This window comes from Streptomyces sp. NPDC033216 (genome assembly GCF_055577115.1).
The window spans coordinates 1-55,732 of the sequence record NZ_JBVIQK010000020.1; the positions used below are offsets into that span (position 1 = coordinate 1).

General features: G+C 71.1%; 53 protein-coding genes and 2 pseudogenes (1 of these 55 cut by a window edge). 38 read left to right on the top strand and 17 right to left on the bottom strand.

The features are described 5' to 3' along the window. Window positions 1–120: 120 nt before the first annotated feature. The 8 genes from ACZ5Y0_RS28445 to ACZ5Y0_RS28480 all read left to right on the top strand — a co-directional run bounded on the left by ACZ5Y0_RS28445 (window position 121) and on the right by ACZ5Y0_RS28480 (window position 7,315). The gene (locus ACZ5Y0_RS28445; RefSeq protein ID WP_469131545.1) at window positions 121–783 is read left to right on the top strand and encodes an HAD family hydrolase; all 663 of its coding nucleotides are present in this window, start codon (window positions 121–123) and stop codon (window positions 781–783) included. Between the two features lie 60 nt (window positions 784–843). Beyond that, the gene (locus tag ACZ5Y0_RS28450; RefSeq protein WP_469131546.1) at window positions 844–2,070 is read left to right on the top strand and encodes an MFS transporter; all 1,227 of its coding nucleotides are present in this window, start codon (window positions 844–846) and stop codon (window positions 2,068–2,070) included. Next, window positions 2,021–3,193, top strand: a complete 1,173-nt coding sequence (locus ACZ5Y0_RS28455) for an acetoin utilization protein AcuC (RefSeq protein WP_469131547.1) — start codon at window positions 2,021–2,023, stop codon at window positions 3,191–3,193. The genes ACZ5Y0_RS28450 and ACZ5Y0_RS28455 overlap by 50 nt, the downstream gene beginning before the upstream one ends. A gap of 256 nt (window positions 3,194–3,449) precedes the next feature. Then, entirely contained in the window at window positions 3,450–4,247 is a 798-nt protein-coding gene (locus ACZ5Y0_RS28460) for a phosphatase (RefSeq protein ID WP_469131548.1), read from the top strand. Window positions 4,248–4,381: 134 nt separating this feature from the next. Beyond that, window positions 4,382–4,594, top strand: a complete 213-nt coding sequence (locus ACZ5Y0_RS28465) for a helix-turn-helix domain-containing protein (RefSeq protein ID WP_004984898.1) — start codon at window positions 4,382–4,384, stop codon at window positions 4,592–4,594. Between the two features lie 156 nt (window positions 4,595–4,750). After that, on the top strand, window positions 4,751–4,849 hold the full coding sequence (locus tag ACZ5Y0_RS28470; RefSeq protein WP_003948845.1) for a 30S ribosomal protein bS22: 99 nt from the start codon (window positions 4,751–4,753) through the stop codon (window positions 4,847–4,849). Window positions 4,850–5,153: 304 nt separating this feature from the next. Then, window positions 5,154–6,215, top strand: coding sequence for an NAD-dependent epimerase/dehydratase family protein (locus tag ACZ5Y0_RS28475; protein WP_469131549.1), 1,062 nt, complete (start codon window positions 5,154–5,156; stop codon window positions 6,213–6,215). A gap of 14 nt (window positions 6,216–6,229) precedes the next feature. Beyond that, complete coding sequence (locus tag ACZ5Y0_RS28480; protein ID WP_469131550.1) at window positions 6,230–7,315, top strand: lysophospholipid acyltransferase family protein; 1,086 nt, start codon at window positions 6,230–6,232, stop codon at window positions 7,313–7,315. A gap of 76 nt (window positions 7,316–7,391) precedes the next feature. Here the strand turns inward: ACZ5Y0_RS28480 and ACZ5Y0_RS28485 are convergent, their stop codons facing one another. From ACZ5Y0_RS28485 to ACZ5Y0_RS28495, 3 genes are all read right to left on the bottom strand, one after another. Continuing rightward, window positions 7,392–8,615, bottom strand: a complete 1,224-nt coding sequence (locus tag ACZ5Y0_RS28485) for a DUF5667 domain-containing protein (protein WP_469131551.1) — start codon at window positions 8,613–8,615, stop codon at window positions 7,392–7,394. A gap of 256 nt (window positions 8,616–8,871) precedes the next feature. After that, on the bottom strand, window positions 8,872–9,651 hold the full coding sequence (locus tag ACZ5Y0_RS28490) for an ECF subfamily RNA polymerase sigma factor, BldN family (RefSeq protein ID WP_469131552.1): 780 nt from the start codon (window positions 9,649–9,651) through the stop codon (window positions 8,872–8,874). Window positions 9,652–10,040: 389 nt separating this feature from the next. Beyond that, the gene (locus ACZ5Y0_RS28495; protein ID WP_469131553.1) at window positions 10,041–10,943 is read right to left on the bottom strand and encodes an HAD family hydrolase; all 903 of its coding nucleotides are present in this window, start codon (window positions 10,941–10,943) and stop codon (window positions 10,041–10,043) included. Between the two features lie 131 nt (window positions 10,944–11,074). Here ACZ5Y0_RS28495 and ACZ5Y0_RS28500 point away from each other — a divergent pair, with 131 nt between their 5' ends. From ACZ5Y0_RS28500 to hemB, 6 genes are all read left to right on the top strand, one after another. Beyond that, window positions 11,075–11,353, top strand: coding sequence for a glutaredoxin family protein (locus tag ACZ5Y0_RS28500; protein WP_469131554.1), 279 nt, complete (start codon window positions 11,075–11,077; stop codon window positions 11,351–11,353). 288 nt (window positions 11,354–11,641) lie between these two features. Then, the gene (locus ACZ5Y0_RS28505) at window positions 11,642–12,409 is read left to right on the top strand and encodes a redox-sensing transcriptional repressor Rex (protein WP_469131555.1); all 768 of its coding nucleotides are present in this window, start codon (window positions 11,642–11,644) and stop codon (window positions 12,407–12,409) included. Next, entirely contained in the window at window positions 12,406–14,106 is a 1,701-nt protein-coding gene (locus ACZ5Y0_RS28510) for a glutamyl-tRNA reductase (RefSeq protein ID WP_469131556.1), read from the top strand. The genes ACZ5Y0_RS28505 and ACZ5Y0_RS28510 overlap by 4 nt, the downstream gene beginning before the upstream one ends. Before the next feature lie 5 nt (window positions 14,107–14,111). After that, on the top strand, window positions 14,112–15,107 hold the full coding sequence (gene hemC, locus ACZ5Y0_RS28515; RefSeq protein ID WP_469131557.1) for a hydroxymethylbilane synthase: 996 nt from the start codon (window positions 14,112–14,114) through the stop codon (window positions 15,105–15,107). Further along, the gene (locus ACZ5Y0_RS28520) at window positions 15,104–16,807 is read left to right on the top strand and encodes a bifunctional uroporphyrinogen-III C-methyltransferase/uroporphyrinogen-III synthase (RefSeq protein WP_469131558.1); all 1,704 of its coding nucleotides are present in this window, start codon (window positions 15,104–15,106) and stop codon (window positions 16,805–16,807) included. Before hemC ends, ACZ5Y0_RS28520 begins: the two co-directional genes overlap by 4 nt. A gap of 324 nt (window positions 16,808–17,131) precedes the next feature. After that, window positions 17,132–18,124 carry a porphobilinogen synthase gene (gene hemB, locus ACZ5Y0_RS28525; protein WP_469131559.1) on the top strand — a complete coding sequence of 331 codons (993 nt, stop codon included), beginning with the start codon at window positions 17,132–17,134 and terminating at the stop codon, window positions 18,122–18,124. Between the two features lie 9 nt (window positions 18,125–18,133). Here the strand turns inward: hemB and ACZ5Y0_RS28530 are convergent, their stop codons facing one another. Beyond that, window positions 18,134–18,934 carry a DUF4232 domain-containing protein gene (locus ACZ5Y0_RS28530; protein WP_469131650.1) on the bottom strand — a complete coding sequence of 267 codons (801 nt, stop codon included), beginning with the start codon at window positions 18,932–18,934 and terminating at the stop codon, window positions 18,134–18,136. Between the two features lie 51 nt (window positions 18,935–18,985). Between ACZ5Y0_RS28530 and ACZ5Y0_RS28535 the strand changes: the two are divergent. Beyond that, window positions 18,986–19,614 (top strand): annotated as a pseudogene (locus ACZ5Y0_RS28535) (aminotransferase class I/II-fold pyridoxal phosphate-dependent enzyme); the annotation flags it as partial. A gap of 25 nt (window positions 19,615–19,639) precedes the next feature. On the opposite strand, the gene ACZ5Y0_RS28540 reads toward ACZ5Y0_RS28535, so the two are convergent. After that, window positions 19,640–20,425, bottom strand: coding sequence for a DUF4253 domain-containing protein (locus ACZ5Y0_RS28540; RefSeq protein ID WP_469131560.1), 786 nt, complete (start codon window positions 20,423–20,425; stop codon window positions 19,640–19,642). A 64-nt stretch (window positions 20,426–20,489) separates the two neighbouring features. After that, on the bottom strand, window positions 20,490–22,259 hold the full coding sequence (gene argS, locus ACZ5Y0_RS28545) for an arginine--tRNA ligase (protein WP_469131561.1): 1,770 nt from the start codon (window positions 22,257–22,259) through the stop codon (window positions 20,490–20,492). Between the two features lie 142 nt (window positions 22,260–22,401). Between argS and lysS the strand changes: the two genes are divergently transcribed. Next, the gene (gene lysS / locus ACZ5Y0_RS28550) at window positions 22,402–24,168 is read left to right on the top strand and encodes a lysine--tRNA ligase (RefSeq protein WP_469131562.1); all 1,767 of its coding nucleotides are present in this window, start codon (window positions 22,402–22,404) and stop codon (window positions 24,166–24,168) included. A gap of 75 nt (window positions 24,169–24,243) precedes the next feature. On the opposite strand, the gene ACZ5Y0_RS28555 is transcribed toward lysS, so the two are convergent. From ACZ5Y0_RS28555 to ACZ5Y0_RS28565, 3 genes are all read right to left on the bottom strand, one after another. Further along, entirely contained in the window at window positions 24,244–25,602 is a 1,359-nt protein-coding gene (locus tag ACZ5Y0_RS28555) for a DUF2637 domain-containing protein (protein WP_469131563.1), read from the bottom strand. A 76-nt stretch (window positions 25,603–25,678) separates the two neighbouring features. Then, window positions 25,679–26,635, bottom strand: coding sequence for a DUF3558 domain-containing protein (locus ACZ5Y0_RS28560; RefSeq protein WP_469131564.1), 957 nt, complete (start codon window positions 26,633–26,635; stop codon window positions 25,679–25,681). A 118-nt stretch (window positions 26,636–26,753) separates the two neighbouring features. Beyond that, entirely contained in the window at window positions 26,754–27,548 is a 795-nt protein-coding gene (locus ACZ5Y0_RS28565; protein ID WP_469131565.1) for a DUF3558 domain-containing protein, read from the bottom strand. Window positions 27,549–27,751: 203 nt separating this feature from the next. On the opposite strand from ACZ5Y0_RS28565, the gene ACZ5Y0_RS28570 reads away from it, so the two are divergent. Beyond that, window positions 27,752–28,945, top strand: a complete 1,194-nt coding sequence (locus ACZ5Y0_RS28570) for an RtcB family protein (protein WP_469131566.1) — start codon at window positions 27,752–27,754, stop codon at window positions 28,943–28,945. Window positions 28,946–29,106: 161 nt separating this feature from the next. Here the strand turns inward: ACZ5Y0_RS28570 and ACZ5Y0_RS28575 are convergent, their stop codons facing one another. Then, window positions 29,107–29,883 carry an SDR family NAD(P)-dependent oxidoreductase gene (locus tag ACZ5Y0_RS28575; protein WP_469131567.1) on the bottom strand — a complete coding sequence of 259 codons (777 nt, stop codon included), beginning with the start codon at window positions 29,881–29,883 and terminating at the stop codon, window positions 29,107–29,109. A 91-nt stretch (window positions 29,884–29,974) separates the two neighbouring features. Further along, the gene (locus tag ACZ5Y0_RS28580) at window positions 29,975–30,310 is read right to left on the bottom strand and encodes a YnfA family protein (RefSeq protein WP_469131568.1); all 336 of its coding nucleotides are present in this window, start codon (window positions 30,308–30,310) and stop codon (window positions 29,975–29,977) included. 117 nt (window positions 30,311–30,427) lie between these two features. Between ACZ5Y0_RS28580 and ACZ5Y0_RS28585 the strand changes: the two genes are divergently transcribed. Genes ACZ5Y0_RS28585 through ACZ5Y0_RS28595 form a run of 3 tightly spaced genes read left to right on the top strand, consistent with a single transcriptional unit; the run spans window position 30,428 to window position 32,708 of the window. Next, window positions 30,428–30,901, top strand: coding sequence for a MarR family winged helix-turn-helix transcriptional regulator (locus ACZ5Y0_RS28585; protein WP_469131569.1), 474 nt, complete (start codon window positions 30,428–30,430; stop codon window positions 30,899–30,901). A gap of 2 nt (window positions 30,902–30,903) precedes the next feature. Then, window positions 30,904–31,965, top strand: a complete 1,062-nt coding sequence (locus tag ACZ5Y0_RS28590) for a permease (RefSeq protein ID WP_469131570.1) — start codon at window positions 30,904–30,906, stop codon at window positions 31,963–31,965. Next, the gene (locus ACZ5Y0_RS28595; RefSeq protein WP_469131571.1) at window positions 31,962–32,708 is read left to right on the top strand and encodes a TIGR03943 family putative permease subunit; all 747 of its coding nucleotides are present in this window, start codon (window positions 31,962–31,964) and stop codon (window positions 32,706–32,708) included. Before ACZ5Y0_RS28590 ends, ACZ5Y0_RS28595 begins: the two co-directional genes overlap by 4 nt. Before the next feature lie 185 nt (window positions 32,709–32,893). On the opposite strand, the pseudogene ACZ5Y0_RS28600 reads toward ACZ5Y0_RS28595, so the two are convergent. After that, window positions 32,894–33,676: pseudogene (locus ACZ5Y0_RS28600) on the bottom strand (DUF6597 domain-containing transcriptional factor); the annotation flags it as partial. A 141-nt stretch (window positions 33,677–33,817) separates the two neighbouring features. On the opposite strand from ACZ5Y0_RS28600, the gene ACZ5Y0_RS28605 reads away from it, so the two are divergent. From ACZ5Y0_RS28605 to ACZ5Y0_RS28620, 4 genes are all read left to right on the top strand, one after another. Further along, window positions 33,818–34,936 carry an LLM class flavin-dependent oxidoreductase gene (locus ACZ5Y0_RS28605; RefSeq protein WP_469131572.1) on the top strand — a complete coding sequence of 373 codons (1,119 nt, stop codon included), beginning with the start codon at window positions 33,818–33,820 and terminating at the stop codon, window positions 34,934–34,936. Next, the gene (locus ACZ5Y0_RS28610) at window positions 34,933–35,526 is read left to right on the top strand and encodes an FMN reductase (RefSeq protein ID WP_469131573.1); all 594 of its coding nucleotides are present in this window, start codon (window positions 34,933–34,935) and stop codon (window positions 35,524–35,526) included. The genes ACZ5Y0_RS28605 and ACZ5Y0_RS28610 overlap by 4 nt, the downstream gene beginning before the upstream one ends. Window positions 35,527–35,648: 122 nt before the next feature. Next, window positions 35,649–36,410 carry a response regulator transcription factor gene (locus tag ACZ5Y0_RS28615; protein WP_469131574.1) on the top strand — a complete coding sequence of 254 codons (762 nt, stop codon included), beginning with the start codon at window positions 35,649–35,651 and terminating at the stop codon, window positions 36,408–36,410. Window positions 36,411–36,420: 10 nt separating this feature from the next. Then, window positions 36,421–37,839, top strand: coding sequence for a HAMP domain-containing sensor histidine kinase (locus tag ACZ5Y0_RS28620; protein WP_469131575.1), 1,419 nt, complete (start codon window positions 36,421–36,423; stop codon window positions 37,837–37,839). 199 nt (window positions 37,840–38,038) lie between these two features. On the opposite strand, the gene ACZ5Y0_RS28625 is transcribed toward ACZ5Y0_RS28620, so the two are convergent. Together ACZ5Y0_RS28625 and ACZ5Y0_RS28630 are read right to left on the bottom strand one after the other, a co-directional pair. Continuing rightward, window positions 38,039–38,482: a hypothetical protein gene (locus tag ACZ5Y0_RS28625; RefSeq protein WP_469131576.1), complete on the bottom strand. Its 444-nt coding sequence runs from the start codon at window positions 38,480–38,482 to the stop codon at window positions 38,039–38,041. Between the two features lie 486 nt (window positions 38,483–38,968). Next, a complete protein-coding gene (locus ACZ5Y0_RS28630) occupies window positions 38,969–39,622 on the bottom strand; it encodes a hypothetical protein (protein WP_469131577.1) in 654 nt (217 codons plus the stop codon). 324 nt (window positions 39,623–39,946) lie between these two features. On the opposite strand from ACZ5Y0_RS28630, the gene hemL reads away from it, so the two are divergent. The 8 genes from hemL (at window position 39,947) to ACZ5Y0_RS28670 (ending at window position 48,240) form a co-directional block, all read left to right on the top strand. Next, a complete protein-coding gene (gene hemL / locus ACZ5Y0_RS28635; protein ID WP_469131578.1) occupies window positions 39,947–41,263 on the top strand; it encodes a glutamate-1-semialdehyde 2,1-aminomutase in 1,317 nt (438 codons plus the stop codon). A 62-nt stretch (window positions 41,264–41,325) separates the two neighbouring features. Then, complete coding sequence (locus ACZ5Y0_RS28640) at window positions 41,326–41,973, top strand: histidine phosphatase family protein (RefSeq protein ID WP_469131651.1); 648 nt, start codon at window positions 41,326–41,328, stop codon at window positions 41,971–41,973. Window positions 41,974–42,166: 193 nt separating this feature from the next. Next, entirely contained in the window at window positions 42,167–43,471 is a 1,305-nt protein-coding gene (locus tag ACZ5Y0_RS28645; RefSeq protein WP_469131579.1) for a polysaccharide deacetylase family protein, read from the top strand. Between the two features lie 66 nt (window positions 43,472–43,537). After that, a complete protein-coding gene (locus ACZ5Y0_RS28650; protein WP_469131580.1) occupies window positions 43,538–44,128 on the top strand; it encodes a TlpA family protein disulfide reductase in 591 nt (196 codons plus the stop codon). A gap of 1 nt (window position 44,129) precedes the next feature. Beyond that, window positions 44,130–44,900 (top strand): cytochrome c biogenesis CcdA family protein, encoded by a 771-nt coding sequence (locus ACZ5Y0_RS28655; protein WP_469131581.1) that lies wholly within the window; start codon window positions 44,130–44,132, stop codon window positions 44,898–44,900. A 3-nt stretch (window positions 44,901–44,903) separates the two neighbouring features. Further along, on the top strand, window positions 44,904–46,610 hold the full coding sequence (gene resB / locus ACZ5Y0_RS28660; RefSeq protein ID WP_469131582.1) for a cytochrome c biogenesis protein ResB: 1,707 nt from the start codon (window positions 44,904–44,906) through the stop codon (window positions 46,608–46,610). 32 nt (window positions 46,611–46,642) lie between these two features. Further along, window positions 46,643–47,755 (top strand): c-type cytochrome biogenesis protein CcsB, encoded by a 1,113-nt coding sequence (gene ccsB / locus ACZ5Y0_RS28665; protein WP_469131652.1) that lies wholly within the window; start codon window positions 46,643–46,645, stop codon window positions 47,753–47,755. A gap of 80 nt (window positions 47,756–47,835) precedes the next feature. Continuing rightward, a complete protein-coding gene (locus tag ACZ5Y0_RS28670; protein ID WP_469131583.1) occupies window positions 47,836–48,240 on the top strand; it encodes an SRPBCC family protein in 405 nt (134 codons plus the stop codon). 170 nt (window positions 48,241–48,410) lie between these two features. On the opposite strand, the gene ACZ5Y0_RS28675 is transcribed toward ACZ5Y0_RS28670, so the two are convergent. Then, window positions 48,411–48,878 carry a nucleoside deaminase gene (locus ACZ5Y0_RS28675; RefSeq protein WP_469131584.1) on the bottom strand — a complete coding sequence of 156 codons (468 nt, stop codon included), beginning with the start codon at window positions 48,876–48,878 and terminating at the stop codon, window positions 48,411–48,413. A 128-nt stretch (window positions 48,879–49,006) separates the two neighbouring features. On the opposite strand from ACZ5Y0_RS28675, the gene ACZ5Y0_RS28680 reads away from it, so the two are divergent. After that, entirely contained in the window at window positions 49,007–49,795 is a 789-nt protein-coding gene (locus tag ACZ5Y0_RS28680; RefSeq protein WP_469131585.1) for a CDP-alcohol phosphatidyltransferase family protein, read from the top strand. On the opposite strand, the gene ACZ5Y0_RS28685 is transcribed toward ACZ5Y0_RS28680, so the two are convergent. Next, window positions 49,781–50,536 carry a MerR family transcriptional regulator gene (locus ACZ5Y0_RS28685; protein WP_469131586.1) on the bottom strand — a complete coding sequence of 252 codons (756 nt, stop codon included), beginning with the start codon at window positions 50,534–50,536 and terminating at the stop codon, window positions 49,781–49,783. The genes ACZ5Y0_RS28680 and ACZ5Y0_RS28685 overlap by 15 nt on opposite strands. 82 nt (window positions 50,537–50,618) lie before the next feature. Next, on the bottom strand, window positions 50,619–50,942 hold the full coding sequence (locus tag ACZ5Y0_RS28690; protein WP_469131587.1) for a PLD nuclease N-terminal domain-containing protein: 324 nt from the start codon (window positions 50,940–50,942) through the stop codon (window positions 50,619–50,621). Window positions 50,943–51,029: 87 nt separating this feature from the next. Between ACZ5Y0_RS28690 and ACZ5Y0_RS28695 the strand changes: the two genes are divergently transcribed. From ACZ5Y0_RS28695 to mqnE, 5 genes are all read left to right on the top strand, one after another. Continuing rightward, window positions 51,030–52,481, top strand: coding sequence for a menaquinone biosynthesis decarboxylase (locus tag ACZ5Y0_RS28695; protein ID WP_469131588.1), 1,452 nt, complete (start codon window positions 51,030–51,032; stop codon window positions 52,479–52,481). After that, window positions 52,478–53,380: a menaquinone biosynthesis prenyltransferase MqnP gene (mqnP, locus tag ACZ5Y0_RS28700; protein WP_469131589.1), complete on the top strand. Its 903-nt coding sequence runs from the start codon at window positions 52,478–52,480 to the stop codon at window positions 53,378–53,380. Before ACZ5Y0_RS28695 ends, mqnP begins: the two co-directional genes overlap by 4 nt. Before the next feature lie 66 nt (window positions 53,381–53,446). Further along, the gene (locus ACZ5Y0_RS28705) at window positions 53,447–54,103 is read left to right on the top strand and encodes a UbiX family flavin prenyltransferase (protein WP_469131653.1); all 657 of its coding nucleotides are present in this window, start codon (window positions 53,447–53,449) and stop codon (window positions 54,101–54,103) included. A gap of 79 nt (window positions 54,104–54,182) precedes the next feature. After that, on the top strand, window positions 54,183–54,638 hold the full coding sequence (locus tag ACZ5Y0_RS28710; RefSeq protein WP_356560441.1) for an Lrp/AsnC family transcriptional regulator: 456 nt from the start codon (window positions 54,183–54,185) through the stop codon (window positions 54,636–54,638). Between the two features lie 104 nt (window positions 54,639–54,742). Then, window positions 54,743–55,732: the 5' portion of an aminofutalosine synthase MqnE gene (mqnE, locus tag ACZ5Y0_RS28715; protein WP_469131590.1), read on the top strand. It continues 174 nt past the right edge of the window; the window shows 990 of its 1,164 coding nt (coding positions 1–990); it begins with the start codon at window positions 54,743–54,745; the stop codon falls past the right edge of the window.

The window sequence follows — 55,732 nt, forward strand, 5'->3', positions numbered from 1 at the left end:
TGCAGGGGGGACCCTGTGGGAGAGTAGGACGCCGCCGAACAATTTTTGAGGGAAACCCCCGTGCCATTCGGCACGGGGGTTTTCCGCGTTATGGGGCATTTCAGGTTCTAGGATCGGCTCATGCGCTATGACCTGGTCGTCTTCGACAACGACGGTGTGCTCGTCGACAGTGAGTCGATCTCCAACCGACTGCTGGCCGCCTACCTCACCGAACTCGGGCACCCGACCTCCTACGAGGACTCGATCCGGGACTACATGGGATCCGCCATGCACCGGATTCACGACCTGGTGCTGGAGCGGAGCGGGGAACGGCTGCCGGCGGACTTCGACGATGTCTTCCACGCACGGGTGTTCGCCGCTTTCGAGCGGGAGCTGCGGCCCGTGGCGGGGGTGACCGACGTGCTGGAGAAGCTCGCCGCGGACCGGGTGCCGTACTGCGTCGCCTCCTCCGGGAGTCATGAGCGGATACGGGTGGGACATCGGGCGACCGGGCTCGACCGGTGGTTCGAGGACGCGCGGATCTTCAGCGCGCAGGACGTGGGGAAGGGGAAGCCGGCACCGGACCTCTTCCTGTACGCGGCCGAACGGATGGGAGTGGCGCCGCAGAGGTGTGTCGTCGTCGAGGACAGCCCGCTCGGGGTGCGGGCGGCCGTGGCGGCGGGAATGGACGTGTACGGCTTCACCGCGATGACCCCGGCGGCCAGGCTCGCGGGCGCCACCGAACTCTTCGCGGAGATGGGGGAGTTGACCGGCCTGCTGTGTGGAGCCGGGCGGCAGAGCTGAAGCAGATTCATCTTTGGCTGGATCTACCCACGAGTACACCGGGGCCCTACGCTCGCCGCCATGACAGAAGTGCTGCGGCGCGGTAGGGCCTCGTTGGCGTTCGGCTTCTTCGCCCAGGGCGTCGCCTTCGCGCTGCTCGTGACCCGGATCCCGGCCATCCAGGACCGGTACGGGGTATCCGACGCGCTGCTGCCCGTCTTCCTCGCCGCCGTGCCGATCCTCGCGGGCGTCGGCAGCGTGGCCACCGAGCGGCTCGTGAAACGGACACCGCCCAGCCGGTTGCTGCGCTGGTCCCAGCCGGTCGTGCTGCTCGCGCTGCTCGGCGTGGGGGCGGGCGACCGGGTGGCGGTGCTCGGTGTCGCCCTCGCGCTGTTCGGGCTCGCCGTGGGCGCGCTGGACGCCACGATGAACATGCTGGGGGTGAGCCTCCAGCGGGCGTACGGGCGGAGCATCATGCTCAGCTTTCACGCGGTGTACAGCCTCGGTGGGATCGTCGGGGCCTCCTTGGCCTGGGTCGGGGCGCACTGGCATCTCGCGCTGTGGGTGTCGTATCTGCCGGTGGTGCTGGTGTTGGTGCCGGCGGTGATGGCGGGGAGCCGGTGGTACGTCGACGGGGACGGTCGCGAAGTCGGCGCCGAGACCGATCCGAACGAGGGTGGTGACAGCGGGGGTGTCGTCTTCAAGGCCCTGCTGCCGTTGTGCCTCGTGATGACCTTCGCGTACATCGGGGATTCGACCGTGTCCAACTGGAGTGCCAAGTACCTCCAGGACGTGCTGGGGAGTTCCGAGCAGCTGGCGACCGTTCCGTACAACGTCTACATGGTCACCACGCTGCTCGGGCGGGCCATCGGGGACCTCGGGGTGCGGCGGTTCGGGGCCGTGGTGGTCGTACGGGTCGGGGCGTCGGTGGCCGCCGCGGGGTTCGCGGTGGTGGCCGTCGCGCCGGGGGCCTGGGCGGGGATGGGAGGTTTCACGCTGGTGGGAGTGGGGTTGTGTGTGCTGGTGCCGCAGACGTTCGCGGCGGCGGGAAGGCTTTTCCCCAAGGCGTCGGACGCGGCCGTCGCCCGGCTCAATGTCTTCAACTACGTCGGCTTCCTCATCGGTTCGCCGTTGGTGGGGGCGCTGGGGGACGCGTGGAGTTACCGCGGGGCGATGGCGGTGCCCATGGTGTTGGTGCTGGTGACGTTCGTGTACGCCAGGTCGTTCGCTCCTCAACCGGACCGATACGGTGGCGGGCATGAGCGGTCGCGCACAGCTGATGTGGGACGAGGCAGTAACGGGGTATGACTTCGGCCCGGATCATCCGATGGATCCGGTTCGGCTGGCCCTGACCCGGCGACTCGTCGAAGCCCTCGGGCTCGACCGGGAGGTGGAGGTCGTCTCCGCCAAGCCGGCGGGGGAGTCGACGCTGCGGCTCGTCCACCGCGAGGACTACATCGCGGCCGTCAAGGCCGCTTCCGCCGATCCGCGAGCGGCGGACACGTCGTACGGGCTGGGCACGGTGGACGATCCGGCCTTCGCCGGGATGCACGAGGTGTCCTCGCTGATCGCAGGGCTGTCGGTGGGGGCGGCGGAGGCGGTGTGGCGGGGAGACGCGCTGCACGCCGTGAACTTCTCGGGCGGGTTGCACCATGCGATGCCCGGGGGCGCGGCGGGGTTCTGCGTCTACAACGACGCGTCGTTGGCCATCGCGCGGTTGTTGGAGCTGGGGGCTCGGCGGGTCGCGTACGTGGATGTGGACGTGCACCACGGGGACGGCGTGCAGGCGGCGTTCTGGGAGGACCCGCGGGTGCTGACGATCTCGCTTCACGAGCATCCCCGGACCCTTTTTCCGCAGACCGGGTGGCCGGAGGAGACGGGGGCGGGGGACGGGGAGGGGGCCGCGGTGAACGTGGCTCTGCCGGCGGGGACGGGGGATGCGGGGTGGCTGCGGGCGTTCCACGCGGTGGTGCCGGAGCTGGTCGCTGACTTCCGGCCGGACGTGCTGGTCACGCAGCACGGGGCGGACACGCACTTCGAGGATCCGTTGGCTCATCTGGCGGTGTCGTTGGACGCGCAGCGGGCTGTGCAGGTCGCCTGTCATGAACTGGCGCACGAACACGCCGGGGGCAAGTGGGTGGCGTTGGGCGGGGGTGGATACGCGGTGGTGGATGTGGTGCCGCGGTCGTGGACGCATCTGGTGGGGATCGCGGCGGGGCGGCCCGTGGCGCCGGAGACGGTGATTCCGGAGGGCTGGCGGCGGGAGGTGTTCGCTCGTACGCGGCAATTGGGGCCGGCACGGATGACTGACGGGCGGTGGCCGGTGTCCTGGGGGGAGTGGGAGGCGGGGTACGACCCCGCGGACCGGCTGGATCAGGCGGTGCTGGCCACTCGGCGGGCGGTGTTTCCGTTGCGGGGGTTGTTGGCGTAGGGGTGCGACCCGTTCCCTGCCGATGCCTCGCCGGTCCTGGAGGACCGGGGTGTGGCGTCGGCCACGCCGTGGGTCCTTCCGGCTGGACGGTCCGGAGAGGGAGTCCCCGGCCCTGTCCCCGGCCCGCCGTTCCTGACGCGCACCCCGTGGCACGGTCGGCGTCCCGCATTACGCCACCCGTGGTGGCTTCTCCCGTTCGCCTGGTGGGGCGGGCGAGGGGTCCGGCAGGATTTCGAGGGTGCTGAGTCGGGGTGGGATGTCGGAGTACTTGGTTCGGGCGGGGCTGGCGGGGGTGGTGGCGACCGAGAGGGAGGGCAGTCTTCGGCGCTACCGGTTGTTCGCGGCTCGGGATCCTCGGGTGTTGATCGGGATCGATCCCGAAGGGGTGTGGGGGGAACGGGCCTTGATTGCGTTGATGGCGCAGAAGTGTGGGGTTTCGGCCGATCCGGAGCACACTTCGGGGCATGATGTGATCGACCCGGAGCTGACCCTTCTCGCACTGGACGCGTTCGCGGAGCGGCTCGCCGCGGTTGCCCGGCGTGGCGGGCCCGTGTTGCTCGGGACCGGGCATCCGCATCGGCTGCTCGGGTTCTACGCCGGGATCGCAGACGCTTTGTCGACGGCGGGATGTGTTGTTCTCACCTCGGCGCAGGGTCGCCGTGTCGACATAACGACCCGGTTCGGTCTACGCACGCTCGACCTCGACTACGTACGGGGTGTCGGGTTGGTGCGGGAACCCGGGCCTGGGCGCCCCGGTGGTGCGACCGGCGTACACACGCACTCGCCCCTCCCGGTTCGGGTGGCGCTGGCGGCGGCCGCGGCGGCCGGCGGGCCGTTGCCGGAGCTGGTGATCGGGGACCACGGCTGGGTCTGCGGGGCAGGTCAGCTGGGGTTCCAGGCGATCGGGCTGGCGGACAGCGATGATCCCGCGCTCTTCGTCGGGGAGGCCGAGGGGACCGTGTCCGTCGTCGTTCCACTTGATGACGGCGTGCGGGCCGACCGCTACCTGCCGCTCACCCGCTACGTACTCAATCGGGCGTCTCTGTCACGGTAGGCCCCCGATGGCTGCACCTCTTCCCCACTCGCATCACCCGCCCCTACATTGGGGAGTGAGCACGCAGCGACGAAGAGTCACCGGAAGGGGAAGCCGGTGGCCGTCGAGTCGAGTGCGGAAGGTTCAGGTGTGTCATGGCTGCAGCTGGCGAGAGGCCTCTGAACGAGGTTCAGTTCCTTACCGTGGCGGAAGTCGCCTCAGTGATGCGAGTGTCGAAGATGACCGTGTACCGGCTGGTGCACAGCGGTCATCTGCCCGCGATCCGGGTCGGAAGGTCCTTCCGCGTCCCGGAGCAAGCGGTTCACGAGTACCTCCGCGAGAGCTATGTGGGGGTGGAAACCGCCTGACGGCAGGGGTGGGGGGATCCGCACCACAGGGCACTTCGGGGTCCCTCCGTCACCTCGATTACGACCTCAGCGCTCGGGCGGGTAGGCTAGCCCCTCGTAGGTCGTATGGGCCCATGGCGCCCAGCACCGAGTGATGAGAAGTGAGCGAGGGTAGTCGTGGGCTCTGTTATCAAGAAGCGGCGCAAGCGGATGGCCAAGAAGAAGCACCGCAAGCTGCTCAAGCGCACGCGCGTCCAGCGTCGTAACAAGAAGTAGGTTCGCTCGACGCGAGGCGCTGAAGCGCGGTGTGGCCCCCCGACCGGTTACCGGTCGGGGGGCCACACGCATGTCCGCCTCCGTACGACGGGCCGGACCCGTACGCATGAGCGGGCGGACACCGTGGTTGATCCGGTTCGTACGACCGCCCGTCGTCGTCACTTGGTGCATCAGGTGGTCATCACAGCGCGACACCGACCCGCTAAGTTGGCCCGGAGCGGGGAACGCGGCAGGGTAGGACCGCGACAGCGCGCGGAATGCGGCAGGGTAGGACCGGACCTAGTGCGGAAGGAAGGCGCTGATCTTGGGCAAGGTCGTGCTGGTGACCGGGGTGGCCCGTCAGCTGGGGGGCCGGTTCGTACGACGGATCCAGCGTGACCCGGAGGTGGACCGAGTGATCGCGGTGGATGCCGTGCGGCCCGAACACCATCTCGGCGGCGCGGACTTCATCCAGGCCGACATCCGGCAGGCCGCCATCGCGCGGGTGCTCGCCGAGACCGGTGCCGACACCGTCGTACACCTGGACGTGACGGCCACCGCGCTCGGCAGCGGAAGCCGGACCACGGTCAAGGAGACCAACGTCATCGGGACGATGCAGCTGCTCGGCGCCTGCCAGAAGTCGCCGAACGTGAAACGGCTCGTCGTGAAGTCCAGTACCAACGTGTACGGCTCCGCGCCCCGCGATCCCGCCGTGTTCACCGAGACCACCGCGGCCAAGTCGCTGCCCAGTGGCGGATTCGCCAAGGACACCGTGGAGGTCGAGGGGTACGTCCGCGGCTTCGCCCGGCGCCGGCCCGACGTCGCCGTGTGCGTGCTGCGGTTCGCCAACATCCTCGGCCCGACCGCGGAGACCCCTCTCGCCTCCTACTTCTCGCTGCCGGTCCTGCCGACCGTCTTCGGCTACGACCCGCGGCTCCAGTTCGTGCACGAGGACGACGTGATCGAGGTGCTGCGGATCGGCTCGCACGAGCCGGTCCGGGGCACGCTCAACAGCGGCACCTTCAACATCGCCGGTGACGGTGTGCTGCTGCTGTCGCAGTGCTCGCGGCGGCTCGGCAGGCCCACCGTCCCGTTGCTGCTGCCGGCCGTCACGTGGGCGGGCTCCCTCGTGCGTACGCTGGGCATGACGGACTTCTCGCCCGAGCAGATCCGGCTGCTCACGCACGGCAGGGTCGTGGCGACCGACCAGATGCGCGAGACGCTGGGATTCACACCGAGGTACACCACCGCGGAGACGTTCGCGGACTTCGCACGCAGCCAGGGGCCGGGTCTCCTGCCCCCCGAGGCCCTTGCCGGGGCCGTCGACCGGATCGCCGCGCTGCCCCTCGCGGGCGGCGGCCACCCCCCGACGCAGAGCGCCAACTGAGGAGCGCATCAACGATGGCGGACGCCAAGGTCATTCCGTTCGACGACGACCGGTCCCGCGGGAGTGCCGCACAGCGGCCGTCGCGGCTCCGGAGCGCGGGGAGCCGCCGCCGGGACGGCGAGTCGGCCCCGGTCCGCGACATCGGTGAGGCCGCGGCGGGCGGTGAGGTCCAGGCCCTGCCCACCAGGGCCGCCCCGCAGGATGATGTCCCGGTGACAGGTGAGGAACAGCGGCAGTGGCCGGACGGCGACGGTGGTGGCGGTGGCCTGGAGCGGCGCATCGCCGGGGGGCTGTCCTTCCTGCGCCGTCGGCTGACCGGTGACTACGACGTCGACGACTTCGGCTACGACCAGGAGCTGACCGACCAGGTCCTGATGTCCCTGCTGCGCCCGGTGTACGAGAAGTACTTCCGGGTGGAGGTGAAGGGCGTCGAGAACATCCCGGCCGACGGCGGTGCGCTGATCGTCGCCAACCACTCCGGGACGCTGCCGCTGGACGGACTGATGATGCAGGTCGCCGTGCACGACCATCACCCGGCGGGCCGTCATCTGCGTCTGCTCGCCGCCGACCTGGTGTTCGTGCTGCCGGTCGTCAACGAGCTGGCCCGCAAGCTGGGGCACACCCTGGCGTGCTCGGAGGACGCCGAACGGCTCCTGGCGCAGGGTGAGCTGGTCGGGGTGATGCCGGAGGGCTTCAAGGGCATCGGAAAGCCCTTCAGCGAGCGCTACAAGCTCCAGCGGTTCGGCCGGGGCGGCTTCGTCTCGACGGCGCTGCGCCAGGGCGCCCCGATCATCCCCTGCTCTATCGTCGGGGCCGAGGAGATCTACCCGATGCTCGGCAACGCCAAGACGCTCGCCCGCGTCCTGGGCTTCCCGTACTTCCCGCTCACCCCGACGTTCCCCTGGCTGGGCCCGCTCGGCGCGATCCCGCTGCCCACGAAGTGGACGATCCAGTTCGGCGAGCCGATCCCGACGGACGGCTATCCGCCGGAGGCGGCCGAGGACCCGATGCTGATGTTCAACCTGACGGACCAGGTCAGGGAACAGATTCAGCACACCCTGTACAAGTTGCTCGTGCAGCGGCGGTCCGTGTTCTTCTGAGTCGCACGCGTACGTGGGGGCGCCCTTCACAGGAAGGGCGCCCCCACCGCCGTACGGGAGGACCGGGCGGGGACCTCTAGCTCGCGTCCCCCCTGTCGATGCCCAGGCCCGGCAGGAGGCCGGGGAGGAGGGGCGGGAGCGTGACGTCCGGCTCGGTGGTCGGGGCCGTGGGCGGCGATGAGGTTCCGGTGTCCTGTGGTGGGTCGAGCAGGCCACCGGTGTTGCCGCCGAGCAGGCCGTCCTCGCCGGAGTCGGCCGATTTGCTGGGGTCGCCGTCGTCGGGGGTGCCGCTGGCCGGGGAGCCGCCGCCCGCGCTGGGCGTGGTCGAGCGGCCGGTGCCCGAGGTGCCGGGGGACGTCGGACCCGAGCCCTTCCGGCTGCCCTCGCCGCCGCCCTGGGCCGGGGGCTCGGGGAGCAGGGAGCGCAGCGGGGCGACCTCTTCGTCCATGGCGTCGAACACCGACGACACCTGCCGGCTGACGTCCCCGAGCTGTACGGGGAGCCGGTCCCGCAGGGCGCCCCAGACCTCGCGGTGCGAGCGCGAGAAGGTGGACAGGGCCTGGATGGGGCCGAGGGAGTCCGGGTCGCGCTCGTACGCCTGGTGGAGGAGGCGGTGGCCCTCGGAGGCGTCGTACCGCATGCCGGACAGGGCGCGGCGGATCTCGGCGACGGACTCGTGGTCGAGGTGGGCGCCGCCGCGGGTGCGCTCCATGAGCCGGCGGGCCTCGCTGAGCCGGGTGGAGGCCTGGTCGAGGTAGGCCTGGCCGCGCTCGCTGTCGCTCTCGGCGAGGTAGTTCAGCTTGAAATCCTCTATGCCGCGCTTCAGGCCGTAGAGCGAGTCACCGGGGAGGGCGTCGGAACTCGCCGCGGCGACCCCGCCGAAGGCGCCGGCGGCCACTCCGATGCTCAGACCGCCCGCGGTGAGGCCCTTGGCGAGCCGTGTCCGCGGTCGGAACTTGCCCAGCGGCGTCGCCCGATGGGCGCCCCGTGCCCGAGCGCGCTGCTCGGGCACCGAAGGGTTTGCCGCCTCGCCCATGGTGCCTGCCTGAAGCATGGCCTCCATCGCGGCGACCAACTGCGCCCGCTGGACGACCTTGACCTCGGGGTCGAACTCCGGTTTGGGCAGCTCGGCGAGACTCGTCGCGAGGGCCAGGAGACGGCCCTGCTCGGTCTGGCCCGCCGCTGCCGGGGCCGGCGGTGATCCTTCGGTCTGCTCGGCCGCCGTGTCCTGGTCGGACTGCTCCTCCAGGGCCTGGGCGAAGGCGTTCGCCCGCCGGTGCGCCGATACGTTCGCGATCACTGGCGGCACCTCCTCTCGTCATGACGGTCGACTCCCCGGGGGTCCTGAGGGTTGCACGCCCTCGACCGCTTCCACGCGAACGAGTGACCGAGGTCGGCCAGGACGTGACCGCAGGGAGCCTGTATCCCGCACAACGACTGGCGCGGCACTTGGGTTACGGACTGCCGGTGATCGGGTGGAGAAGTCAACGGACTTTCACTGAAAGTGAGTTGAGGTCGCCGACAGTAGGCGGCGGTGGGGCGGGGGCACGACGGGTTCAGCGGGCGTCGTCCGGGAGGAGACGGGCGAGAGTGCGGACGGCCCGGTACTGGAGGGTCTTGATGGCACCTTCGTTCTTGCCCATGACCCGCGCGGTCTCGGCGACGGAGAGACCCTGGAGGAAGCGGAGGGTCACGCACTCCTGCTGCTGCGGGTTGAGCCGTCGTACGGCGTCCAGCAGGGCGGCGTTGGAGAGGGACTCGAGGACGGAGTCCTCCGGGGAGCGCGCGACCTCGTTGGCGTCGAGCATCTCGCCGGTGGTGACCTCCAGCCGGAAGCGGCTGGACTTGAAGTGGTCGGCGACGAGGTTGCGGGCGATCGTGACGAGCCAGGCGCCGAAGTCGCGGCCCTGCCAGGTGAAGGTTCCGATCCGCCGCAGGGCTCGCAGAAAGGTCTCACTGGTCAGGTCCTCGGCGGTCGCCTTGCTGCCCACTCGGTAGTAGATGTACCGATACACGGTGTCGCTGTACTGGTCGTAGAGCCGCCCGAACGCGTCGGCCTCGCCGGCCTGGGCCCGCTCGACGAGGTCCATCATTCGGGCGCTGTCGCTGTCGGCGGCCGGCCGACGGGCGGTGGCCGCGCCGGTGGCGCGTCCTCGTCTGCCGACCGCGGCGGTACCGTCGGCCAGCGCGTAGCACGGGCCGACGGGTGCGGCGGTGGCGAAGGCGGGGACGGCGTACGCGGTGGGGACGAAGCCGCGCAACAGGTCCTGGACCGTAGCGACCGTTGCGCGCAGCGTGGCCAGGCCCGAGGTGTCAACCCCGACGTGTGGGTACACGGGACTCCCAGAGGCAGAGCTTCCATCACGTGCAGTGCGGAACCGTTCACCCGTCGTAGCGACGGAAGGGGTACCGGATTGCGTCTGAGGAGAATAACGCTTCGTACAGGCCCTGCTACACCCAGTTGCTCAATTCACCGGTTGCGTCGCTTCCGTAGCCTATTGACACCCAATCAAGTTGCACACCGTGATCGATTGGTGAGCGAAACGGTTCGTATTTCCGGCCGGACGCGGGCGTGTTGTGGCGGTGCGCAGACAACGGGACTGGCCAGGCAGGTGTGCGGGTACGGCGGTGGGATTGGCCGCGTTTCGCTGCGGTTCCCCGTGCGGGTGAGTGCGGTGACCGGGGTTGCACGGTCCGGCGTCCGCCGGTCGCGGGGGTCCGTCCGTTATCGGCGGCGGCGGTGCAGCGCGATCGCCGCCGCCGTACCGCCCGCCACCGCGCCCACGCCCGCCGCGGCCGGGATGCCGACCTTGGCCGCCTTGCGGCCCGTGCGGTAGTCGCGCAGTCGCCAGTCGAGCTCGCGGGCGTGCCTGCGGAGCTTGGCGTCGGGGTTGATCGCGTAGGGATGGCCGACGAGGGAGAGCATCGGGATGTCGTTGTGGGAGTCGCTGTAGGCGGCGCAGCGGGAGAGGTCCAGGCCCTCCGCCGCGGCCAGGGCGCGGACCGCCTCGGCCTTCGCGGGGCCGTGCAGCGGTTCGCCGACCAGCTTGCCCGTGTAGACGCCGTCGACCGACTCGGCCACCGTGCCGAGGGCGCCGGTGAGGCCGAGGCGGCGGGCGATCACCTGGGCGATCTCCACGGGGGCGGCGGTGACCAGCCACACCCGCTGGCCCGCGTCGAGGTGTGCCTGGGCGAGGGCGCGGGTGCCGGGCCAGATCCGCTCGGCCATGTACTCGTCATAGATCTCCTCGCCGATCGACTGGAGTTCGGCGACGCGGTGGCCCTTGACGATCGACAGCGCCGAGTCGCGGGCCTCCTGCATGTGCTCCGGATCCTCGATGCCGGCCAGCCGGAACCACGCCTGCTGCCAGGCGAACCGGGCGAGATCGCGGGTCTCGAAGAACTTCCGCTTGTGCAGGCCCCGGCCGAAGTGGAAGAGGGCGGCGCCCTGCATCACCGTGTTGTCGAGGTCGAAGAACGCGGCGGCCAGGTCGTCGCCCTGCACGGGGAACGGCGGTTCCTGTACGGAGACGTCCTTGCGGGCGGCCTCCGCCGAGGCCTCGCCTGCCAACACGCTCCGCGCCGTGGCGGAGCGCCTACGGGGGGTGAGCCATCCGAGAGCGGCCATGGCGTGAGCATAGCCAGTCTGTTCGGTGGTTCCGTCCGTCAGGAGGTTTGGAGGGTGTGAACTCTCCGCGGACGTGTCGTTAAGGAAGACGACCGGGACGCCCGTGGCGGGAGAGCGGGAGAATGGCTGACATGAGTCCCCTCTTCCGCCGCCAGGGCCCCGCCCCCCAGGACCGGCTCGTGACGTTGATCGGCAAGCCCGGATGTCATCTGTGCGACGACGCGCAGGAGGTGATCGAGAAGGTGTGCGGTGATCTCGGCGTGCCGTGGGAGAAGCGGGACATCACCGAGGACCCGCGGCTTCACGAGCAGTACTGGGAGCAGATCCCGGTCGTGCTGGTGGACGGGGAGCAGCACACCTTCTGGCGTGTGAACGAGGAACGGCTGCGCGCGGAACTCACAGGCAACTGACCGAGCAGTCCAAGTGTGGCCAAAAGTCGCTTAGGATCGATGGTGACCAGATCTCGGGGGCGGGATTCGTGAGGAGAGTGTGCGGTTTTGCCCCCAAGAATCAAGGAACGCGGGCGCGCGTGCGCCGGTTCCCCACGAAGGTGCCGGCGGCGCGTGACCCCGGTCACGTTGGCCGGGCAAATCGGACACCATCTTTGTGCACGCGTTCACAAAGACATAGCCTGCTTCCGACGGGGCGGTCTGGGGACGTGTGACCGCCTACAGCCCCGCTCTACCCGCAGGAGCACCGTGGCAACTGGCCGAACTCACCGACCGGCGACCCGTAGCCGAGGAATTCCCGAGGCCACCGTCGCCCGGCTTCCGCTGTACCTTCGCGCGCTGACCGCGCTGTCGGAGCGCTCGGTTCCCACGGTCTCCTCCGAGGAACTCGCGGCCGCGGCGGGCGTCAACTCCGCCAAGCTGCGCAAGGACTTCTCCTACCTGGGTTCTTACGGAACCCGAGGTGTCGGCTACGACGTCGAGTATCTCGTCTACCAGATCTCCCGGGAACTGGGCCTGACCCAGGACTGGCCGGTTGTGATCGTCGGTATCGGTAACCTCGGCGCGGCGCTGGCCAACTACGGCGGCTTCGCCTCCCGCGGCTTCCGGGTCGCGGCGCTCATCGACGCCGACCCGGAGATGACCGGTCGGCAGGTCGCCGGGATCCCCGTCCAGCACAGCGACGAGCTGGAGAGGATCATCTCCGACAACGGCGTCTCCATCGGGGTCATCACCACCCCGCCGGGCGTCGCCCAGCAGGTCTGCGAGCGCCTCGTCGCCGCCGGAGTCACCTCCATCCTGAACTTCGCGCCGACCGTGCTGTCCGTCCCGGACGGCGTCGACGTACGCAAGGTCGATCTCTCCATCGAGCTACAGATCCTCGCCTTCCACGAGCAGCGCAAGGCCGGTGAGGAGGCCGCGGCGCACGACAGCGCCGTCCCCGCCCCCGCCGTGCGCCGCGCGGGCCCCACCGACCAGGGACCTGACGGGGACGTCCCCGCCGTGATGCCGGCATGAGTCTCCTCGTCGTCGGGCTGAGCCACCGCAGCGCTCCCGTGAGCGTCCTGGAGCGGGCCTCGCTCTCCGCGGACGCCCAGTTCAAGCTGTTGCAGGACACCGTCGCCGCCGAGCCGGCCACCGAGGCCGGGGTCCTCGCCACCTGCAACCGCATCGAGCTGTACGCCGACGTGGACAAGTTCCACGCCGGTGTCGCCGAGCTGTCCACGCTGCTCGCCCAGCACAGCGGCGTCGGCCTGGAGGAACTCACCCCCTATCTCTACGTGCACTACGAGGACCGCGCCGTCCACCACCTGTTCTCGGTGGCCTGCGGACTGGACTCGATGGTCGTCGGCGAGGGGCAGATCCTCGGGCAGATCAAGGACTCCCTGGCCCGCGCCCAGGAGCTGCACACCGCCGGACGGCTGCTGAACGACCTGTTCCAGCAGGCGCTGCGGGTCGGCAAGCGGGCCCACTCCGAGACCGGCATAGACCGCGCCGGACAGTCCCTGGTCACCTTCGGCCTGGAGCAGCTGGCCGCGGGCGGGGACGTCACGGCGTGGGCGCGGGGCAAGCGCGCCCTCGTCATCGGCGCCGGCTCGATGTCCTCCCTGGCCGCGGCGACACTCGCGCGCGCCGGGGTCGCCGAGATCGTCGTCGCCAACCGCACTCTCGACCGCGCCGAGCGCCTCGCGCAGATCCTCGCCGAGAACGGTGACCCGGACGTCGTCTCCCGCGCCGTGCCGATGGAGTCGGTACCGGCGGAACTGACACGTGCCGACGTCGCCATCTCCTGCACCGGCGCGACCGGGATCGTCCTGACGGCGGAAGCGGTCGCGGCCGCCGTCGAGGGCCGTACCGGAACACCCGTCGTCCTCACCGAGGACCGGCCCGAGCCGGCGGACGTACGACCGCTGCCGCCGACCTCCGTCGGCACGGACGAGGCCTGTCCGCTGGACCTCTCCGCCGTGCGGCCGGGCTTCTCCGTGATGGGGGAGGCCGCCGTGGCCGGCATGGACGCGGCCACGCTGGAGCAGCACGCGGCCTGGGCCGCCGGCCCCGCCGTCGACCGCCGGGAGGCCGCGCGCCGCCCCGAGGCCGACGCCGAGCTGATCACCGCGCTCGCCGCGACCGCCGCCACCGTCGGCCGCATCCCCGAGCGCCGCAGGCCCGAGCCCGCCCCCGTGCCCGTACGGCCCGAGCCGGTGCTGTTCCTGCTGGACCTGGCGATGCCGCGGGACGTCGACGCGGCATCGCACCGGCTCGCCGGGGTGCGGCTGGTGGACATCGAGTCGCTCGCGGACGCCTCCGCCGACGCGCCGATGGCCGCCGACGTCGACCAGGTGCGGCGGATCGTCTCCGACGAGGTCGCCGCGTTCGGCGCCGCGCAGCGCGCGGCGCACATCACCCCGACCGTGGTCGCCCTGCGCGCCATGGCCGCGGACGTCGTCGCCGGCGAGATGGCCCGGCTCGACGGGCGGCTGCCCGGCCTGGACGACAAGCACCGCGCGGAGATCACCCAGACCGTGCGGCGCGTCGTCGACAAGCTGCTGCACGCGCCGACCGTACGGGTCAAGCAGCTCGCGGCCGAACCCGGCGGCGCCGGGTACGCGGACGCGCTGCGGACCCTGTTCGACCTCGACCAGGAGACGGTGGCCTCCGTCTCCCGCGCCGAGGACAGCACCGAGAAGAACGCAGAGAACCGAGGGCCGGCATGAGCGGCATGAGTACGAAGGCACTGAGGCTGGGAACCAGGCGCAGCAAGCTCGCCCTGGCCCAGTCGGGGCAGGTGGCGGCCGCCGTGAGCCAGGTGACCGGGCGGCCCGTCGAACTCGTCGAGATCACCACGTACGGCGACACCTCCCGCGAGCACCTGTCGCAGATCGGCGGCACGGGCGTGTTCGTCACGGCGCTGCGGGACGCGCTGCTGCGGGGGGAGGTCGATTTCGCGGTTCACTCGCTGAAGGACCTCCCGACCGGGCAGCCCGAGGACCTGGTCCTGGCCGCCGTACCGGAACGCGAGGACCCGCGTGACGTGATCGTCGCCCGCGACGCGCTGAAGTTCACCGACCTGCCGCGCGGGGCGCGCATCGGTACGGGTGCGCCGCGTCGCATGGCGCAGCTGAACGCGTACGCGCGCAGCCACGGGCTGGACATCGAGACCGTGCCGATCCGGGGGAACGTCGACACCCGGATCGGGTACGTGCGCGACGGTGAACTGGACGCGGTCGTCCTGGCCGCGGCCGGGCTGAACCGCATGGGCCGCAGCGACGAGGTGACCGACTTCCTGTCGGTCGACACGGTTCTTCCCGCTCCCGGCCAAGGAGCACTGGCGATCGAGTGCGCCGCGGCCGACGCGGACCTGATCGCCGCGCTCGGTGAACTCGACGACCCCTTCACCCGGGCCGCCGTGACCGCCGAACGGTCACTGCTCGCCGCCCTGGAGGCCGGTTGCAGCGCCCCTGTGGGCGCGCTGGCCGACCTTCCCCCACTCTCGGCTCCGCTCGAGCGGGGGGACCCCCAGGCCGCCAGGCAGATTGTCAAGGAAATGCGCCTGCGGGGCGTCGTCGGCACGACCGACGGTTCCCGCACGGTGCAGCTGTCCACCACCGGTCCCGTGCCCGAGACGTACGACCGGGCAATGGCGCTCGGCCGCGAACTCGCCGCCGAGATGCTCGCCCAGGGCGCGGCCGGTCTGATGGGGGAGCGAGCACAGTGAGCCCCACCACTCTTCCCGCCGGTCCGGAACACGGGCACGTCACCTTCCTGGGTGCCGGACCCGGGGATCCGGGACTGCTGACTCTGCGCGCCGTGGAGGCGCTGGGACACGCGGACGTCCTCGTCGCCGAGCACGAGGTGCTCGACGTCGTCCGGACGCACGCCCGGCCCGGTGTCCACGTCGTGCACGCGGAAGCCGGCCCGTCCTCGGACCCTCTTCCGGGCACGGGCATACCGCACCCGGCGATCGTTGACGGCGCGTCAACGACCGCGGGGACCCCCGCTGTGCGGGATGCCGCACATCTTGTCATGGAGGCCGCGCGGGGCGGCAGGCGGGTCGTCCGTGCGGTGTCCGGGGATCCGGGACTTGATACGTACGCGGCCGCGGAAATGCTCGCCTGCGCGGCGGCCGGCGTTCCCTTCGAGGTCGTGCCCGGTATCGCGGCCGCCGTCGGCGTACCGGCGTACGCCGGTGTGCCGCTGCGCGACGCGCAGGGCGCGGACGTCCGGTTCGTCGACGCGCGGACCGCCTCCGACCGGTGCTGGACGGAGGTCGGCGTGTCCGACGGAACCGTCGTCGTGTCCACGACGCTGGATGCCGTGGCCGCCGCCGCCGGAGAACTCGTCGCGGCCGGGCGCAAGCCCGACACCCCGATGACCGTCACCGTCGCCGGTACGACGACCCGGCAGCGGACCTGGAGCGCCACGCTCGGCACCATCGCGCAGACGCTGAAGCAGGCCAAGGTGCTGCCCTCGCCCGAGGGCGGCCGGCCGGTCATAGCCGTGGTCGGTGAGCGTTCCGCCCCCGCCCAGCGCGACCAGCTCGCGTGGTTCGAGTCCAAGCCGCTGTTCGGCTGGAAGGTGCTCGTGCCGCGCACGAAGGAGCAGGCGGCGTCGCTCTCCGATCAACTGCGCTCCTACGGCGCCGTGCCGCACGAGGTCCCGACCATCGCCGTCGAGCCGCCGCGGACGCCCCAGCAGATGGAGCGGGCCGTCAAGGGGCTCGTGACCGGGCGGTACGAGTGGATCGCCTTCACCTCGGTGAACGCGGTCAAGGCCGTGCGGGAGAAGTTCGAGGAGTACGGGCTCGACGCCCGCGCCTTCGCCGGGATCAAGGTCGCGGCGGTGGGCGAGCAGACCGCCAAGGCGCTGATCGCGTTCGGTGTGAAGCCCGACCTGGTGCCGAGCGGCGAGCAGTCCGCCGCCGGGCTGCTGGAGGACTGGCCGCCCTACGATCCGGTCTTCGACCCGATCGACCGGGTGTTCCTGCCGCGGGCCGACATCGCCACCGAGACGCTCGTCGCCGGGCTCATCGAGCTGGGCTGGGAGGTCGACGACGTCACCGCCTACCGGACCGTGCGGGCCTCGCCGCCGCCGGCCGAGACGCGGGAGGCGATCAAGGGCGGCGGGTTCGACGCCGTGCTGTTCACGTCGTCGTCCACCGTGCGGAACCTGGTCGGGATCGCGGGCAAGCCGCACAACGTGACGATCATCGCGTGCATCGGGCCCGCCACGGCCAAGACGGCCGAGGAGCACGGGCTGCGGGTGGACGTGATGGCTCCGGAGCCGTCCGTGCACAAGCTGGCCGAGGCGCTGGCGGAGTTCGGGCTGCGGCGACGCGCTGCCGCGCGGGAGGCCGGGGACCCGGTCAGCCGACCGAGCGAGCGGCGGCCGGGGGCTCGGCGGCGACGGGCCACCTGAGCCCGGTGTCGGACTGATCGCGCACATGTGGCCCCGTACCCGTTGACTCGGGTGCGGGGCCGCGCGGTTCGCTCCGTCAGTTCCCCGAGGCGTACGGCACGAAGACCGCCGGGTGGCGGGGGCGGGGGTGAGTTGCGGGCCGTGGGGCTTCCCGCACCGATGACTCCGCCGGACTGCCGGACCTGACCGTCGACTGGCGCATGCCGCGTACGAGGTCGGGCAGTTCGCGCCGGAGCCCGGCCCGGTACGCGTCACCGGGGAGAGCGGCCGGGGCCGACGGGGCGTCGGCAAAGGGGGTGCCGGGGCGGGCGTAGCGTAGACGGTATGGCGAAGTATGGATCGTTTCCCGGTACGCGCCCTCGTCGGCTGCGGACCAGTCCTGTCATGCGGCGGATGGTCGCCGAGACCCGGCTGCATCCGGCCGACTTCATCCTTCCCGCGTTCGTGCGGGAGGGCGTGAGCGAGCCGGTCCCGGTCCGGGCGATGCCCGGCGTCGTGCAGCACACCCGCGACAGTCTGAAGAAGGCCGCCGCGGAAGCCGTGGAGGCCGGGGTCTCCGGGATCATGCTCTTCGGGGTGCCGGAGGAGTCCAAGAAGGACGCCCTCGGGACCGTGGGGACGGAGCCGGACGGGATTCTCCAGGTCGCGCTGCGGGACGTACGGGCCGAGGTCGGGGACGACCTGCTGGTGATGTCCGACCTCTGCCTCGACGAGTTCACCGACCACGGGCACTGCGGGGTGCTCGACGCGGAAGGACGCGTCGACAACGACGCCACCCTCGAGCGGTATGCCGAGATGGCGCAGGTGCAGGCGGACGCGGGTGCCCATGTCGTGGGGCCCAGCGGCATGATGGACGGGCAGATCGGGGTCGTCCGCGACGCCCTCGACCAGATCGGGCGGGAGGACGTCGCCGTCCTCGCCTACACCGTCAAGTACTCCTCCGCCTTCTACGGGCCCTTCCGGGAGGCCGTCGGGTCCTCGCTGAGGGGGGACCGCAAGACCTACCAGCAGGACCCCGCCAATGCGCGGGAGTCCCTGCGCGAGCTGGCCCTCGACCTGGAGGAGGGCGCCGACATGGTGATGGTCAAGCCGGCCGGGCCCTATCTCGACATCATCGCGCGGGTCGCCGACGCGGCGGACGTGCCCGTCGCCGCCTACCAGATCTCCGGCGAGTACTCGATGATCGAGGCCGCCGCCGAGAAGGGCTGGATCGACCGCGAACGGGCCATCCTGGAGACGCTCACCGGCATCAAGCGGGCCGGGGCGCAGAACATCCTCACCTACTGGGCCACCGAGGTGGCCCGGACCCTGCGGTGACCTGCTGACCTACCAGGCGAGCGCGTCGTCCATGCTCTGCTGCCAGTACGTCACGGTCAGCGAGCTGTCGTAGTAGACGCCCTTGGCCGGGAGCGGCGGCGTCGCGGAGGCGCCGCCGTCGCTGTTCGGGGTGCGGCCCTGGAAGGCGACCGTCAGCTTCTTGGCGGTCGTCCCGCCGTCGCCGCTGCCGTCGGCCGCCGACAGCAGGACGCCCGCGTAGCCGGACTCGCCGGGTGAGAGGGTCGTGACCGCCTGCGGCTCGGTCGCCTCTGCCGCCGCGGGCGCCCACTGCATCTCGTCGAAGCGGAGCACCGGGTAGTAGGTCAGGTCGCACACCTTGCTGCCGGTGTTCGTGACCGTGATCAGCAGGTGGTTCAGAGGGCGCGGGACCGGCTGGGCGGTGACCTTGGTGTTCGAGCCGTTGCACAGGACGCGGTTCTCGGGGGCGTTCGGGTCCTTGTCGTCCGTGCCGGTGCCGGTGCCGGTGCCCGGCTTGGCGGACGGTCCGCCGGCCGGCTTCGCGGCCGAACCCGAGCCCGGTCCGGTGCCGGTACCGGTGTCCGTCCCCGCACCCGAGCCGGTGGTCGGCTTGCCGGTTCCCTGGGGCTGCGCGGTGACCGACGACGCGGGGGGCGACGCGCCCTCGTCCTCTGTGCCCGTTCCGTTCTCGCAGGCCGTGAGCGAGAGGGCGGCGAGCGCGGCGACGGCGGGGACGAGCTCGGCACGCTGATCGTCGACGACAGGGGCAGGCCCTTCCGCACGAGCGGCAACAACGGGCGCCCCGCGTACGAGTTCCCGCTCGGCGGGCAGGCGTGGCGGCGGGCGGGGGCCTCGCCGACGCCGTAGGCCCGCCCCGAACTCCGCGACGCCCTCGCCTCCGTCGCCGCCCGGCACGGCCTGTGGACCGTCGAGGACGACCCCTACGGCGAACTCCGCTACGACGTCGAGCGCGTCCTCTGGATCGCCGCCCACCCCGACGCCCGCGACCGGACCGTCCTGCTCGGCTCCTTCTCCAAGGTCATGGCCCCCGGTCTGCGCCTGGGCTGGCTGCGCGCGCCGGCGGAGCTGCGCCGGGCCTGCGCGGTCGCCAAGCAGGCCGCCGACCTGCACACCCCGACCTCAACCAGCTCGCCGCCGCACGGTACCTGGCCGTCTCCGACCTCGACGCCCATGTGGCACGGGTCGCCGCCGTCTACCGCGAGCGCCGGGACGCCGTGCTCGCCGGCCTGCCGGGCGCCCTCCCGGAGGGCTCGGTGCGGTAACGCCCCGAGGGCGGCATGCTCCTCTGGGCCCGGCTGCCGCGGACGTACGACACCGTCGCCCTGCTCCCGAGGGTGGGGCGGGAAGACGTGGCCCACGTGCCCGGCGCCCCCTTCTACGCCGGGGACCCCGACCGCTCCACCCTCCGGCTGTGCTTCGTGACGCAGACGCCGCAGGAGATCGCGGAGGGGCCGCGAAGGCTGGGACGAGGGCTCAGGGCCGGCGCCTGAGGCCGGCCCTCTCCCGGCGCCCGCCTCAGTCCCACCAGAAGGACCAGACGTGCTCGCCGATCAGCCCGCTGGCGTACGCCTCCAGGGTGCCGGATCCCTGGAGGATGTTGTCCGGGCAGAACGCGAAGTGTTCGGCGGCCACCGCCTCCGCCTCCGCGACGGTGGTGGGCGGTGCCGCCACGGACACGGCCAGGACGTCGAAGCCGATGCCGACGACCCGTATCCCGAAGCGGTCCTCCCAGGAACGCAGGACCGCGCACAGCCGCGCCGTGTCGTTCTCGTGGTTCACCGGACCCCGCCAGCCGATGGCCGCCGCCACGTCCGCGCTGCGGCGGGCCGGTACGAGGGCCAGGTGCGGTGCCTCGAACCACGAGGGGACCTCACCCGCGAGGGCGTCGGCGATCTGCGCGGCCCGCGCGTCCGGGTCGGCGTTGAGCGTGGGGGCGTCGGCCGGGCCGGGCCACTCCTCGTCCTCCGCCGCCCACTCCTCCCAGAAGTCCGCGAGCACCTCCTCCGCGTCGTGGTCCCCCGGATACGACATGTCGGCGGGCGCGAGGTCCCACTGCTCCGGCCCGCCCTGGGAACCGCCCAGGTCGATGAGGACCGGGACCAGACCGGCCCGCCCCGCCGACCCGCCCAGGGCCGCCCAGTTGCCCGGCGCCGCGGTCCGCTCGGCATGCCACAACAGCGGCTCGTGCCAGACACCTTGGTCCGTCGTGTCGATCAACCTGCCCGGCGGGAGCTGGAGTCCGAGGGAACGCCCGCTGGGATCGGACGCCAGCTTGGGCAGCGGGTTGGGAAGAGTCGCCATACCGGTGACTCTAGAACCAGGGTCTGACAGTCACCCCGGACCGGACGGACAGGGCCGCGCGCCGTCAGAGCCGCTCGGGCGTCCGGATGCCCAGCAGGGCCATGCCCTTGTGGAGGGTGCGGCCCGTCAGGTCCACCAGGAAGAGGCGGTTCTCGACGACCTCCGGCGCGTTGTCGGCCGACAGCACGTGGCACTGGTCGTAGAACGTCGTCAGGTGCGAGGCCAGCTGGTAGAGGTACGCGGCGAGCTTGTGGGGCTCGTAGGCCGCCGCGACCTCCTGGACCGTCTCACCGAACTGGTCGAGGTGCAGGCCCAGCGCGCGCTCCGCCGGGGCCAGTTCCAGCTCCGGGTGCGCGGCCGGACGCGCCTCGCCCGCCTTGCGCAGGATCGACTGGATACGGGCGTACGCGTACTGGAGGTAGACCGACGTGTCGCCGTTCAGCGACACCATCTGGTCCAGGTCGAACTTGTAGTCCCGCACGGCGGAGGTCGACAGGTCCGCGTACTTCACGGCGCCGATGCCGACGTACCGGCCGTTCTCCTCGATCTCGCGCTCGCTCAGGCCGACCTTCTCCGCCTTCTCCCGGACGACGGCCGTCGCACGGTCCACCGCCTCGTCGAGGAGGTCGACCAGCTTGACGGTCTCGCCCTCACGGGTCTTGAACGGCTTGCCGTCCTTGCCGAGGACCGTGCCGAAGGCCAACTGGTGCGCGGTGGCGTCGTCGTTCAGCCAGCCGGCCCTGCGCGCGGTCTCGAAGACCATCTTGAAGTGCAGCGACTGCCGGGCGTCGACGACGTAGACGAGCGTGTCCGCCTTGAGCTGGAAGACGCGGTCCCGGATCGCCGACAGGTCGGTCGCCGCGTAGCCGTAGCCGCCGTCCGACTTCTGCACGATCAGCGGGACCGGGTTGCCGTCCGGGCCCTTGACGTCGTCGAAGAAGACGCACAGCGCGCCCTCCGAGCGGACCGCCACACCCGACTCCTCCAGGAGGCGGCAGGTCTCGGCCAGCATGTCGTTGTAACCCGACTCGCCGACGATGTCCTCGTCCCGGATCTCCATGTCCAGCTTCTCGAAGACGGAGAAGAAGTAGATCTTCGACTCGTCGACGAACCTCTGCCAGACGGCGAGGGTGTGCGGGTCCCCGGCCTGGAGGTCCACCACACGGCGCCGGGCCCTCGTCTTGAACTCCTCGTCCGCGTCGAACAGCCTGCGCGCGGCCTTGTAGAGGCGGTCGAGGTTCGACATCGCCTCCTCGCCGCTCACTCGGGAGTCCTTGTGGTCCAGCTCGTGCGGGTGCTCGTCCAGGTACTGGATGAGCATGCCGAACTGGGTGCCCCAGTCGCCGATGTGGTGCCGGCGCACCACGGTCTCGCCGGTGAACTCCAGGATCTGCACCACCGCCGCGCCGATGACCGCCGACCGCAGATGGCCGACGTGCATCTCCTTCGCCACGTTCGGCTGGGCGTAGTCGATCACCGTCGTGCCCGGCTCCTCCGCCAGGGGCACACCGAGACGGTCGGTGTCCGCGTACCGCGCGCCGAGGTTCTCGATGATCGCCTTGTCGGTGACCGTCACGTTCAGGAAGCCCGGCCCGGACACCTCGATGTCCTTGATCAGATCTCCGGTGACGACCTGGGAGACGACCTGCGTCGCCAGCTCCCGCGGGTTGGCCTTCGCCTTTTTCGCCAGCGCCAGGATTCCGTTCGCCTGGTAGTCCGCCCGGTCGCTGCGTCGCAGCAGCGGGTCCGCGCCGACGGCCTCCGGCAGAGCAGCCGAGAGGGCGGACGCGAGGTGCTGTTCGACGGAGTGACTGAGGGAGGTGACCGAGGCCATGGGGTGGCTGCCGTTCTGCTCGGGTTCCGGAAGTACTGCGGGAACCCGAGTATCCCACGCGGTGAAAAGCGGTTTTCGCGGATGCGGCCCGGCCTGGGACAATGGACGGACTTCACACCTTCAAGCCTTCACACAAGAGGACGTGCCGATCGTGGCTCAGAGCACCGAGACCACCGACTGGGTCTCCCGTTTCGCGGATGAGGTCATCGAGGAGTCGGAGCGTCGGGCCGGGGGCGAAGCGACATCACCCGCGACCGCCCCACCGGTCGTCGTCGCGTCCGGCCTCTCCCCTTCCGGCCCCATCCACCTCGGGAACCTCCGCGAGGTGATGACGCCGCACCTCGTCGCCGACGAGATCCGCCGGCGCGGGTACCAGGTCCGCCACCTGATCTCCTGGGACGACTACGACCGCTACCGCAAGGTGCCGGCCGGCGTCCCCGGCGTCGACGAGTCCTGGGCCGAGCACATCGGCAAGCCGCTGACCTCCGTGCCCGCCCCGAAGGGCTCCGCCCACCCGAACTGGGCCGAGCACTTCAAGTCGGCCATGATCGAGTCGCTGGCGGAGCTGGGCGTCGAGTTCGACGGCATCAGCCAGACCGAGCAGTACACCTCCGGCGTCTACCGCGAGCAGATTCTGCACGCCATGCGGCACCGCGGCGACATCGACGCGATCCTCGACCAGTACCGCACCAAGAAGGCCCCGGCGAAGAAGCAGCAGCAGAAGCCGCTCGACGAGGCCGAGCTGGAGGCCGCCGAGGGCTCCGGCGCCGCCGCCGAGGACGACGGCAGCTCCGGCGCCGCCGGGTACTTCCCGTACAAGCCGTACTGCGGCAACTGCGAGAAGGACCTCACCACCGTCACCGCCTACGACGACGACAGCACCGAGCTGACGTACGTCTGCGACGCCTGCGGCTTCTCCGAGACCGTCCGGCTCAACGAGTTCAACCGCGGCAAGCTGGTCTGGAAGGTCGACTGGCCCATGCGGTGGGCGTACGAGGGCGTCGTCTTCGAGCCCAGCGGTGTCGACCACTCCTCGCCCGGTTCGTCCTTCCAGGTCGGCGGTCAGATCGTCGGCATCTTCGGCGGCAAGCAGCCGATCGGCCCCATGTACGCGTTCGTCGGAATCAGCGGCATGGCCAAGATGTCCTCCTCCAAGGGCGGCGTGCCGACCCCCGCCGACGCCCTGAGGATCATGGAACCGCAGCTTCTGCGCTGGCTGTACGCCCGCCGTCGCCCCAACCAGTCCTTCAAGATCGCCTTCGACCAGGAGATCCAGCGGCTCTACGACGAGTGGGACAAGCTCGACGCCAAGGTGGCCGACGGGTCCGCCCTGCCCGCCGACGTCGCCGCCCATTCCCGCGCGGTCCGCACCGCCGGCGGCGAACTGCCCCGCACCCCCCGGCCACTGCCGTACCGCACCCTCGCCTCCGTCGCCGACATCACCGCCGGACACCAGGACCAGGCGCTGCGCATCCTCAGCGAGCTGGACCCGGACAACCCGCTCGGCTCCCTCGACGAGGCACGGCCCCGCTACGACAGGGCCGAGGCCTGGATCAACACGCACGTCCCCGCCGACCAGCGGACCATCGTGCGCGACGAGCCCGACGCCGAACTGCTGAAGTCGCTCGACGAAGCCTCCCAGCAGTCACTACGGCTCCTGCTCGACGGCCTCGCCGACCACTGGTCGCTCGACGGGCTCACCCACCTCGTGTACGGCGTCCCCAAGGTGCAGGCCGGATTCTCCCCGGACGCCACGCCCAAGGAGCTGCCGCCGGAGATCAAGACCGCCCAGCGGACCTTCTTCGCGCTGCTGTACCACCTGCTCGTCGGCCGCGACACCGGACCGCGACTGCCCACGCTGCTGCTGGCGGTGGGACAGGAGAGGGTGCGGGCCCTGCTCGGGCAGTAGCCCGTCCCGGACGAGTGAGGGGGCGCCGGTGATCGCCGGGCGCCCCCTTCTCGTGTCCTGACCGTCAGGCGACGGTCACGCGATGTGGTCCTCTTCCAGTTCCGTGCCGTGACGCATCTGGAAGCGCTCGGCGAGGGCCTTCAGAGCGCTCGGGCTCAGCGTGGTGCCGTACGTGGCCTGGATGTTGTCACCCAGCACGCGGGGCGTCGGGTAGCTGCCGTCTATCGACTGACGGAAGACCTGGTAGTACGCCTCCTCGTCCGGCTCCGGGGAGCCGCCGCCCTCGCCCAGTTCACGGGTGCGGCCGGGGGCCACGGGGATGGGGAAGCTGCCCGTCTCCTCCGGGGAGGGGTCCTGGGCGGGCGGCTCCTGCTGGTACTGCTGCTGGTACTGCTCCGCCTGGAGCTGCTCCTCGTACCAGTGCTCGTACTGTTCCTGCGGGTCGTAGGTCGGGTCGTAGCCGCCCTGGTAGGCGATCTCGTGGGGCGGGGGCTGGAACCAGGGGCTCTGTTCCGGCTCGGGTTCGCCCGCCGGGTGCTCCGCCGCCGTGCCGGGGGACCGCAGGGCGCGCTGCCCGCTGTGGGGTGCCGCTTCCTGCGGGACGGTCGCCGCTCCGGCGGCACCATCACCGGTGGCCGCGGCGGCAGCGGCGGCCGTGGGCGGCTCGGGCGCCGCGTCGATCGCCACGGCCGACGGCTGCTGCCGGGTCTGTAGTTCCTGCCTCGTCGGCGGCAGCAGGGCCGGTTCTATGCCCGCCGCCGCCAGGCCCGCGGGGGCGGTCTCGGCCAGGGGGACGCCGTAGCGGGCCAGCCGCAGGGGCATCAGGGATTCCACCGGGGCCTTGCGGCGCCAGGCTCGGCCGAAGCGGGAACGCAGGCGGGCCTGGTAGACGAGACGTTCCTGCTCCAGCTTGATGACCTGCTCGTAGGAGCGCAGCTCCCACAGTTTCATCCGGCGCCAGAGGAGGAACGTCGGCACCGGGGAGAGCAGCCAGCGGGTGAGCCGGACACCCTCCATGTGCTTGTCGGCCGTGATGTCGGCGATCCGGCCGATCGCGTGCCGGGCCGCCTCGACGGACACCACGAACAGGACCGGGATCACCGCGTGCATGCCGACGCCCAGCGGATCCGGCCAGGCGGCGGCGCCGTTGAAGGCGATCGTCGACGCCGTCAGCAGCCACGCCGTCTGCCGGAGCAGCGGGAAGGGGATGCGGATCCACGTCAGCAGCAGGTCGAGGGCCAGCAGAACACAGATGCCCGCGTCGATGCCGATCGGGAACACGTACGCGAAGTCCCCGAAGCCCTTCTGGAGAGCCAGCTCACGGACGGCCGCGTAGGAACCGGCGAAACCGATTCCGGCGATGATCACGGCGCCGGCCACGACCACACCGATCAGAATGCGATGCGTCCGGGTCAGCTGTATTGGCGCGGCCACCCGTACTCCCCTCCCCTTGCGTGTCGTTGCGCGCAACAGGGTGGCACATGTGTGCGGTTCACGTGTTGCCGGTACGTCAGCTCTTCTTGGCGGCCGCCGCGGCCGATGCGGAGGCCGACGGCGGGGCCGAAGCGGACGCCGAAGCGGACGGCGTCTTCGACGGGGTCTTCGAAGGGCTCTTGGACGGGGTCTTCGACGGGGTCCCCGACGGGGCCGAGGACGCGGAACTCCCGCTACCGCCCTCCCCGTTGGCCGCCTCGACCGCCGCCACCGTCTCCTTCGCCGCCAGCTCCGCCGACTTCACCAGCGCGGCCGCGTCCGGCGTCTTGTCACCGGCCAGACCCGCCCCGTTGTAGTCCACGGTGACGACGACGTTCTCCACCCGCGAGACGACCGTCTGCTGCTTGAAGGCGCCTTCCGACTTCTTCAGGTCGTAGCGCACGGTCGTCGCCTGGTCCCCCGTCCCGGCAAGCGTCTGCGACTTCGTGTTCCTGGCACCCGTCGTCGCCGTCGCACCCTGGACCTGCTTGGTGTAGTACTCCTGCGCCTGCTGCTCCCCGCTGCTCGCCGCGTCCGTCTCGAACCGGACCAGGGAGACGTTCAACCAGCGGAACTGGGAGCCCTTCACACCGTTGTTGTCCAGGCTGGACCAGGAGCAGGAGGCCCGTGCCGCGACATCGCTCGACGTGCCCTCCTTGCCCTTGGCGGGGGCCTTCGGCACCAGCGAGGTCAGTGTCTTCTTCGACAGCACGCCGCACGCCTCGGGCAGCGTCTTGTACGCCGCGGCCTGCACGGTCGGCTCGGCGCTCCGGGAGATGCCGGCGGACGCACCGCCGTCCTTCTGCGCGGCGGCGGACTCGTCACCGGAGCCGGAGCCGGAGTCGGAGGAGCAGCCCGCGGCGATCAGCATCACGGGGACCGCGGCCGCCGCGGCCAGGAGGCGGTTCAGCCCTCCGGCCCGCAGCACTCGCCGGTCTCGCTGGGCACGCTGGTCGTCTCGCTGGGCTCGTCGCTGCATGGTTCCTTCACTCATGACGCTCGTGGTTCCTGCGGTCGGATCGGGTCCGGGAGGCCACGGTACGCGGTGAAGATGCTGTGCGTTTCCGCTTCCGGGGCATCGGGCGTGCGGGGCGGATCGGCCCGAAGTGGCCTCAGCCGCCGAGGGAGTCGGCGATCTGCGCGGCCAGATTCCGTGCCCTGTCCTGCATTTCCTTGCTGTCCGGGACGATGCCGAGGGACGTCGCCTGCTCCTCGTACTCGATGCTCACGATGACGTTCGACGTGCGGAACACCACAGTCACCGTGCGCTGTTTCGCCGTCGAACCGGAGCTGGCGAGCACGTCGTCGATGAAGGCCTCGTCCCCGAGATCGTCGAGGAGACGGGGCTGGAGGTCGGCCGACGCGGAGGCGGAGGCGGAGGCGGAGGCGGAGGCAGAGGCGGACGCCGAAGCGGACGCGGACGAGGAGGGTGTCGCCGTCGGGCCGGACGGCGTGGGCGCGGGGAGGCCGGCCGCCGTCACCTTCCCGGCGAACAACGTCTCCGCCTGGCTGTCGTCGCTCACCGCGTTGTCGTACGAGACCACGCGCTCGAAGTCGACGCCGAGGTGGTCGATGGCGTCCGTGGAGTCCACCTTCCAGCGGCAGCCGGCCTTGCGGTCCGTGTCGAAGGTCAGCGTCGCCCGGCCCTCGTAGGCGGTCTCGCGCTGGGCCTCGTCGGCGATCTGGAGGATGCCCGGCAGAAGCGAGTCGAGGGTGCTGCGGCCGACCGCTCCGCAGGCCTCCGGCAGGGCGTCGTAGCGGCCCGGCTGGGCGGCGGCGGTCACCGTCCCGGCGTCACCCGGGTGTGAGTTGTCCGTCGGGTCGCCGTCGTCCGCACTGCTCGTGCAGCCGACCAGCAGCGCCGCGAGGAGTGCGGCGACGCCGGAAACGTACGCCTTCCGCTGCACGGTCGGCTCCTCTCGACGGTCACATCGTGGATGGCGGGTCCAGTGTCCCCGCTGGTTAATCGCTTGCCGGACGGGGGCCGCCCCGGCAGACAATGTGTATCGCACGCACCACCGTGGATGCCGGTCCGTCGTCTCAATTGCCGACCTTGGCACCGTTTTTGCGATGTGTGACTTATGTTGCTTTTCGGGGGAATGAGGACGATATGTCGTACGTGGAGATGCCGGGCGCCAAGGTCCCGATCCGGATGTGGACCGACCCCGCGACGGTCGAGGACGGCGCGCTCCAGCAGCTGCGCAACGTCGCCACCCTGCCGTGGATCAAGGGCCTGGCCGTCATGCCGGACGTCCACTACGGCAAGGGGGCGACCGTCGGTTCGGTCATCGCGATGCAGGGCGCGGTGTGCCCGGCGGCGGTGGGGGTCGACATCGGCTGCGGGATGTCCGCGGTCAGGACGTCCCTGACGGCGAACGACCTGCCGGGAGACCTGTCCCGGCTGCGGTCGAAGATCGAGCAGGCGATTCCGGTGGGGCGGGGGATGCATGACAGTCCCGTCGAGCCGGGGCGGCTCCACGGGCTGGCGACCGGGGGATGGGACGACTTCTGGGGGCGGTTCGGGGGGATCGCCGATTCGGTCAAGTTCCGTCAGGAGCGTGCCACCAAGCAGATGGGGACGCTCGGCGGCGGAAACCACTTTGTCGAGGTGTGCACGAACACGACCGGTTCGGTCTGGCTGATGCTCCACTCCGGCTCCCGGAACATCGGCAAGGAACTCGCCGAGTTCCACATCGGTGTGGCGCAGAAGCTCCCGCACAACCAGGGCCTGATCGACCGCGACCTCGCCGTCTTCGTGGCGGACACCCCGCAGATGGCGGCGTACCGCAACGACCTCTTCTGGGCCCAGGAGTACGCGAAGTACAACCGCACGATCATGATGGCGCTGCTGAAGGACGTGATCCGCCGGGAGTTCAAGAAGGCGAAGCCCGCCTTCGAGACGGAGATCAGCGCGCACCACAACTACGTGGCCGAGGAGCGGTACGACGGGATGGACCTGCTCGTGACCCGGAAGGGCGCGATCCGGGCCGGTTCCGGTGAGTACGGGATCATCCCCGGTTCCATGGGCACGGGTTCCTACATCGTGAAGGGTCTCGGGAACGAGAAGGCCTTCAACTCGGCTTCCCACGGCGCGGGTCGACGGATGAGCCGGACTGCGGCGAAGCGCCGGTTCTCGACGCGGGACCTGGAGGAGCAGACGCGGGGCGTGGAGTGCCGTAAGGACTCCGGCGTCGTGGACGAGATTCCGGGTGCCTACAAGCCGATCGAGCAGGTCATCGACCAGCAGCGGGACCTGGTGGAGGTCGTGGCGAAGCTGAAGCAGGTCGTCTGCGTGAAGGGCTGAGCCCTGCCGGGCGGCCGGCGCGCACGGGAGCGAGGGGGACCGGGCCGAAGGGCTGCGCACGGGGGGGCGAGGGGTTCGGGCCAGGTGGCTCGGACCCCTTCGCACGTGTCAGGCCGGCCGCCTCTCAGCGGCGTCACCGCGCACGGGCTGTCCGTGCGGTCTCACAACTCCCGGTGAACCTTGGTGTTGGAGGCCTGGGCGCGCGGGCGAAGGACCAGCAGGTCGACGTTGACGTGGCTGGGGCGGGTCACGGCCCAGGTGATCGTCTCGGCGACGTCGTCGGCGGTGAGGGGCTCGGCCACGCCTTCGTAGACCTTGGCGGCCCGGTCCTCGTCGCCGCCGAAGCGGGTCAGGGCGAACTCGTCGGTCCGGACCATGCCGGGGGCGATCTCGATGACGCGGACGGGCTGTCCGACGATCTCCAGGCGCAGGGTCTCGGCGAGGACGTGGGCGCCGTGCTTGGCGGCGACGTAGCCCCCGCCGCCCTCGTAGGTGCCGTGGCCCGCGGTGGAGGAGACGACCACGACCGTGCCGTCGCCGCTCGCGACGAGCTTGGGAAGCAGGGCCTGGGTGAGGTTGAGGGTGCCGATGACGTTCGTCTCGTACATGGTGCGCCAGTCGGCGGGGTCGCCGGTGGCGACCGGGTCGGCGCCGAGCGCCCCGCCCGCGTTGTTGACGAGGACGCCGATGGTCCGGAACGCCGTCGCGAACTCGTCGACGGCGGCGCGGTCGGTGACGTCCAGCGGGTACGCCGTCGCGGAGCCGCCCGCCTCGGTGATCTCCTCGGCGAGCGCCTCGACCCGGTCCTTGCGGCGGGCGGTGAGGACGACGCGGTAGCCGGCCGCGGCGAGCTGCCGGGCGGTGGCGGCGCCGATACCGCTGCTCGCACCCGTGACGACGGCGATGCGGGAGGCGGCGGACGGGGCGGCGGTGGCCATGGGAGCTGCTCCTCGGTTCCTCGAACGGGATGAAGGCGAGCGGGACGAGAGGTCGAGAGCCCGCCCGGCCAGGATAGGCGGGTCAGGGCGCTCACTGCCCGCGCGGTGCCCACATGATCACGGCCATGCCGACCAGACAGATCAGGGCGCCGGTGATGTCCCAGCGGTCTGGACGGAAGCCGTCGGCGATCACGCCCCAGGCCAGTGAACCGGCGACGAAGACACCGCCGTACGCGGCGAGGACGCGGCCGAAGTTCGCGTCCGGCTGGAGGGTGGCGACGAATCCGTAGGCGCCGAGGGCCATGACGCCGGCCCCGACGAACAGCCGGCCGCGGTGCTCCCGGACGCCCTGCCAGACGAGCCAGGCGCCGCCGATCTCGAGGAGCGCGGCGACGGCGAAGAGGGCGGCGGAGCGCAGCACGAGCATGGCAGCAGCTTCGCACAGGGCCCTGTCGCCCCATGGGCGGCGGCCGCGCTGTCGGCCGGCCGGGCTGCGGGCACGTCGTACGATCTGCGGACGGCGCTACGAAGGGGTGTGCGGGCGATGTCCGGGAACGTGCGGTCGCGGTTGCTCGAGGAGCTGTCCGTTGTCTCCCGCCGGTACGTCGCGGCGTTCGCGCTGTTCAATCAGGCCGTCGCCGACCGGCTGGGGCTGCACCCGACCGACCTACAGTGTCTGAACCTGCTGTCGCTGGAGCGGGAGCCGGTGACGGCGGGCCGGGTCGCCGAGCTGACGGGGCTGACCACGGGGTCGGCGACGCGGCTGGTGGACCGGCTGGAGAAGGCGGGATACGTCGTGCGCGAGCGGGACGCGGCCGACCGGCGGCGGGTGCTGGTGGCGACGGTACCGGAGCGGATCGCGGAGTTCGGGCGGACCTGGGAACGGCTGGGCGGCGACTGGAGCCCTCTTTTCGGGGATCTGGACGATGCGGAACTGGCGGTGATCGTGCGGCACATGAGGCGGACGGTGGAGTTCAGCGGGGAGCAGGTCGTGCGGCTGCGGGGAGGGCTGGTCTAGGCATGCGGGCGGTCGAGGGCCCGCATGCGCACACGCATGCGGGTAGGCACACGGAGGACGACGCCCACATATCGGCCGGACGGACGCCGGAGGGGGGCGCCGGGCGTGCGCTGCCGCGGAACTGGCCGCTGCTGTTGGTCGGTGCCGCCGTGCTGCCGGGCGCGGTGCTGGTGCTCGTGGGACGGTCGCTGGACGAGCCGGCGGTGCAGGCGTGGCGGACGGTGTGTCTCGCGGTGACCGTGCAGGCGCTGCCGTTCCTGCTGCTGGGTACGGCGCTGTCGGGGGCCATCAACGCGTTCGTGCCGGCGAGTGTGTTCAACCGGCTGCTGCCGAAGCGGGCCGCGTTCGCGGTGCCGGTCGCGGGGGCGGCGGGGGTGGTGCTGCCGGGCTGTGAGTGCGCGTCGGTGCCGGTGGCGAACAGTCTGATCGGGCGGGGCGTCGATCCGGCCGCCGCGTTCGCGTTCCTGCTGTCGGCGCCCGCCGTGAACCCGGTCGTGCTGACCGCCACGGCGATCGCGTTTCCCGGCAGTCCGGAGATGGTGCTGGCCCGGCTGGTGGCCTCACTGGTCACGGCGGCGGTCATGGGCTGGCTGTGGCTCTGGCGGGGGCGCGAGGAGTGGCTGAAGCCGGCGGTGCGGCGGACCGGGCACCGGCCGGGGCACAGCCGCTGGACGGAGTTCCGGCGCGGTTTCCAGCACGACTTCCTGCACGCGGGCGGTTTCCTGGTGGTGGGCGCGATGGCGGCGGCGACCTTCAACGTGGCCGTGCCGCGCTCGGTGGTGGAGACCTTCTCCGGCTCCCCGTGGCTGTCGGTGCTGTTCCTGGCGGTGCTGGCGATCGTGCTGGCGGTGTGTTCGGAGGCCGACGCGTTCGTCGCGGCCTCGCTCAGCGGGTTCTCGCCGACGGCCCGGCTGACGTTCATGGTGGTCGGCCCGATGGTCGACCTGAAGCTGATCGCCCTCCAGGCGGGCACCTTCGGGCGCGCCTTCGCGGTCCGGTTCTCCAGCGCCACGGCCGTCGTCGCCTGCGTGTGCAGCGTGGTCGTGGGAGGGGTGCTGCTGTGAAGCGGTTCGTGCAGGTGGGGCTGTTGGTGCTGAGCGGTCTCGGGCTGTTGCGGGCCTCCCTGTTCACGGAGGCGTACCTGAGGTACGTCAAGGAGGGCATGCGGCCGCTGCTGATCGCGTCGGGCGTGCTGCTGATCCTGCTGGGGGCGGCGGAGACGTGGTCGGCCCGGCGGCCGTCGGAGCGGCCCGAGGAGGACGGCGACGGTCACGATCACGGTCACTCGGGTGTGCCGCGCGTGGCCTGGCTGTTGTTCCTGCCCGCGCTGAGTCTGCTGTTCTACGCCCCGCCCGCGCTCGGCTCGTACACCGCCTCGCGGGAGGCGCCCAAGGCCGTCGCGGTCGTCGACGAGGACGGCTTCGATCCGCTGCCCGCGACCTCGCCGCTGCCGATCACGCTGACCGACTTCACCCAGCGGGTGCAGCAGGACAAGGAGCGGGCCATCCAGGGGCGCACGGTGCGGATGACCGGGTTCGTCACGCCGGCGGACGGTGGCGGGGGCTGGTATCTGACGCGGATCATGCTGTCGTGCTGTGCGGCGGACGCGCAGTCCGTGAAGGTACGGGTGTACGGCGTCGCGGCGCCGAAGGCCGACACCTGGGTCACGGTGACGGGGACCTGGCACGCACAGGGCACGCTGGGTACGTCGTCGGCGGCGGTCGCGCTGGACGGCCGCACCGTGGGGAAGATCGAGCGGCCGGTGAACGGCTACACGGACGCGTTGCCGGTGCCGCTCGGCTCGTAGGGCTTCTGGGTGGCTGGGCGTCGTTCGCCCGTGCGGGCCGGTTGCGGCTGGTCGCGCGGTTCCCCGTACCCCTCGGCAGGTGGGGGCGGGGGTGTCGTGCGCGGGTGCGGGTGGGGTGCCGGACGCGCAGTCGCTCGCGCCCCTTGGCGGGTGGGCGGCCGGTCCCGTCGGTTCGCGCGGTCCTGGCGTGGCGCGTACGCCGTTGGTGGTACTCCTACCGTCGCCTTGAAGTCGCGTACCAGGTGGGCCTGGTCCGCGTAGCCGAGGTCGGCCGCCAGGGCGGACCAGTCGAGGGCGGTGGAGGTCTCCGCCCGCTCCAGGGCCTCGTGGATGCGGTAGCGGAGGATCACCCACTTCGGGCCGACGCCCACGTAGGCGGCGAAGAGGCGTTGCAGGTGGCGTACCGACACTCCTTCCGCGCTCGCGAGGTCCGTGACACGGCGGATGGTGCGGTCGGTGCGGATGCGGTCGGCGAGGGCCATGGCCTGGTCGGCCTGGGGGTCGGGGCGGGGGTCCAGGGCGAGGAGGTGGGCGTCGAGGGCGGCGACGCGGGCGTCCTCGTCGGCGGGGGAGAGGACGGGCGCCGGGTCGGTGCCGGGGAGACGGACGCGGCGGCCGGTCCACTCGGACACGAGGTGGCCGGGCGCGAAGGGGCGGAAGCCGCCGGGGCGGAACTGCACCCCGCACACCCGGCCCCGGCCGGTCAGCCTCTGGGTGAAGAGACCGAGGCCGATGCCGGAGATCTCGGCGAAGGGGGCCTCGTCCTCGAAGTGCTGGAAGACGAGGTTGACCGAGGGGTGCGGGACGACGTGGGAGGCGTACGGCTGGTCCAGGTCCCAGTCGATCAGCCAGTAGTGCTCCAGGTAGGGGCGGAGCGGCGGCGCCGGTTCACGGCGCCGGAAGCGGACGCGGGCGAAGAGTTCCGCGGCGTCGACGATGCCTCGGGTGTCACGGCGTGGGGCGGCCATGTGGGGATCGTAGGGCGGGGCACTGACATCCGGCGGCGACGGCGGAGTCGGCGGAGTCGGCGGAGTCGGCGGAATACGCGGAGGCGGGTCACTGTTGGGCGGTATAGTTGAACGATAAACAACTTTGGAGGGTGAGCGACCATGCAGTTCGGGATCTTCACGGTCGGCGATGTGACGCCGGACCCCACCACGGGGCGTACGCCGACCGAGCGCGAGCGGATCAAGGCCATGGTCGCCATCGCGCTGAAGGCCGAGGAGGTCGGCCTGGACGTCTTCGCCACGGGTGAGCACCACAACCCGCCGTTCGTGCCGTCGTCCCCCACGACGATGCTCGGCTACATCGCCGCGCGGACCGAGAAGCTGATCCTGTCCACCTCGACCACGCTGATCACCACGAACGACCCGGTGAAGATCGCCGAGGATTTCGCGATGCTCCAGCACCTGGCCGACGGGCGCGTCGACCTGATGATGGGCCGCGGCAACACCGGTCCGGTCTACCCCTGGTTCGGGCAGGACATCCGCGAGGGCATCAACCTCGCCATCGAGAACTACAACCTGGTGCACCGGCTGTGGCGCGAGGACGTCGTGAACTGGGAGGGCAAGTTCCGCACCCCGCTCCAGGGTTTCACCTCGACGCCCCGGCCGCTGGACGGTGTGGCGCCGTTCGTCTGGCACGGCTCCATCCGCTCGCCCGAGATCGCCGAGCAGGCCGCGTTCTACGGCGACGGCTTCTTCCACAACAACATCTTCTGGCCGGCCGACCACACCAGGCGGATGGTCGAGCTGTACCGGGCCCGCTACGCCCACTACGGGCACGGCACGCCGGAGCAGGCGATCGTCGGCCTCGGCGGCCAGGTGTTCATGCGGAAGAACTCGCAGGACGCGGTGCGCGAGTTCCGGCCGTACTTCGACAACGCGCCGGTCTACGGGCACGGGCCGTCCCTGGAGGACTTCACCGACCAGACCCCGCTGACCGTCGGTTCGCCGCAGCAGGTGATCGAGAAGACGCTGTCGTTCCGCGAGTACGCCGGTGACTACCAGCGTCAGTTGTTCCTGATGGACCACGCGGGACTCCCGCTGAAGACCGTGCTGGAGCAGCTCGACATGCTCGGCGAGGAGGTCGTGCCCGTGCTGCGCGAGGAGTTCGCCAAGGGCCGCCCGGCCGACGTGCCGGACGCGCCGACCCACCAGTCCCTGCTGGCCCGCAAGACGGCCGGCGTGAACGACGCCGCCGCTCCGGGGAAGGAGAACGTCGCATGAAGCTCGTCGTCGTCTCGGCGGGACTGAGCGTCCCGTCGTCCACCCGCCTGCTGGCCGACCGGCTGGCGGCGGCCACCACCGAGCGCACCCCGGCGGAGGTGCGGGTCGTCGAGCTGCGCGACCTCGCCGTGGAGATCGCCCACAACCTCACCAGCGGGTTCCCGGGCCGCGAGCTGGCCGCCGCGCTGGACGCGGCCACGGCAGCGGACGGACTGATCGTGGTCACGCCGGTGTTCTCGGCGTCGTACAGCGGGCTGTTCAAGTCGTTCTTCGACGTACTCGACAAGGACGCGCTGGCGGGGAAGCCCGTGCTGGTCGCGGCCACCGGCGGCACGGCCCGGCACTCCCTGGTGCTGGAGCACGCGCTGCGGCCGCTGTTCGCCTACCTGCGGGCCGTCGTCGTCCCGACCGGTGTCTACGCCGCCTCCGAGGACTGGGGCGCGGAGGGTCTGCCCGAGCGGATCGAGCGGGCAGCCGGGGAGCTGGCCGCTCTGATGACCGGCCTGGCGGCGGCACGGCCGGCCGTGAGGGACGAGTTCGCGGTGGTGCCGTTCGCCGAGCAGCTCGCGGCGCTGCGGCCGGCGGGCTGAGAGGGGCGGGGCGCCGCGGCCGGCGGGCTGAGTCGGCGGGGGCGGGTGAGAGGCACGTAAGAAGGGCGCGCGGTGAGCCTCTCGCCACGCCGTGGGCCCGTGAGGGCTGGGAGACTGGGCGCGTGCCTCAGAAGCTGCTGCTCGCCGAAGACGACCGCGCCATCCGTCACGCCCTGGAGCGCGCGCTGACCCTGGAGGGCTACCAGGTCACCGCGGTCGCCGACGGCGTCGAGGCCCTGGCGCACGCCCACAAGTCGCCGCCGGACGTCCTCGTCCTCGACGTGATGATGCCCGGCATCGACGGCCTCCAGGTCTGCCGGGTGCTGCGCGCCGAGGGCGACCGCACCCCGATCCTGATGCTGACGGCGCTCGTGGAGACCGCCGACCGGATCGCGGGCCTGGACGCGGGCGCCGACGACTACGTCGTCAAGCCCTTCGACGTCGAGGAGGTGTTCGCCCGGCTGCGCGCGCTGCTGCGCCGCACCGGTCCCGGCGCGCCCGCCGACGCGCCGAAGGGCGCCGCGGTGACGGACGCCGCGGTGACGGACGCCCCCAGGGGCGACGCGCCGAGAGCGGCAGCCGCCCGCCTCCTGGAGGTGGCCGGTCTGCGCATGGACCCGCAGGCGCGGCGGGCCTGGCGCGGGGAGCGCGAGCTGGAACTGACCCGCACCGAGTTCGAGCTGCTGGAACTACTGGTGCGCAACGCCGGCATCGTCCTCGACCACGCCACGATCTACGACCGTATCTGGGGCTACGACTTCGGCCCCGGCTCCAAGAACCTCGCCGTCTACGTCGGCTATCTCCGCCGCAAGCTCGACGGGCCCGGCGCGCCGCAGCTGATCCACACCGTGCGGGGCGTGGGTTACGTGCTGCGGGAAGACTGAGGCGCACCCCGTGTCCGGCCGCGTACGGCGGTGGGTGTCCCGGCGGCGCCCGAAACTCGGCTCGCTGCGCACCACCTTCGCGGTGTCCTTCGCGGCGGTGACCGCGGTCGTCACCGTCCTCGTCGGCGTCCTGTCGTACAACGCCGCCGCCCGTCTGGTGCGGGTGGACCAGGAGTCCGTCTTCGACGAGGTCGTGCAGGACCTGCGCGACGAGGTGCGCGACCGGGCGATGGACCCCGCCGACTTCTCCTCCGCCGCGCCGGGCCACGACATCGTGCGCCCGGCCCGCACCGACGTCCAGGTGCTGGCGGCGGACGGGACCGTCTTCGACCGCGGGAATCCGGGGCTGCCCGTCAAGGACGCCGACCGGGAGATCGCCGCGGCGGCGGGCGCGGGCACGATCGTCGAGCACAAGGACGTCGACGTCGGCGACGACGTCTACCGGGTCGCCACCGTCGCGCTGGGCGGCGGCCGGGGCGCGGTGCAGATCGCGCAGGAGTTCAGCGACACCGAGGACCTGCTGCGGGCGCTCCAGCAGCGCACGCTGATCCTCATGGCCGCGGTCGTGACGGCGGCCGGGCTGTTCGGCTGGTGGCTGGCCCGGCGCATCACCCACCCCCTGGTCATCCTCACCGCCGCCGCCGAGGACGTCGCCCGCACCCGTCGGCTCGACGTCCAGGTCCCCGTCACCGGCTACGACGAGGTGGGACGCCTCGGACGCGCCTTCGACCGCATGCTGGGGCGCCTCGCCCAGTCGGAGGAGGACCAGCGCCGGCTCGTCCAGGACGCCGGGCACGAGCTGCGTACGCCGCTGACCTCGCTGCGGACCAACATCTCGCTGCTGCGCCGCATCGACGAGCTGCCGCCCCGCACACGGGACGAACTCGTCGCCGATCTCGGCCAGGAGGCCCGTGAGCTGACCGATCTGGTGAACGAACTGGTGGATCTCGCCGCCGGGCAGTCGGACACCGAGCCGCCGCAGCGGATCGACCTCGCCGACCTGGCCGAGGACGTGGCGGGGCTCGCGCGGCGCCGTACCGGTCGGCGGATCGTGGTCCGTGCGAGCGGCGACACCACCAGCGACGGGCGGCCCGCCATGCTCCAGCGGGCGCTGTCCAACCTCGTGGAGAACGCGGCGAAGTTCGATCGCCAGGGGCTCGAGCCCATCGAGATCAACGTGACCGGCCCGGCCCGGCCCGGCACCGTGCGCGTCGAGGTCCTCGACCGCGGTCCCGGCATCACCGAGACCGACCTCACCCGCGTGTTCGACCGCTTCTACCGCGCCGCGGACGCCCGCTCCCTGCCGGGCTCGGGGCTCGGTCTCTCGATCGTGCGGGAGGTCGCGCTGGCGCACGGGGGAGCGGCGTTCGCCTTCCGGCGTGCGGGCGGTGGCGCGGTGATCGGGTTCACGGTGGGCGGGGCGGAGTGAGGGCCGCGGGCGGGCGTCGGGACCGGGCGCTACGCGGGGCCGTGCGCAGGGCACGTGGACGTCGTACCGCCGGGGGACCGGGCGGCGTGGGAGGGGGCACGTGTCCGTGCGGGACGTGGCCGAGGTGGCACGGGCGGTGGCGCTGACCGTGCTGCGGACGGTCGGGACGCGGTACGTCGGTCCCGGCGCCGTCGTGGGCTTACCCGATGGGCCAGTGGGTGATGCTCACGGCCTGCCCGCAGTCGGTGGTGTCGGTCGTGCCCCGGCACACTCTGACGGTGCCGGTGGTGGTGTACGTGTAGCTCTTGGTGGCGGTGAAGCCGACGGAGCCCGCGCCGCAGATCTCGGCCTGTTTGGTGTACGGCAGGACGACGAAGTCGTGGGCGAATCGGGTCCAGACCGAGTAGCACCCGGTGCCGGTGTTGGTGAGGGTGCCGTCGAGGACCAGCTTGCCGCTCTGGAGCCACCGTTCGCCGGCCGCCGAGGCGGTGGAGTGGGAGGCGGACCAGGGGACGGTGGCGGCGGCGGTCGTGTCGGCCGCGGTGCTCGCGGAGGCCGGGGTGGCGCCGGAGAGGGCGAGGGCGGCGGCGGTGGCGAGTGCCGCGGTCGTGGTGATCGCTCGGGTACGCGTACGCAGGGACATCGGTGGACTTCCTTCGTCGGTGGAGGTTGTTCCGGATGGTGTCCGTGTGGGCGACGGTGCGTCCTGCCGCCAAACGGGATCATCGTGCCCATGACACACGAGGAGCCACCAGGACGGTTCCGGACATACCTCCGAAGCGATGACGAGAACGCGACCACCGACGGCCCGGTGGAGCGGGCAGGCCGTGACCGGCGGCCCGGCTCCGGTCGGCCCGGTGGTCGGGGGCCGTGACGGGCGGTCCGGTGGACGGGCCCGTGACCGGTGGTCCGGTGAGCGGGGGCTGTGACGGGCGGCCAGCGCCGTGACCGGCCGCACCGACCTCACCGAGGACAGCGCCCCGCTGGTCGGAGCGGCCCTCGACGCCCCGCTCCGGCGCTACGGCGCGGGTGACACGTTCGTCGGCGGGCCCTGCGGCGTGGACAGCCCCCGTCCGCAGCGCGAGAGGCGGGACGCACAGGTCCCGCCCGCCTCACCCCGGAATCCCGCTCAGGGCCACACCAGGCAATAGGGCTGATGCCCCGCCTCGTGCAACCGGTGGCTGAAGTCCTGCCACTCGTGCAGCAGTTGGTACACGTTGAACGCGTCCCGCGGGCCGCCCCGGTCCGGGACCGTGGACCAGATGAAGGCGGCCGCGCCCACCGCTTCCTCGCCGATGTCGCGGAGGGGGTCGACGACCGTCATGGGGAGTTTCACGACGGCGTAGTCGGGATGGAGGACGACCAGTTCCAGCGGGGGCACCTTGTGCAGGGGGACGCCCTCGATGCCGGTGAGGACCATCGCGGCCATCGTCTCCGGCTTGATCTTGGTGAACATGCCGTTCATGCCGAGTTCGTCGCCGCCGAGTTCCTCGGGGCGCATCGAGATCGGGACCCGGGCCGCGGTAGCGCCGTCCGGTGCGCCGAAGTACTTGTACGTCACCCCCACCCGACCACCATTCCCGCTCCCGGCCCGGAGCCGGTCGACCGTACGGTCGAGCCGCTCGGACTCACTCGGTTCATCGGGCACGCCGGGGACCCCAGGGGCGCCCTGCGCCCGACGTGCTCCGTCGGCTTCCTCCGCGTCGCGCCGGTGCCTTCCCCGCCGGGCACGTCGAGGACCCCGGTCATCAGTCCCCTCGCCCAGTCCGCCACCGCGATGCATATCTCCACCCGACTGCTTTTCTAGGACGCGCAGGCTCCGCCGCGCAACCCGATCATCGTGTCAGTGACCTCCCCCACGGCCGCACGCCGAAACGTGCGGTGAAACACCTGTCCGCAGGATCTTCGCAGCCCCTCGACTCGCTGTCGGTGTGAGCTACGTCTATCAGGCTCAGTCCGTTTCAGTTTCGCAGATGACAAAGGTTCCGGTAGCGGCCCGCCCGGTCCGTGCGGGCACGGCACAGGCCCCGCTGCCCTCGGGCGCCCTGGCCTACCCTGAGGAGGTCACTGGCAACCGGAGTCCGAGAAGTCGGAGAAGTCGCAGGTCATGAGCGAACTGCCCTATTCATACGAAGCGCCTGCCTCACAGGCACTGTTCGACCGTGCGGCCGTCGTCACGCCGGGCGGCGTGAATTCCCCGGTACGCGCCTTCCGCGCCGTCGGCGGCACGCCCCGGTTCATGGTGAGCGGCACCGGCCCGTACCTGACGGACGCGGACGGGCGGGAGTACGTCGACCTCGTCTGTTCCTGGGGCCCCATGATCCTCGGGCACTCGCACCCCGAGGTGATCGCCGCCGTCCAGGACGCGGTCTCGCGGGGTACGTCGTTCGGGACGCCCGGTGAGGGCGAGGTCACGCTCGCCGAGGAGATCGTCGCCCGGGTCGAGCCCGTCGAGCAGGTGCGGCTGGTCTCCAGCGGGACCGAGGCCACGATGTCCGCCATCCGGCTCGCCCGCGGATTCACCCGGCGGTCCAAGGTGATCAAGTTCGCCGGCTGCTACCACGGCCACGTCGACTCGCTGCTCGCGGCCGCCGGCTCCGGCGTCGCCACCTTCGCGCTGCCCGACACGCCCGGCGTCACGGGCGCCCAGGCCGGCGACACCATCGTCCTGCCGTACAACGACCTGGAGGCCGTGCAGGAGGCCTTCCACCGGCACCCCGGTGAGATCGCCTGCGTCATCACCGAGGCGTCACCGGGCAACATGGGCGTCGTACCGCCGCTCCCCGGCTTCAACCAGGGGCTCAAGGACGCCTGCCAGAACAACGGCGCCCTCTACATCTCCGACGAGGTGATGACCGGGTTCCGGACCAGCCGGGCGGGATGGTTCGGGATCGACGGGGTCAAGCCGGACCTGATGACCTTCGGCAAGGTCATGGGCGGCGGCTTCCCGGCCGCGGCCTTCGGTGGCCGTGCCGACGTGATGGCGCACCTCGCGCCCGCCGGACCCGTCTACCAGGCCGGCACCCTCTCCGGGAACCCGGTCGCCACCGCCGCCGGTCTCGCCCAGCTCCGGCTCCTCGACGACGCCGCGTACGCGAGGATCAACGCCGTGTCCGAGCAGATCCAGACGCTGGTGTCGGAGGCGCTGACGAAGGAGAGCGTCGCGCACACGCTCCAGAGCGCCTCGAACATGTTCTCCGTCTTCTTCACGGACCGGCCCGTCCGCAACTACGAGGACGCCAAGGCGCAGGAGTCGTTCCGCTTCACCGCCTTCTTCCACTCGCTGCTGGCGAACGGCGTCTACCTGCCGCCCTCGTCCTACGAGTCCTGGTTCGTGTCCACGGCCCACGACGAACGGGCCGTCCAGCGCATCGCCGACGCCCTTCCGGCGGCGGCCCGAGCGGCTGCGGAGGCCAGCGCGTGAGCACCGAGAACACCACCGGTAACCACACCGGCAACAGCAAGGACCTCACCGTCGTCCACCTGATGCGGCACGGCGAGGTCGCCAACCCGGACGGCATCCTCTACGGCCGTCTCGCCGGCTACCACCTCTCCGACCTGGGCCGGCGGATGGCCGACAGGGTCGCCGAGCACCTCGCCTCCCGTGACGTGACGTACGTCTGCGCCTCCCCGTTGGAGCGGGCGCAGGAGACCGCCACCCCGATCGCCAAGGCGCACGGGCTCGACATCGGCACCGACGCGCGGCTCATCGAGGCGGGCAACGTCTTCCAGGGCAAGACCTTCGGCGTCGGCGACGGGGCGTTGCGCCGGCCGGAGAACTGGCGGCACGTCTACAACCCGTTCAAGCCGTCCTGGGGCGAGCCGTACGTCGACCAGGTGGTGCGCATGATGGGCGCGCTGGACGCGGCGAAGGACAGGGCCCGCGGACACGAGGCGGTGCTCGTCAGCCACCAGCTGCCGATCTGGATCGTCCGGTCCTACGTCGAGCGGCGGCGGCTCTGGCACGACCCGCGCAAGCGGCAGTGCACGCTCGCCTCGCTGACGTCGTTCACGTATCAGGGCGACACGATCGTGTCCGTCGGATACTCCGAGCCCGCCCGCGACCTGGTGCCGCCCCACCTGCTGGCCGGCGCCAAGCCCGTTAAGGGGAAGGGCAAGGCCTTCGGGGCGTGAGCCCTGGCCCCTCCGGGGCGTGAGCCGTGATCCTCGGGAGCGAGCCGTGATCCCTGCGGGCACGAGCCGATCTCCTCGGGGCCTGCCCTGATCTCTCCGGGCTGTTACGGAATACGCACAAACGATCGGAACCTCCCCGTTCGACGCGTCCTCTTGGTGGGTGACACCAGAGCACGCGACGAACGGGGATGCCATGCGCACTCTCACCCGCAGGGGAGCACTCGGACTGGGCGCAGGGGCCGCGGCCGCCGCCGGACTCGCCGGCTGCGGCAGCTTCACGCCGTCGGACGGCCCGAGCGACGGCAGCGGTCCCGGCGGGGCGGGGAAGGGCGGTTCGGGCTCCCCGAAGCCGACGGCCACCGTCCGTCCGATCGGTGACGGCTCCACCTCCTTCACGGGGAAGCAGCCGCACCAGCCGGCCAAGCCCGAGCCGCTGGAGCCGGGTCAGGAGCCGCCGCAGTTCGTCGTCTTCTCCTGGGACGGCGCGGGCGAGGTCGGAAACGGACTGTTCCCGCGTTTCCTGGACCTCGCCAAGGAGCACGGCGCGGCGATGACCTTCTTCCTCTCCGGGATCTACCTCCTGCCCGAGTCGAAGAAGCGGCTCTACGACCCGCCCAACAACCCCCGCGGTGCTTCCGACATCGGCTACCTCACCGACGACCACGTCAAGGCGACCCTGGTCAACGTGCGCCGCGCCTGGCTGGAGGGGCACGAGATCGGTACCCACTTCAACGGGCATTTCTGCGCCGGTTCCGGGTCCGTCGGCAACTGGACCGCCCGTCAGTGGCGCGACGAGATCGACCAGGCCAAGTCGTTCGTGAAGGAGTGGCGCACCAACAGTGGGTGGACCGACCTGCCCGCGCTCCCCTTCGACTACGACAAGGAACTCGTCGGCGGCCGTACGCCCTGCCTCCTCGGCCAGGACAACCTGCTGCCCACCGCCCGCTCGCTCGGGTGGCGCTACGACGCTTCCTCGCCGGGCGGCCGCCAGGTCTGGCCCGACAAGAAGCAGGGCATATGGAACCTGCCGTTGCAGCAGATACCGTTCCCCGGACGCGGTTTCGAGGTCCTGTCGATGGACTACAACATGCTCGCCAACCAGTCGGTCAACTCGACCAAGGCGCCCAGCCACAACTACCCGGGCTGGCGGCAGCAGTCGGCGCAGGCGTACATACAGGGATTCAAGCGGGCATTCGAGACCAATCGGGCACCCTTCTTCGTCGGCAACCACTTCGAGCAGTGGAACGGCGGCATCTACATGGACGCCGTGGAGGAGGCGTTCAAGCACATCGCGCGCGAGAAGGAGAAGGGCGCGGACGTACGCCTGGTCTCCTTCCGGCAGTTCGTGGACTGGATCGACGTACAGAAGCCGGAGGTGCTCGCCAAGCTGCGCACGCTGGACGTCGGCCAGCAGCCGGCCGGCGGCTGGAAGGAGTTCCTCGCGGCGGCGCCGAAGACCGGCGCCGGCACCCCGACGGGCTCCGGATCCGCCGCCTGAAATGCGGGTTTCTCCCCGTAAGGGGGGTGCGCAAGATCCCCGGAACGGGCATGCGAAACTTTTCACATGAGTGCCGCCAGCCGCACCCCTCTGTCTCTCGCCGTCGCAGCCGCCACGGCGCTGCTGTTGTCCGCGTGCACCTCCGGAGGCACCTCCGGCGGGGGCGGTGACACCAACTTCGTCATGGGCAAGAACGGGATCTCGACCGTCGAGAAGGGCGAGCGCACGGCCGCTCCCGACCTGTCCGGCAAGACCATCGACGGCAAGCGGCTCGACGTCGCCTCCTACAAGGGCAAGATCGTCGTCGTGAACGTGTGGGGTTCCTGGTGCGCGCCCTGCCGTGCCGAGGCGCCCAACTTCCAGAAGGTCTCCACCGACCTGAAGGCCCGGGGCGTGCAGTTCGTCGGCATCAACACCCGCGACAGCAGCACCGCCAACGCCCGCGCCTTCGAGAAGGAGCAGGGCGTCACCTATCCCAGCCTGTACGACCCGACCGGCCGGCTGATGCTCCGCTTCGAGAAGGGCACGCTCAACCCGCAGGCGATCCCCTCCACGCTCGTCCTCGACCGGGACGGGAAGATCGCGGCCCGCTCGCTGGCCGCGCTCAGCGAGGAGAAGCTGCGCGCGATGATCGACCCGGTCCTCGCGGAGAAGTGACGTGAGCACCGTCACGATGCTCGCCGTGGACGGCTACAACGGCACGGTCCTCAACGGCGCCCTGCTCGTCGCCCTGCCCGTCGCGCTGCTCGGCGGACTCGTCTCCTTCTTCTCCCCGTGCGTCCTGCCGCTCGTCCCCGGCTACCTGTCGTACGTCACCGGCGTGGCCGGTACCGACCTGGCCGAGGCCCGGCGGGGCCGCATGGTCGCCGGAGCCTCCCTCTTCGTGGCCGGCTTCACGGCCGTATTCGTCTCCAGCGGGGCCCTGTTCGGCTACTTCGGCGACACGCTCCAGGCCAACAAGGGCGTCCTGTCCAAGGTGCTGGGCGTGCTCATGATCCTCATGGGCGTCTTCTTCATGGGGCTGATGCCCTGGATGACCCAGCGCGAGTTCCGCTTGCACCGGCGGCCGGTGGCCGGGCTCGCCGGTGCCCCGGTGCTCGGCGCGCTGTTCGGCATCGGCTGGACACCGTGCATCGGACCGACCCTGGCGTCCGTGCTGACCCTCTCCTCCCAGCAGGGCAGCGCGGGCCGCGGCGCCCTGCTCACCGTCGCCTACTGCCTCGGCCTCGGTGTCCCCTTCGTGCTCGCCGCGGTCGCCTTCCGCAAGGCGCTCGGCGCCTTCGCCCGGGTCAAGCGGCACTATGTCTGGGTGATGCGGATCGGCGGCTCGATGATGATCGTGACCGGTCTGCTGCTGCTGACCGGCGCCTGGGACCACCTGGTGCAGGATCTTCAGTCCTGGTCCAACGGCTTCACTGTGGGGATCTGATCGATGAGCAAGACCACCGCCGACGAACCCACGAAGGCCACCGCCCCGGAGGACCAGGACCTCGGCGTGGCCGGCTCCCAGTTGTCCACCGCGCCCACGGAGTCGCTCGGAGGCGTCCCGGCCATGGGCGTCCTCGGCTGGGCCCGCTGGTTCTGGCGCCAGCTGACCTCGATGCGGGTCGCCCTGCTGCTGCTCCTGCTGCTGGCGCTCGGCGCCATCCCCGGTTCGCTGATCCCGCAGAGCGGCACCGACGCCACGAAGGTCGCCGACTTCCGTGCGGCGCACGACACGCTCGCGCCGCTCTACGACAAGCTCGGCCTCTTCCACGTGTACAGCTCGGTGTGGTTCTCCGCGATCTACATCCTGCTGTCCGTCTCCCTCATCGGCTGCATCGTGCCCCGCACCTGGCAGTTCGTGGGCCAGCTGCGCGGCCGTCCGCCGGGCGCGCCCAAGCGGCTGACCCGGCTGCCCGCGTACACGACGTGGCGTACCGGGGCCGATCCGGAGCGGGTGCGTGAGGCCGCGCTCGCCCTGCTGAAGAAGCGCCGATTCCGCGCGCACCTCGTCGGTGACGCGGTCGCCGCCGAGAAGGGCTATCTGCGCGAGGTCGGCAACCTCGCCTTCCACGTCGCCCTCATCGTGATGCTGACGGCCTTCGCCTGGGGCCAGCTGTTCAAGATGGAGGGCAACAAGCTGGTCCTGGAGGGCGGCGGCTTCTCCAACACCCTCACCCAGTACGACGACTTCAAGTCGGGCACCCTCTTCGACCCCGACGACCTGGCGCCGTTCAGCTTCACGCTGAAGGACTTCACCGGCACCTACGAGGTCACCGGCCCCAACAAGGGCACTCCGCGCACCTACGAGGCCGCCATCACCTACTCCGAGGGCGCCTACGGCAAGGAGAGGAAGACCACGGTCAAGGTGAACCACCCGCTGGAGATCGGCGACTCGAAGGTCTACCTCACCGCCCACGGGTACGCCCCCGTCGTCACCGTCAGGGACGGCAAGGGCGACGTCGTCTACCACGACGCCGTACCGCTGCTGCCGCTCGACTCCAACGTCACCTCCTCCGGCGTGATCAAGGTGTACGACGGCTACCGCGACGCCAAGGGCGTCAGGGAACAGCTCGCCTTCCAGGCCTTCTTCCTGCCGAGCTACGCCGAGGGCAACGAGGTGTCCTCCGCCTTCCCCGCGCTGCTGAACCCCGTGCTGAACCTGGAGCCGTACCACGGCGACCTCGGTGTCGACTCGGGCATCCCGCAGAGCGTGTACCAGCTCGACAAGCGGAACATGAAGGCGTTCAAGGACTCCAAGGACCTCCAGCTGCGGGACAACCTCGAGCCGGGCGAGACCCTGACCCTCCCGAACGGCGCCGGTTCGATCACCTACGACGGCACCAAGGAATGGGCGAACTTCCAGATCACCCAGCAGCCCGGCAGCGGCTGGGCGCTGGCCGGCGCGTTCGCCGCGATCTTCGGCCTGGCCGCCTCCCTGTTCATCCAGCGCCGCCGGGTGTGGGTGCGCGCGGTGCGGGGCGCCGACGGGGTGACGGTCGTGGAGATGGCCGGCCTCGGCCGCAGCGAGTCCGCGAAGGTGCCCGAGGAACTGGGCGACCTCGCCGGGATCCTCTACGACAGCACCGGGGCCGCCGACCCCGGCGAACCCTCCCCCGACCCTCGAGCCGTACCTGCCGAAGGGGCTGAGAAGTGACTCTCGCCGCCGCACCCGACCTCGCCGACGCGGTGACTCTCGCCGCCGCGACCAACGAGAACCTCGCGAACATCAGCAACACGCTCATCTACTCCGCGATGGCCGTCTACACCCTGGCCTTCTTCGCGTACATCGCCGAATGGATCTTCGGCGGCCGCAGCAAGGTCGGCCGCACCGCCGCCGCGCTCACCGCCCAGGCCCCGGCCGGGAAGGCGGCCCCGGCCGTCACCGTGCGGACGGCCGGCGGCACCGCCGTGCTGGAGCGGCCGAAGGTCGTGGTGCGGGCCGCGGCCGGGGCCCGCGAGGTGCCCGACGGGCCGGGCGCTCACGGCGGGGACGAGCAGGGCGACCTCTACGGCCGTATCGCCATCTCCCTCACGGTCCTCGCGTTCCTGGTGGAGTTCGGCGGTGTGCTCACCCGCGCTCTCTCGGTGCAGCGGGCGCCGTGGGGCAACATGTACGAGTTCAACATCACCTTCTCCACGGTGGCCGTCGGCGTGTACCTCGCGCTGCTGGCGCTGAAGAAGAACGTGCGCTGGCTCGGACTGTTCCTGATCACCTCGGTCCTGCTCGACCTGGGCCTCGCGGTCACCGTCCTGTACACGGCGAGCGACCAGCTGGTCCCCGCCCTGCACTCGTACTGGCTGTACATCCACGTCTCCACCGCGATCTTCTGCGGCGCGGTGTTCTACGTCGGCGCGGTCTCCACGATCCTGTACCTGTTCAAGGACTCCTACGAGAACAAGCTGGCGGGCGGCGGCAGGCCCGGCACGTTCGCCAACTCGGTCCTCGACCGGCTGCCCGCCGCGGCGACCCTCGACAAGTTCGCCTACCGCGTCAACGCGGCCGTCTTCCCGCTGTGGACGTTCACGATCATCGCGGGCGCGATCTGGGCGGGCGACGCCTGGGGCCGCTACTGGGGCTGGGATCCCAAGGAGACCTGGTCCTTCATCACCTGGGTCGCCTACGCCTGCTACCTGCACGCCCGTGCCACCGCGGGCTGGAAGGGCCGCAAGGCCGCCTACCTCGCGCTGGCGGCCTTCGGCTGCTGGCTGTTCAACTACTACGGCGTCAACATCTTCGTCTCGGGCAAGCACTCCTACGCCGACGTCGGACTGGGTGTGCTCCGGTCGGCCGGCCTCTGAGCCCTTCATGACCGGGCCGGGGGCCCGGCCCGGTACGCCGTAGCCGTGCGGAAGCGGGTCCCGGGGGTCACTCTGGTGTCATGACCGGTTCCATCGAACAGGGCTCCAGCCAGACCCACGGGAACACGCACATCCTGCATTTGCTGGTGCGGCTCCCGCGCCCCGCGGAGACGGTCTGGCCGGTCCTGGCCACCGCGGAGGGCCTGTCCGGCTGGTTCGGTGCCGTCGACGTCCTCGAACCCCGGCTGGGCGGGGTGATCGGCTTGCCGGGCCTGGGCGCCGGGCAGGTCACCGCCTGGGACGTGGAGCGGGTCGCCGAGTACACGGTGGCGGCCGGCGGCCGGATCCGCTTCCACCTGGAGCACGACCAGGAGGGCGGCACCGCCGTCCGCTTCACCCACGAGTTCCAGGGCGAGGGCGAGACGGAACTCCGCTGGCGGACTCGATTCGGACGGCTGATCGATCAAATGGAGCGGGGGGCATAGACCCCCTCACGCATCGGCCCGCGTCGGCGGCGCTCCCGTGGCCGGCGTCCGTCCCGCCGGCCACGTGATCCTCCCCGCCGCCCTCGCCCGTCCGGGCCCGGAGTCCGCCCCCGTCGGCCCGCCGCTCCAGCGGGGTCACCGTCCCGCGGCGTATGCGGCGACCCTCGGACTCACTCGCCGATGTCCTCGTTCCACAGAGCCGGGTTCCTCTCGACGAAGTCGCGCATCATCGCGACGCACTCGGGGTCGTCGAGGAGCACGATCTCCACGCCGTGTCCGGCGAGCCAGTCGTGGCCGCCGCGGAAGGTGACCGCCTCGCCGATCACGACACGGGAGATGCCGAACTGGCGGACCAGGCCGGAGCAGTACCAGCACGGCGAGAGGGTCGTGACCATCGTCGTCCCGCGGTACGTCCGCTGCCGTCCCGCCGCACGGAACGCGGCCGTCTCCGCGTGCGTCGAGGGGTCGTCGTCCTGCACGCGCCGGTTGTGGCCGCGGCCGAGGAGCGACCCGTCGGGGCCGTAGAGGGCGGCGCCGATCGGGATGCCGCCCTCGGCGAGACCGGTGCGGGCCTCCTCGACGGCGGTGGCGAGCCAGGCGTGCGCGGTCGCGCCGTCCACGGGGGTCGGCTGGTTCACGATGTCTCCTGGTCCATGGGGGTCACCTCGTCGCAACGTACCCTCCCGGCCGCGCGGAGCCCGACGTTCCGTCAACTCGGTACCCTGGCCCGATCATTGTGGGCTTGTGGGTGTGTGAGAGGAACGTCATGGGTGCTGCGCCGGTTCTGGAGGAGCTGCGGGAGGTCTGTCAGCCGCAGGCCAAGCTGGCGAGCAGGAACGGGGAGCACTGGGCCGGCCGTCTCTACATGCGGAGGGTGTCGCTGCGGTTCACCCGGCAGCTCGTGCGCACGCCGGTCACCCCTGACCAGCTCACCTGGACGATGGTGGGGTGCGGGGTGCTGTCGGGTGCCGCGCTGCTGATTCCGGGGCTGACCGGCGCCGTCCTCGCCGTGCTGCTCATGCAGCTGTTCCTCCTCTTCGACTGCGTCGACGGCGAAGTCGCGCGCTGGAAGGGGCAGAACAGCGCGACCGGCATCTACGTCGACCGGCTCGGCGCCTACCTGGCCGACGCGGCGCTGATGACCGGCTTCGGCTTCCGGGCCGCCGAGTCCGGCGTCGTCGGCGGCTGGGCGGGGTTCAACGGCTGGGTCTCGCTCGGCCTCGCCACCGCGCTCGGCGTCGTCCTCCTGAAGGCGTCCACCGACCTGGTCGACGTCGCCCGCGCCCGGCGGGGGCTGCCCGTCGCCGACGACGAGGCGACCCGGCCCCGGTCGCGGGGCGTCGCCTCGGTACGGCGGCTCGCGGCGGCCTTCAAGATCCACCGGGTCACCAACGGTATCGAGGCCTCGCTGGTCCTGCTGGTCGTGGCGGTCGCGGAGGCGGTGGGCGGCGGGGTGGAGCCGACGCGCTGGGCGCTGGGCGCGATCGCCGTCATCACCTGGGTGATGGTGCCGGCGCACCTGCTGTCGATCCTGGCGTCGTCACGCCTGCGGTGAGGTGAGGCCCTCGGCCAGGTACGCCGACAACGCGCCCGCCGCCCTCAGCATCGACCGGCTGCGCGTCGTCAGGGACTCCGCCCGCGCCGCCAGGGCCTTGCGCAGGGAGGCGGCGCTCCCCTCGCGGCGCAGGTCCTCCAGGACCGGACGGATCTGGTGCAGGAGGTAGTGGCCGCGGCGCAGGCTGTGGATCACCCTGGCGTCCCGCAGCTCGGCGGGACCGTAGAGACGGTGGCCGGTGGGGTGTTCGCGGGGCGGGGTGAGGAGGTCGGCCGCCTCCCACACCCGCAGTGCCGACGGGCGTACGCCGAGCAGGGCGGCGACCTGCCCGATGCGCAGGCCGGGCCGCCCGAGGGGTTCCGGGGTGTCCTCGGCGAGGGTCTCCAGTGCCTCGCCCGTGGCCCGGAGCGCCGCCCGTTCCTCGTGCAGCGCGGCGTGCGCGGCGTCGACGAGGGCGAGCGCGCCCGGTACGTCACCGGCGTGCACGGTCCGCATGATCCGGGTGGCCTGCGCGGGGCCGTACCCCGCGAGCAGCGCCCGGTACGTCAGCAGGGCCCGCCGGTGTACGTCCCCGAAGGCGCGGTAGCCGGAGTCGGTGCGCCCGGCCGGGGGCAGTACGCCCGCTTCCTCGTAGTTGCGGATCTGCTGGGTCGACAGCCCGGCGAGGCGGGCCAGGTCGACGGTGCGGAGGCGGGTGCCTCGTCCGTCGGTGTCTCGCGCAGGGGTGCGGGGTGTCTTCATGGTGATCGGGCCCCACCGTAGCGGGTGCTCGAAGGGGCCCTCACCGGGACGAGGGGGACGGCGGCCGAGAGGGCCGGCGCTCCTACTTCTCGTCCCCCTTGCCCTTCTCGTCGTTCTTCTCGTCCTCGTCGAGCGACTTCAGGAACTCGGGGTTGTCGTCCGGGGCGATCCACTGCCGCTGCCGCGGGTGGCCGCCGCGGACGCCGGACCAGCCTTCGGCCGCGGGGCTGCGCTTCTTGCCGGCGATGAGCCAGGAGAGCGAACCGACGAGCGGGAACAGCAGGACGAGGACGGCCCACAGCGGCTTGGGCATGTGGCGGATCTCGTCGTCCTTCGTGCTGATGCAGTCGATGAACGCGTAGACGCTCAGCGCCAGCGGCACCAGGAACATCAGTACCCGCAGCATGGGGTCTCTCCAGCGCAGAGGGCGGCGGGGCCGCGGTACGGGCCCCAGGTACGGGGTCAGGGTAGCCCCTCGGGGATACTTGACCGCATGGCTTACGACGATCTTCGCTCCCTGCTCAGGGCCCTTGAGCGTGAGGGCGACCTCAAGCGCATCAAGGCCGAGGTCGACCCGTATCTGGAGGTCGGGGAGATCGTCGACCGGGTCCAGAAGTCCGGTGGCCCCGCGCTCCTCTTCGAGAACGTGAAGGGCTCGGCGATGCCCCTCGCGATGAACGTGTTCGGCACCGACCGACGCCTGCTGAAGGCGCTCGGACTGAAGTCGTACGCGGAGATCTCCGAGCGGATCGGCGGGCTGCTGAAGCCGGAGCTGCCGCACGGCTTCGTGGGGGTCCGCGAGGCGTTCGGCAAGCTCGGCGCCATGGCACACGTCCCGCCGAAGAAGGTGAAGGACGGTCCCGTGCAGGAGGTCGTCCTGCACGGTGACGACGTGGACCTGGAGCAGTTGCCGGCGCTGTTCACCTGGCCGCAGGACGGCGGGTCGTTCTTCAACCTGGGTCTGACCCACACCAGGGACCCGGAGAACGGGGTCCGCAACCTCGGGCTCTACCGCCTCCAGCGTCACGACAGGCGCACCATCGGCATGCACTGGCAGATCCACAAGGACAGCCGCAACCACTACCAGGTCGCGGCCCGCCGGGGCGAGAGGCTGCCGGTCGCAATCGCCTTCGGCTGTCCGCCGGCCGTCACGTACGCCTCCACCGCCCCGCTGCCCGGCGACATCGACGAGTACCTGTTCGCCGGGTTCCTCGCGGGCAAGCGGATCGAGATGGTCGACTGCAAGACGGTCCCGCTCCAGGTCCCGGCGCAGGCGGAGGTCGTACTGGAGGGCTGGCTCGAGCCGGGCGAGATGCTTCCCGAGGGCCCGTTCGGCGACCACACCGGTTTCTACACGCCGCAGGAGCCGTTCCCGGCGCTGACGATCGACTGTGTGACGATGCGCAGGCGTCCGCTGCTCCAGTCGATCGTGGTGGGTCGGCCGCCGACCGAGGACGGCCCGCTGGGCCGGGCGACGGAGCGGTTCTTCCTCCCGCTCCTCAAGATCATCGTCCCGGACATCGTGGACTACCACCTGCCCGAGGCCGGCGGTTTCCACAACTGTGCGATCGTCTCGATCGACAAGAAGTACCCCAAGCACGCGCAGAAGGTCATGCACGCGGTCTGGGGCGCCCACATGATGTCCCTGACCAAGCTGATCGTGGTGGTCGACTCCGACTGCGACGTCCACGACCTGCACGAGGTCGCCTGGCGGGCCCTCGGCAACACCGACTACGCCCGCGACCTCTCGATCGTGGAGGGTCCCGTCGACCACCTCGACCACGCCTCCTACCAGCAGTTCTGGGGCGGCAAGGCGGGTATCGACGCGACGAAGAAGTGGCCCGAGGAGGGCTACACCCGCGACGGGGGCTGGCCGGACATGGTCCTCTCGGACCCGGAGACGGCGGCGACGGTCGACCGCCGGTGGAAGGAGTACGGCCTGTGAGTTCGGCATCCGCGGCGCTCCCGCAGCCGGGACGCACCAAAGCCTTCCTCCGCCTGGTGATGATCGAGCACTCGGTCTTCGCCCTGCCCTTCGCCTATATCGCCGCGCTGACCGCGATGTTCGAGCTGGACGGGAACATCCACTGGTGGCGGCTGCTGCTGGTCACCGTCTGCATGGTGGGTCTGCGCACCTTCGCCATGGCGGTGAACCGGATCATCGACCGCGAGATCGACGCGCGGAACCCGCGCACCGCCCAGCGCGAACTCGTCACCGGCGCGATGTCGGTGAAGCACGCCTGGACCGGCGCGCTGATCGCCCTGGTGGTCTTCCTCGGCTCGGCGGCCCTGCTCAACCCGCTCTGTCTCGCCCTGGCCCCGGTCGCCGTGGTCCCGATGGTGGTCTACCCCTACGGAAAACGCTTCACGAACTTTCCGCAGGCCATCCTCGGTCTCGCCCAGGCCATGGGCCCGATCGGCGGCTGGCTGGCGATCACCGGCGAGTGGTCCTGGGACGCGGTCGTCCTGGGCCTGGCCGTCGGCGTCTGGATCGGCGGCTTCGACCTGATATACGCCTGCCAGGACGTCGACACCGACCGTGAGATCGGCGTCAGGTCGGTCCCGGCCCGCTTCGGCATCCCCGCCGCGATCTGGGGCGCCCGCGGCTGCCACGCCGTCACCACGGCCCTGTTCGTCTGGTACGCCGTCGTCACGGACGCCGGTGCCTTCTTCTGGCTGGGCCTGCTGATCGTCGCGGGCGCGTTCGTCTACGAGCACACCATCGTCCGGCCGCACGACCTGTCCCGCCTGAACAGGGCGTTCTTCTCCACGAACGGCTTCATCGGCATCAGCCTCTTCGTGTGCGCGCTGATCGACCTGCTGGTGCGCGGCCTCACGGTGTAGTCCGGTCCCGAGCACCCCTTCGGTCGCCGGTACGCTCAAGGTGTGAACGCAGGAGAAACGCAGCGCGTGCCTTGGATCGTGGGGGTGTCCGGGGCGTCCGGTACGCCCTATGCCGCCGCCGTGCTGCGCGCGCTGCTCGCCGGGGGCGAGCGCGTGGACCTGGTCGTCAGCCGGGCCTCGCGGCTCACGCTGCTCGACGAGACGGGGATCTCCTTCCGGGACGCGCACTGGCGGGACGACCTGCGGGACTGGCTGGCGCGGGGCGCCGACGGGAAGCCGGACACCTTCGACGTCGACGTGGACGGGGACGCCGTGCGGTACTGGGCCGCCGGTGACCTGGCGGCGGGGCCGTCGTCGGGGTCGTATCCCGCGAAGGGGATGCTGATCGTGCCCGCCTCGACGGCCTGTGTCGCCGGAGTCGCGCTCGGACTGTCCAAGGATCTCCTCCAGCGGGCGGCGAGCGTCACGCTCAAGGAGCGCCGCACGCTCGTGGTCGCCGTCCGCGAGACCCCGCTGAACGGGCAGACCCTGCGTCAGCTCGTCGCTCTGGACGACGCGGGCGCGAGCGTCGTACCCGCCTCCCCGGCCTTCTACGCGGGCGCCACGCACATCCAGGACCTGGTCGACTTCGTCGCCGGCCGGGTTCTCGACGCGGCGGGCGTGCCGCACGGCCTCTACCGCCGGTGGAAGGGCGAACTGGGCGGCGGCACACGCCCCGCCTGAGCGGTGCCGGACAGCGGCACCGGCAGCACCTTCAGCATGTCACTCACTCTCAGACCTCTTCGTCGGAAGGCTCGATCGCATGGACGCCGTGGACAGGCAGCTCATCCAGGCCCTGAGGGAGAACGGCCGGGCCTCGTACGCGGAGCTGGGACGCCTCGTCGGCCTGTCGGGACCCAGCGTCACCGACCGCATCAACCGGCTGGAGGCGGCCGGCGTCATCACGGGTTACCGGGCCACGGTGAACGCCGCCTCGCTCGGCCTGGGTGTCACCGCCCTCATCGGCATCTCCCTCTCCGACGCCGCCGACCACGAGGACGTGGCCGCGCGGATGAAGGACCTCAGCGAGATCGAGGACTGCTGGTTCATCGCCGGCGACGACTCCTTCATGCTCAAGGTCCGGGCGAACGACGTCGACGGACTGGAGCGGATCATCCGGCGGCTGTCCGGGACGAAGGGCGTGTCCCGTACCCGTACGACCATCGTGCTCTCCACGAAGTGGGAGAACCGGGTCGGGGAGCTTCCGGAAGAGGTCTGACCGGTCGGGCGCGTTCGGCGCCGTCCGGGGGCACCACCCGCCCGAGGGGTGGGGGCGTACGGTTGACGAAGTCTGTCTCAGGGCGAACGGGAAGAGGTAAGGGCATGGACGTCGGGCTCAAGCGCGAGCTGGAGCAGAAGGTCAGGGCCGGTGAACGGCTGACCCGTGAGGACGGCATCGCGCTGTACGAGTCGGACGACCTGGCCTGGCTGGGCGGACTCGCGCACGAGGTGCGGACGCGCAAGAACGGCGACGTCGTCCACTTCAACGTCAACCGCCACCTCAACATGACGAACGTGTGCACGGCCTCCTGCGCGTACTGCTCCTTCCAGCGCAAGCCGGGGGAGAAGGACGCGTACACGATGCGCATCGAGGAGGCCGTCAAGCTCGCCAAGGCGATGGAGTCGGAGAACCTCACCGAGCTGCACATCGTCAACGGCCTGCACCCGAACCTGCCGTGGCGCTACTACCCGCGCTCCCTGCGCGAGCTGAAGGCCGCCCTGCCGGACGTGTCCCTGAAGGCCTTCACGGCAACGGAGATCCACCACTTCGAGACGATCTCGGGCCTGTCGGCGTCGGAGATCCTGGACGAGCTGATCGACGCGGGCCTGGAGTCGCTGACCGGCGGCGGCGCGGAGATCTTCGACTGGGAGGTCCGCCGGCACATCGTGGACCACCGCACGCACTGGGAGGACTGGTCGCGGATCCACCGCCTGGCGCACGAGAAGGGTCTGAAGACCCCGAGCACCATGCTGTACGGCCACATCGAGGAGCCCCGCCACCGCGTGGACCACGTGCTGCGGCTGCGTGAACTCCAGGACGAGACCGGCGGCTTCCAGGTCTTCATCCCGCTCCGCTACCAGCACGACTTCGTGGACATGAAGGACGGCAAGGTCCGCAACCGCCTTCAGGCCCGCACCCAGATGGCGACCGGCGCGGAGGCCCTCAAGACCTTCGCGGTCTCCCGCCTCCTTTTCGACAACGTCCCGCACGTCAAGGTCTTCTGGGTCATGCACGGCGTCCAGACCGCCCAGCTGGCCCTCCAGCACGGCGCGGACGACATGGACGGCTCGGTGGTCGAGTACAAGATCACC

Excerpts from the sequence above, each read along its gene's own strand:
- ACZ5Y0_RS28605 (WP_469131572.1), top strand. The coding sequence starts at position 33,818 with ATGCAGTTCGGGATCTTCACGGTCGGCGATGTGACGCCGGACCCCACC.
- ACZ5Y0_RS28625 (WP_469131576.1), bottom strand. The coding sequence starts at position 38,482 with ATGTCCCTGCGTACGCGTACCCGAGCGATCACCACGACCGCGGCACTC.
- ACZ5Y0_RS28650 (WP_469131580.1), top strand. The coding sequence starts at position 43,538 with ATGAGTGCCGCCAGCCGCACCCCTCTGTCTCTCGCCGTCGCAGCCGCC.
- argS (WP_469131561.1), bottom strand. The coding sequence starts at position 22,259 with ATGGCCTCGGTCACCTCCCTCAGTCACTCCGTCGAACAGCACCTCGCG.
- hemC (WP_469131557.1), top strand. The coding sequence starts at position 14,112 with ATGAGTACGAAGGCACTGAGGCTGGGAACCAGGCGCAGCAAGCTCGCC.
- ACZ5Y0_RS28580 (WP_469131568.1), bottom strand. The coding sequence starts at position 30,310 with ATGCTCGTGCTGCGCTCCGCCGCCCTCTTCGCCGTCGCCGCGCTCCTC.
- ACZ5Y0_RS28560 (WP_469131564.1), bottom strand. The coding sequence starts at position 26,635 with ATGAGTGAAGGAACCATGCAGCGACGAGCCCAGCGAGACGACCAGCGT.
- ACZ5Y0_RS28570 (WP_469131566.1), top strand. The coding sequence starts at position 27,752 with ATGTCGTACGTGGAGATGCCGGGCGCCAAGGTCCCGATCCGGATGTGG.
- ACZ5Y0_RS28630 (WP_469131577.1), bottom strand. The coding sequence starts at position 39,622 with ATGCATCGCGGTGGCGGACTGGGCGAGGGGACTGATGACCGGGGTCCT.
- ACZ5Y0_RS28465 (WP_004984898.1), top strand. The coding sequence starts at position 4,382 with ATGGCTGCAGCTGGCGAGAGGCCTCTGAACGAGGTTCAGTTCCTTACC.
- ACZ5Y0_RS28480 (WP_469131550.1), top strand. The coding sequence starts at position 6,230 with ATGGCGGACGCCAAGGTCATTCCGTTCGACGACGACCGGTCCCGCGGG.
- ACZ5Y0_RS28495 (WP_469131553.1), bottom strand. The coding sequence starts at position 10,943 with ATGGCCGCTCTCGGATGGCTCACCCCCCGTAGGCGCTCCGCCACGGCG.
- ACZ5Y0_RS28585 (WP_469131569.1), top strand. The coding sequence starts at position 30,428 with ATGTCCGGGAACGTGCGGTCGCGGTTGCTCGAGGAGCTGTCCGTTGTC.
- ACZ5Y0_RS28695 (WP_469131588.1), top strand. The coding sequence starts at position 51,030 with ATGGCTTACGACGATCTTCGCTCCCTGCTCAGGGCCCTTGAGCGTGAG.
- ACZ5Y0_RS28455 (WP_469131547.1), top strand. The coding sequence starts at position 2,021 with ATGAGCGGTCGCGCACAGCTGATGTGGGACGAGGCAGTAACGGGGTAT.
- ACZ5Y0_RS28575 (WP_469131567.1), bottom strand. The coding sequence starts at position 29,883 with ATGGCCACCGCCGCCCCGTCCGCCGCCTCCCGCATCGCCGTCGTCACG.
- ACZ5Y0_RS28685 (WP_469131586.1), bottom strand. The coding sequence starts at position 50,536 with ATGAAGACACCCCGCACCCCTGCGCGAGACACCGACGGACGAGGCACC.
- hemB (WP_469131559.1), top strand. The coding sequence starts at position 17,132 with ATGGCGAAGTATGGATCGTTTCCCGGTACGCGCCCTCGTCGGCTGCGG.
- ACZ5Y0_RS28610 (WP_469131573.1), top strand. The coding sequence starts at position 34,933 with ATGAAGCTCGTCGTCGTCTCGGCGGGACTGAGCGTCCCGTCGTCCACC.
- ACZ5Y0_RS28590 (WP_469131570.1), top strand. The coding sequence starts at position 30,904 with ATGCGGGCGGTCGAGGGCCCGCATGCGCACACGCATGCGGGTAGGCAC.
- ACZ5Y0_RS28500 (WP_469131554.1), top strand. The coding sequence starts at position 11,075 with ATGAGTCCCCTCTTCCGCCGCCAGGGCCCCGCCCCCCAGGACCGGCTC.
- ACZ5Y0_RS28450 (WP_469131546.1), top strand. The coding sequence starts at position 844 with ATGACAGAAGTGCTGCGGCGCGGTAGGGCCTCGTTGGCGTTCGGCTTC.
- ACZ5Y0_RS28645 (WP_469131579.1), top strand. The coding sequence starts at position 42,167 with ATGCGCACTCTCACCCGCAGGGGAGCACTCGGACTGGGCGCAGGGGCC.
- ACZ5Y0_RS28540 (WP_469131560.1), bottom strand. The coding sequence starts at position 20,425 with ATGGCGACTCTTCCCAACCCGCTGCCCAAGCTGGCGTCCGATCCCAGC.
- ACZ5Y0_RS28670 (WP_469131583.1), top strand. The coding sequence starts at position 47,836 with ATGACCGGTTCCATCGAACAGGGCTCCAGCCAGACCCACGGGAACACG.
- resB (WP_469131582.1), top strand. The coding sequence starts at position 44,904 with ATGAGCAAGACCACCGCCGACGAACCCACGAAGGCCACCGCCCCGGAG.
- hemL (WP_469131578.1), top strand. The coding sequence starts at position 39,947 with ATGAGCGAACTGCCCTATTCATACGAAGCGCCTGCCTCACAGGCACTG.
- ACZ5Y0_RS28710 (WP_356560441.1), top strand. The coding sequence starts at position 54,183 with ATGGACGCCGTGGACAGGCAGCTCATCCAGGCCCTGAGGGAGAACGGC.
- ACZ5Y0_RS28690 (WP_469131587.1), bottom strand. The coding sequence starts at position 50,942 with ATGCTGCGGGTACTGATGTTCCTGGTGCCGCTGGCGCTGAGCGTCTAC.
- ACZ5Y0_RS28680 (WP_469131585.1), top strand. The coding sequence starts at position 49,007 with ATGGGTGCTGCGCCGGTTCTGGAGGAGCTGCGGGAGGTCTGTCAGCCG.
- ACZ5Y0_RS28640 (WP_469131651.1), top strand. The coding sequence starts at position 41,326 with ATGCGGCACGGCGAGGTCGCCAACCCGGACGGCATCCTCTACGGCCGT.
- ACZ5Y0_RS28510 (WP_469131556.1), top strand. The coding sequence starts at position 12,406 with ATGAGTCTCCTCGTCGTCGGGCTGAGCCACCGCAGCGCTCCCGTGAGC.
- ACZ5Y0_RS28460 (WP_469131548.1), top strand. The coding sequence starts at position 3,450 with ATGTCGGAGTACTTGGTTCGGGCGGGGCTGGCGGGGGTGGTGGCGACC.
- ACZ5Y0_RS28445 (WP_469131545.1), top strand. The coding sequence starts at position 121 with ATGCGCTATGACCTGGTCGTCTTCGACAACGACGGTGTGCTCGTCGAC.